Origin of the sequence: Pseudonocardia sp. T1-2H, assembly GCF_038039215.1 — a bacterium.
Classification (GTDB): Bacteria; Actinomycetota; Actinomycetes; order Mycobacteriales; family Pseudonocardiaceae; genus Pseudonocardia.
Genome location: NZ_JBBPCL010000001.1, coordinates 2,957,227 through 3,013,972 on the forward strand (window position 1 = coordinate 2,957,227; position 56,746 = coordinate 3,013,972).

The 56,746-nt window shown below is 74.7% G+C and carries 51 protein-coding genes and 3 pseudogenes (2 of these 54 running past the window's edge); 30 read left to right on the plus strand and 24 right to left on the minus strand.

Features of this window, described 5'->3' with window-relative positions; all coding sequences use genetic code 11:
* Nucleotides 1-522, plus strand: the final stretch of a protein-coding gene (gene rocD / locus WBK50_RS14745) for an ornithine--oxo-acid transaminase (RefSeq protein WP_341336165.1). 696 nt of this gene lie to the left of the window's left edge; only the last 522 of its 1,218 coding nucleotides appear in the window; its start codon lies off the left edge, out of view; the stop codon is at nt 520-522.
* On the opposite strand, the gene WBK50_RS14750 is transcribed toward rocD, so the two are convergent.
* A complete protein-coding gene (locus tag WBK50_RS14750; protein WP_341336166.1) occupies nt 519-1,688 on the minus strand; it encodes a DNRLRE domain-containing protein in 1,170 nt (389 codons plus the stop codon). The genes rocD and WBK50_RS14750 overlap by 4 nt on opposite strands.
* A 144-nt stretch (nt 1,689-1,832) precedes the next feature.
* Entirely contained in the window at nt 1,833-2,525 is a 693-nt protein-coding gene (locus WBK50_RS14755; RefSeq protein WP_341336167.1) for a TetR/AcrR family transcriptional regulator, read from the minus strand.
* A gap of 346 nt (nt 2,526-2,871) precedes the next feature.
* Here WBK50_RS14755 and shbA point away from each other — a divergent pair, with 346 nt between their 5' ends.
* The 5 genes from shbA (at nt 2,872) to ruvX (ending at nt 7,688) form a co-directional block, all read left to right on the plus strand.
* Complete coding sequence (gene shbA, locus WBK50_RS14760; RefSeq protein WP_341336168.1) at nt 2,872-3,618, plus strand: RNA polymerase sigma factor ShbA; 747 nt, start codon at nt 2,872-2,874, stop codon at nt 3,616-3,618.
* A 103-nt stretch (nt 3,619-3,721) separates the two neighbouring features.
* Nucleotides 3,722-4,132: a DUF948 domain-containing protein gene (locus tag WBK50_RS14765; RefSeq protein WP_341336169.1), complete on the plus strand. Its 411-nt coding sequence runs from the start codon at nt 3,722-3,724 to the stop codon at nt 4,130-4,132.
* On the plus strand, nt 4,129-4,455 hold the full coding sequence (locus WBK50_RS14770; protein ID WP_341336170.1) for a hypothetical protein: 327 nt from the start codon (nt 4,129-4,131) through the stop codon (nt 4,453-4,455). The genes WBK50_RS14765 and WBK50_RS14770 overlap by 4 nt, the downstream gene beginning before the upstream one ends.
* Nucleotides 4,456-4,525: 70 nt before the next feature.
* Entirely contained in the window at nt 4,526-7,189 is a 2,664-nt protein-coding gene (gene alaS / locus WBK50_RS14775) for an alanine--tRNA ligase (RefSeq protein ID WP_341336171.1), read from the plus strand.
* Between the two features lie 64 nt (nt 7,190-7,253).
* Entirely contained in the window at nt 7,254-7,688 is a 435-nt protein-coding gene (gene ruvX / locus WBK50_RS14780; RefSeq protein ID WP_341336172.1) for a Holliday junction resolvase RuvX, read from the plus strand.
* A 265-nt stretch (nt 7,689-7,953) separates the two neighbouring features.
* On the opposite strand, the gene WBK50_RS14785 is transcribed toward ruvX, so the two are convergent.
* Entirely contained in the window at nt 7,954-8,103 is a 150-nt protein-coding gene (locus WBK50_RS14785) for a hypothetical protein (RefSeq protein WP_341336173.1), read from the minus strand.
* Between WBK50_RS14785 and WBK50_RS14790 the strand changes: the two are divergent.
* Nucleotides 8,060-8,482 (plus strand): annotated as a pseudogene (locus WBK50_RS14790) (endolytic transglycosylase MltG); the annotation flags it as partial. The gene WBK50_RS14785 and the pseudogene WBK50_RS14790 overlap by 44 nt on opposite strands.
* 134 nt (nt 8,483-8,616) lie before the next feature.
* A complete protein-coding gene (locus WBK50_RS14795) occupies nt 8,617-8,997 on the plus strand; it encodes an endolytic transglycosylase MltG (RefSeq protein WP_341336174.1) in 381 nt (126 codons plus the stop codon).
* A 21-nt stretch (nt 8,998-9,018) separates the two neighbouring features.
* On the opposite strand, the gene WBK50_RS14800 is transcribed toward WBK50_RS14795, so the two are convergent.
* The gene (locus tag WBK50_RS14800) at nt 9,019-9,879 is read right to left on the minus strand and encodes a spermidine synthase (RefSeq protein ID WP_341336175.1); all 861 of its coding nucleotides are present in this window, start codon (nt 9,877-9,879) and stop codon (nt 9,019-9,021) included.
* Nucleotides 9,880-10,034: 155 nt separating this feature from the next.
* On the opposite strand from WBK50_RS14800, the gene WBK50_RS14805 reads away from it, so the two are divergent.
* The 5 genes and pseudogenes from WBK50_RS14805 (at nt 10,035) to aroQ (ending at nt 14,085) form a co-directional block, all read left to right on the plus strand.
* Nucleotides 10,035-10,673: a prepilin peptidase gene (locus tag WBK50_RS14805; protein ID WP_341336176.1), complete on the plus strand. Its 639-nt coding sequence runs from the start codon at nt 10,035-10,037 to the stop codon at nt 10,671-10,673.
* Nucleotides 10,674-10,686: 13 nt separating this feature from the next.
* Nucleotides 10,687-11,895 (plus strand): chorismate synthase, encoded by a 1,209-nt coding sequence (aroC, locus tag WBK50_RS14810; RefSeq protein ID WP_341336177.1) that lies wholly within the window; start codon nt 10,687-10,689, stop codon nt 11,893-11,895.
* Nucleotides 11,888-12,517 (plus strand): shikimate kinase, encoded by a 630-nt coding sequence (locus WBK50_RS14815; RefSeq protein WP_341336178.1) that lies wholly within the window; start codon nt 11,888-11,890, stop codon nt 12,515-12,517. The genes aroC and WBK50_RS14815 overlap by 8 nt, the downstream gene beginning before the upstream one ends.
* 44 nt (nt 12,518-12,561) lie before the next feature.
* Nucleotides 12,562-13,657, plus strand: a pseudogene (aroB, locus tag WBK50_RS14820) (3-dehydroquinate synthase).
* Nucleotides 13,654-14,085, plus strand: a complete 432-nt coding sequence (gene aroQ, locus WBK50_RS14825; protein WP_341336179.1) for a type II 3-dehydroquinate dehydratase — start codon at nt 13,654-13,656, stop codon at nt 14,083-14,085. Before aroB ends, aroQ begins: the two are co-directional and overlap by 4 nt.
* 55 nt (nt 14,086-14,140) lie before the next feature.
* On the opposite strand, the gene WBK50_RS14830 is transcribed toward aroQ, so the two are convergent.
* A complete protein-coding gene (locus WBK50_RS14830; RefSeq protein ID WP_341336180.1) occupies nt 14,141-14,881 on the minus strand; it encodes an MBL fold metallo-hydrolase in 741 nt (246 codons plus the stop codon).
* Between the two features lie 23 nt (nt 14,882-14,904).
* Between WBK50_RS14830 and WBK50_RS14835 the strand changes: the two genes are divergently transcribed.
* From WBK50_RS14835 to WBK50_RS14850, 4 genes are all read left to right on the plus strand, one after another.
* Complete coding sequence (locus tag WBK50_RS14835) at nt 14,905-15,990, plus strand: M24 family metallopeptidase (protein WP_341336181.1); 1,086 nt, start codon at nt 14,905-14,907, stop codon at nt 15,988-15,990.
* A 211-nt stretch (nt 15,991-16,201) separates the two neighbouring features.
* Nucleotides 16,202-16,765, plus strand: a complete 564-nt coding sequence (efp, locus tag WBK50_RS14840) for an elongation factor P (protein WP_341336182.1) — start codon at nt 16,202-16,204, stop codon at nt 16,763-16,765.
* A complete protein-coding gene (gene nusB, locus WBK50_RS14845) occupies nt 16,765-17,184 on the plus strand; it encodes a transcription antitermination factor NusB (protein WP_341336183.1) in 420 nt (139 codons plus the stop codon). The genes efp and nusB overlap by 1 nt, the downstream gene beginning before the upstream one ends.
* Before the next feature lie 185 nt (nt 17,185-17,369).
* Nucleotides 17,370-18,071 (plus strand): BON domain-containing protein, encoded by a 702-nt coding sequence (locus WBK50_RS14850; RefSeq protein ID WP_341336184.1) that lies wholly within the window; start codon nt 17,370-17,372, stop codon nt 18,069-18,071.
* A 5-nt stretch (nt 18,072-18,076) separates the two neighbouring features.
* On the opposite strand, the gene WBK50_RS14855 is transcribed toward WBK50_RS14850, so the two are convergent.
* The 3 genes from WBK50_RS14855 to WBK50_RS14865 are packed head-to-tail and all read right to left on the minus strand — an operon-like array spanning nt 18,077 to nt 22,290.
* Nucleotides 18,077-18,811, minus strand: coding sequence for an SDR family NAD(P)-dependent oxidoreductase (locus WBK50_RS14855; RefSeq protein WP_341336185.1), 735 nt, complete (start codon nt 18,809-18,811; stop codon nt 18,077-18,079).
* 43 nt (nt 18,812-18,854) lie between these two features.
* Nucleotides 18,855-19,790 carry a DMT family transporter gene (locus WBK50_RS14860; RefSeq protein WP_341336186.1) on the minus strand — a complete coding sequence of 312 codons (936 nt, stop codon included), beginning with the start codon at nt 19,788-19,790 and terminating at the stop codon, nt 18,855-18,857.
* Nucleotides 19,791-19,830: 40 nt separating this feature from the next.
* Nucleotides 19,831-22,290 carry a wax ester/triacylglycerol synthase domain-containing protein gene (locus tag WBK50_RS14865; protein ID WP_341336187.1) on the minus strand — a complete coding sequence of 820 codons (2,460 nt, stop codon included), beginning with the start codon at nt 22,288-22,290 and terminating at the stop codon, nt 19,831-19,833.
* Nucleotides 22,291-22,337: 47 nt separating this feature from the next.
* Between WBK50_RS14865 and WBK50_RS14870 the strand changes: the two genes are divergently transcribed.
* Nucleotides 22,338-23,465, plus strand: coding sequence for an MGDG synthase family glycosyltransferase (locus WBK50_RS14870; RefSeq protein ID WP_341336188.1), 1,128 nt, complete (start codon nt 22,338-22,340; stop codon nt 23,463-23,465).
* Here WBK50_RS14870 and WBK50_RS14875 read toward each other — a convergent pair.
* The 8 genes and pseudogenes from WBK50_RS14875 to WBK50_RS14910 form a co-directional block, all read right to left on the minus strand.
* Nucleotides 23,462-24,160 (minus strand): VC0807 family protein, encoded by a 699-nt coding sequence (locus tag WBK50_RS14875; protein ID WP_341336189.1) that lies wholly within the window; start codon nt 24,158-24,160, stop codon nt 23,462-23,464. The genes WBK50_RS14870 and WBK50_RS14875 overlap by 4 nt on opposite strands.
* 203 nt (nt 24,161-24,363) lie before the next feature.
* On the minus strand, nt 24,364-25,368 hold the full coding sequence (gene hpnH, locus WBK50_RS14880) for an adenosyl-hopene transferase HpnH (protein WP_341336190.1): 1,005 nt from the start codon (nt 25,366-25,368) through the stop codon (nt 24,364-24,366).
* A 5-nt stretch (nt 25,369-25,373) separates the two neighbouring features.
* Nucleotides 25,374-26,882 (minus strand): 4-hydroxy-3-methylbut-2-enyl diphosphate reductase, encoded by a 1,509-nt coding sequence (gene ispH / locus WBK50_RS14885; RefSeq protein ID WP_341336191.1) that lies wholly within the window; start codon nt 26,880-26,882, stop codon nt 25,374-25,376.
* Nucleotides 26,879-28,797: pseudogene (gene shc / locus WBK50_RS14890) on the minus strand (squalene--hopene cyclase). Before shc ends, ispH begins: the two are co-directional and overlap by 4 nt.
* On the minus strand, nt 28,798-29,853 hold the full coding sequence (locus tag WBK50_RS14895; RefSeq protein ID WP_341336192.1) for a polyprenyl synthetase family protein: 1,056 nt from the start codon (nt 29,851-29,853) through the stop codon (nt 28,798-28,800).
* Between the two features lie 34 nt (nt 29,854-29,887).
* Nucleotides 29,888-31,327: a hydroxysqualene dehydroxylase HpnE gene (gene hpnE, locus WBK50_RS14900; RefSeq protein ID WP_341336193.1), complete on the minus strand. Its 1,440-nt coding sequence runs from the start codon at nt 31,325-31,327 to the stop codon at nt 29,888-29,890.
* Nucleotides 31,324-32,271: a squalene/phytoene synthase family protein gene (locus WBK50_RS14905; protein ID WP_341336194.1), complete on the minus strand. Its 948-nt coding sequence runs from the start codon at nt 32,269-32,271 to the stop codon at nt 31,324-31,326. The genes hpnE and WBK50_RS14905 overlap by 4 nt, the downstream gene beginning before the upstream one ends.
* Nucleotides 32,268-33,188 carry a squalene/phytoene synthase family protein gene (locus WBK50_RS14910; protein ID WP_341336195.1) on the minus strand — a complete coding sequence of 307 codons (921 nt, stop codon included), beginning with the start codon at nt 33,186-33,188 and terminating at the stop codon, nt 32,268-32,270. The genes WBK50_RS14905 and WBK50_RS14910 overlap by 4 nt, the downstream gene beginning before the upstream one ends.
* A 218-nt stretch (nt 33,189-33,406) precedes the next feature.
* On the opposite strand from WBK50_RS14910, the gene WBK50_RS14915 reads away from it, so the two are divergent.
* From WBK50_RS14915 to WBK50_RS14945, 7 genes are all read left to right on the plus strand, one after another.
* Entirely contained in the window at nt 33,407-34,594 is a 1,188-nt protein-coding gene (locus tag WBK50_RS14915) for a PucR family transcriptional regulator (RefSeq protein ID WP_341336196.1), read from the plus strand.
* Nucleotides 34,595-34,739: 145 nt separating this feature from the next.
* Nucleotides 34,740-35,726, plus strand: a complete 987-nt coding sequence (gene iolC, locus WBK50_RS14920; RefSeq protein ID WP_341336197.1) for a 5-dehydro-2-deoxygluconokinase — start codon at nt 34,740-34,742, stop codon at nt 35,724-35,726.
* Between the two features lie 158 nt (nt 35,727-35,884).
* Complete coding sequence (locus WBK50_RS14925) at nt 35,885-36,766, plus strand: class I fructose-bisphosphate aldolase (protein ID WP_445942359.1); 882 nt, start codon at nt 35,885-35,887, stop codon at nt 36,764-36,766.
* The gene (gene iolB / locus WBK50_RS14930; protein WP_341336198.1) at nt 36,763-37,632 is read left to right on the plus strand and encodes a 5-deoxy-glucuronate isomerase; all 870 of its coding nucleotides are present in this window, start codon (nt 36,763-36,765) and stop codon (nt 37,630-37,632) included. The genes WBK50_RS14925 and iolB overlap by 4 nt, the downstream gene beginning before the upstream one ends.
* Nucleotides 37,632-39,563: a 3D-(3,5/4)-trihydroxycyclohexane-1,2-dione acylhydrolase (decyclizing) gene (gene iolD, locus WBK50_RS14935; RefSeq protein ID WP_341336199.1), complete on the plus strand. Its 1,932-nt coding sequence runs from the start codon at nt 37,632-37,634 to the stop codon at nt 39,561-39,563. The genes iolB and iolD overlap by 1 nt, the downstream gene beginning before the upstream one ends.
* Entirely contained in the window at nt 39,560-41,056 is a 1,497-nt protein-coding gene (locus WBK50_RS14940; RefSeq protein ID WP_341336200.1) for a CoA-acylating methylmalonate-semialdehyde dehydrogenase, read from the plus strand. Before iolD ends, WBK50_RS14940 begins: the two co-directional genes overlap by 4 nt.
* A 274-nt stretch (nt 41,057-41,330) precedes the next feature.
* Nucleotides 41,331-41,915 carry an Rv1733c family protein gene (locus WBK50_RS14945; protein WP_341336201.1) on the plus strand — a complete coding sequence of 195 codons (585 nt, stop codon included), beginning with the start codon at nt 41,331-41,333 and terminating at the stop codon, nt 41,913-41,915.
* A gap of 61 nt (nt 41,916-41,976) precedes the next feature.
* On the opposite strand, the gene WBK50_RS14950 is transcribed toward WBK50_RS14945, so the two are convergent.
* From WBK50_RS14950 to galT, 3 genes are read right to left on the minus strand one after another with little or no spacing between them, the layout of a single operon-like run.
* Nucleotides 41,977-42,324, minus strand: a complete 348-nt coding sequence (locus WBK50_RS14950) for a YchJ family protein (RefSeq protein ID WP_341336202.1) — start codon at nt 42,322-42,324, stop codon at nt 41,977-41,979.
* 57 nt (nt 42,325-42,381) lie between these two features.
* Complete coding sequence (galK, locus tag WBK50_RS14955) at nt 42,382-43,521, minus strand: galactokinase (RefSeq protein ID WP_341336203.1); 1,140 nt, start codon at nt 43,519-43,521, stop codon at nt 42,382-42,384.
* Complete coding sequence (gene galT, locus WBK50_RS14960) at nt 43,518-44,543, minus strand: galactose-1-phosphate uridylyltransferase (RefSeq protein ID WP_341336204.1); 1,026 nt, start codon at nt 44,541-44,543, stop codon at nt 43,518-43,520. Before galT ends, galK begins: the two co-directional genes overlap by 4 nt.
* Before the next feature lie 66 nt (nt 44,544-44,609).
* Here galT and WBK50_RS14965 point away from each other — a divergent pair, with 66 nt between their 5' ends.
* Nucleotides 44,610-45,329 (plus strand): GNAT family N-acetyltransferase, encoded by a 720-nt coding sequence (locus tag WBK50_RS14965; RefSeq protein ID WP_341336205.1) that lies wholly within the window; start codon nt 44,610-44,612, stop codon nt 45,327-45,329.
* Here the strand turns inward: WBK50_RS14965 and WBK50_RS14970 are convergent.
* Complete coding sequence (locus WBK50_RS14970) at nt 45,305-46,534, minus strand: ROK family transcriptional regulator (RefSeq protein ID WP_341336206.1); 1,230 nt, start codon at nt 46,532-46,534, stop codon at nt 45,305-45,307. The two genes, WBK50_RS14965 and WBK50_RS14970, sit on opposite strands and share 25 nt — an antisense overlap.
* A gap of 253 nt (nt 46,535-46,787) precedes the next feature.
* Between WBK50_RS14970 and nhaA the strand changes: the two genes are divergently transcribed.
* A complete protein-coding gene (nhaA, locus tag WBK50_RS14975; RefSeq protein ID WP_341336207.1) occupies nt 46,788-47,993 on the plus strand; it encodes a Na+/H+ antiporter NhaA in 1,206 nt (401 codons plus the stop codon).
* On the opposite strand, the gene WBK50_RS14980 is transcribed toward nhaA, so the two are convergent.
* On the minus strand, nt 47,981-48,568 hold the full coding sequence (locus WBK50_RS14980; protein WP_341336208.1) for a helix-turn-helix domain-containing protein: 588 nt from the start codon (nt 48,566-48,568) through the stop codon (nt 47,981-47,983). The two genes, nhaA and WBK50_RS14980, sit on opposite strands and share 13 nt — an antisense overlap.
* Before the next feature lie 133 nt (nt 48,569-48,701).
* Here WBK50_RS14980 and WBK50_RS14985 point away from each other — a divergent pair, with 133 nt between their 5' ends.
* Complete coding sequence (locus WBK50_RS14985) at nt 48,702-49,955, plus strand: MFS transporter (protein ID WP_341336209.1); 1,254 nt, start codon at nt 48,702-48,704, stop codon at nt 49,953-49,955.
* Here WBK50_RS14985 and WBK50_RS14990 read toward each other — a convergent pair.
* Entirely contained in the window at nt 49,952-51,214 is a 1,263-nt protein-coding gene (locus WBK50_RS14990; RefSeq protein WP_341336210.1) for a GNAT family N-acetyltransferase, read from the minus strand. The two genes, WBK50_RS14985 and WBK50_RS14990, sit on opposite strands and share 4 nt — an antisense overlap.
* A gap of 250 nt (nt 51,215-51,464) precedes the next feature.
* Between WBK50_RS14990 and WBK50_RS14995 the strand changes: the two genes are divergently transcribed.
* Nucleotides 51,465-54,467 carry an ATP-binding protein gene (locus WBK50_RS14995; RefSeq protein ID WP_341336211.1) on the plus strand — a complete coding sequence of 1,001 codons (3,003 nt, stop codon included), beginning with the start codon at nt 51,465-51,467 and terminating at the stop codon, nt 54,465-54,467.
* Nucleotides 54,468-54,554: 87 nt separating this feature from the next.
* Here WBK50_RS14995 and WBK50_RS15000 read toward each other — a convergent pair whose 3' ends face one another.
* Together WBK50_RS15000 and WBK50_RS15005 are read right to left on the minus strand one after the other, a co-directional pair.
* Nucleotides 54,555-55,157: an RNA polymerase sigma factor gene (locus WBK50_RS15000; protein WP_341336212.1), complete on the minus strand. Its 603-nt coding sequence runs from the start codon at nt 55,155-55,157 to the stop codon at nt 54,555-54,557.
* Between the two features lie 160 nt (nt 55,158-55,317).
* Nucleotides 55,318-55,677, minus strand: coding sequence for a hypothetical protein (locus WBK50_RS15005; protein WP_341336213.1), 360 nt, complete (start codon nt 55,675-55,677; stop codon nt 55,318-55,320).
* A gap of 312 nt (nt 55,678-55,989) precedes the next feature.
* Between WBK50_RS15005 and WBK50_RS15010 the strand changes: the two genes are divergently transcribed.
* A protein-coding gene (locus WBK50_RS15010; RefSeq protein WP_341336214.1) for a metallophosphoesterase family protein crosses the window boundary here: on the plus strand, nt 55,990-56,746 show its 5' portion. 512 nt of this gene lie beyond the right edge of the window; 757 of the gene's 1,269 nt are visible here — the first part of the coding sequence; the start codon lies at nt 55,990-55,992; its stop codon lies beyond the right edge, outside the window.

A 56,746-nucleotide genomic window follows, 5' to 3' on the forward strand; every position in this document is an offset into this window, starting at 1 on the left:
GTGCAGGCCGGCCTGGGCCGGACCGGGCACGTCCTGGCGACGCGCGCGGCCGGCGTCGACGCGGACGTCTACCTGCTCGGCAAGGCCCTCGGGGCCGGGATCGTGCCGGTCTCCGCCGTGGTGGCCGACTCCGACGTGCTCGGCGTGCTCAAACCCGGCCAGCACGGTTCGACGTTCGGGGGGAACCCGCTGGCCTGCGCGGTCGGCCGGGCCGTCGTCGCGCTGCTGGCCGAGGGGAGCCTGCTCGAACACACCCGCGCGATGGGCGAGGTCCTGCACGAGGGTTTGCGGGAGCTGCTCGGGCACGGGACGACGGCCGTCCGCGGGGTGGGCCTGTGGGCCGGCGTGGACGTCGACCCGGAGCTGGGGACGGGCCGCGAGGTCTGCGAACGGCTGGCCGCCCTCGGTGTCCTGGCGAAGGACACCCACGGCCCCACCGTCCGCCTCTCCCCGCCGCTGGTGATCACCGAGCCGGAGCTGCACACCGCCCTGACCGCCCTCCGCCACGCCCTGCGGTCCTAGGGCATCGTGACGGTGAGGCGGGGGACGTTCGGGCTCTCGGCCGAGCCGAAGCGCTTCCAGGAGAGCGGGTCCTTCTCGTCGGTCGCGCGGAGCTGCACGGTGCCGGCCGTCGTCCCGGCGGCGGCCCACTCCTTCACCAGGGGCGTCACGTCCACGCTGGTCCAGCCGGGGGCGCACGCGGCGTTGTTGCCCCGGGTGTCGGTGCTGGTGGCGCGCACCACGTCGGCGGGGGGCTGGTTCGCCCAGCGCAGTGCCGGCCCGATCGGCCCGGCGCCCGGGTTCAGCGAGCGGACCTCCCAGGCCCGCGCCTTGCACGAGGCGGACCAGCCCTGGAACACCTCCAGCGTCGCGCTGCCGATCGGCTTCCCGGCGAGCTGCGCGACGTCCCAGGTGAGGTAGCTGCGGGCGACCGCGACCCCGTCGTAGCTGCCGATCCGGAGCTCCGGCTCGCCGGAGGTGTCGGTGTTGCGGATGGTCGTCTGGACGGTCGTGTCGAAGGGAACGGGCGCGGCCCCGGCCGGCTTCTCGGCGGCGACCACCCGGCTGACGGCGGACTCGGCCTCGGTCATCCCGGTGCGGCCGTCGAGCGCCGGGTCCGGGACCGCCTCGGCGGCACCGCGCAGGGCGAGCGCGGGCGCCGGACCCGTCGGCGTGCCGTCCTTCCGGATCGACGCGACGAACCCGGCGCGCGTCGCCTCGACGTCGAGGCTCCAGCCCGGCGCGACCTGCGGGTAGACGGCGCGGTTGGCGGCGAGGCGCGGAGCGGGCAGCGCGGTGGGCCAGACGACGGCCGCGGACCCGCCGCCGGCGTAGCGCACGGACGGGCCGGTGGGGGTGAGCGTGAGGTCGTGCGGTCCCGCGACGGGGCGGACGACACCGTCGGGATCCGTGCGCAGCGTCAGGTCGATCGGCATCCACTCGGCCCCGCCGGACGCGGCCGGACGCTGCATGCGGACCGGGCCGGAGTAGAGCGTGAGGGTGCGGGCACCGTCGGCGCGGACGGCGGTGTCGCTGGACGCGGTGGTGGCGTCCTCGGTGAGCGGGGTCCCGGCCGGAGGTGTCGCGGTCGGCGGGGGAGTCGCGGCGGAGGCGACACCAGGTGAGAGGAGTCCGAGGAGCGATGTTGCGAGTAGTGCGGTCGCGGCGGTCGCCGCGCGTCGTGACATGCCCGAAGAACTACGGCCAGGGGACCACGCAGGGCAAGATCGCTGGGCCGGGAGGCCCCGTGTCGGGGGAACGATCTCACCCGATGGCGCAGCCGGTCGTCGTGCGAACCTGACCGCGCGTAGTCAAAATTGGGTGATCGACAGTCACTCGTCGCCGGAAAACGGCCGTCCGTCGACTCCTCGGCCGGCGAGCAACTCGGGCTTGACGGCACCGAACATCACTGTGAGCAACATCTCGGCCGTCTGCTCCGCCGTCTCGTCCGGTCGGTTGAGGCTGCGGACCAGTAGCAGGTTGATCACTATGCCGCTCAGTTCGACCGCGGGCGGGAAGGGGCGGAGCTCCCCGGAGCGCTGTCCGTCCTCGATCAGGCCCTCGATCGCGGTCGTCATCGGGGCGAGGTTGCGCGGGTCCCCCTGGTCCTGCGGATCCGGCGGCGCGGTGGTGCGCGCGGTGTAGTCCAGCATCGCCAGGCCCAGGGCCGCGGTGAGCGTCCGGTGCCGGGCGCTGGTCCGGCTCAGGGCTCTGACCTGGTCACTCAACGCGTCGACGACCGGTCGGCCCGTCCGGCGGTCCTGCTCGGCGGACAGCGCGAGCGGCCGGATCAGCGGCGCGTACACCGTGCCGATGAGCGCGTGCTTGGTCGGGAAGTGGTTGTAGGCCGTCGCGGGGCTGACCCCGGCGGCGGCGGCGACGTCCTCGACGCGGGTCTGGTTCCAGCCGCGGGTGCCGAAGAGGGCGTCCGCGGATTCGAGCAGGGCGCGGCGCGTGCGCTCACGTTTCGTCCGTGCCGCACGGACCCGCGGCTCCTCCGGGGGAGCTGTCTCGTCTGGGGGCATCGCACTCACAGTCACCGATTCTCCGCCCAACCATACTTGACTCCAGTTCGACGGGTACCCCACACTGGTGACGCGCTACTTGAATATCGAACGACGGTTCCCGATCGCCGCAGGGCACGGCGGCGGTCGGGACCGGTGCCGGGGGCAGCAGGGCCGCAGGGGTGCGGCTCGGACGCCCTCCGACACCGGGCGGAGCACCGCACCGCAGCGGCACTCCTCGACGGGCACATCGAGGCGTGCAGCTGAGTCCGCGCACGGCATCGGGGCCCGGTAGGTCCCGGTGCAGGGAGAGGGGAACTCCGTCGATGTACACCTCTGTTCGCACGCTCATGTCCGGATCCGGCCGATGAGCGCCGCAGCCGAGCAGTTCGCCCACCGCGCCGGTCAACCGGAGCAGTGGCTGATCTCGATCGTGCCCGCCCTGGAGACCGAGCTTCCCGTCGAGCTCGAGGAGGTCCCGGAGACACCGGGGCGCTCGCTCCCGGAGCCCGCGGCCCTCGAGCAGTTCGTCGCGGCCGCCGTCGCGGGCGACACGCGCGCCCGGGACGAGCTGCTCACCGAGATCCGTCCACTGGTGCTGCGGTACTGCCGTGGCCGGCTCGGCCGTCAGGAGACCGTCATCGGCTCGGCCGAGGACGTCGCCCAGGACGTCTGCCTGGCCGTCGTCAACGCGCTGCCGACGTACGCGGTGAAGGGCCTGTCGTTCCGCGCGTTCGTCTACGGCATCGCGGCGCACAAGGTCACCGACGCCTTCCGGGCGATCGGGCGCAACCGGTCCGAGCCCGTCGCGGAGGTGCCGGACATGGCAGTCAGCCACGACGGCCCGGAGCACCGGGTCCTCGCGGTCGAGCTCAACCGCCGCCTCGGGGGCCTGCTGAACACCCTCACCGACCGTCAGCGCGAGGTCCTCGTGCTGCGGCTCGCGGTCGGGCTGAGCGCCGAGGAGACGGCGAAAACCGTCGGCTCGACGCCCGGTGCGGTCCGGGTGACCCAGCACCGCGCGCTGGGCCGGCTCCGCCAGCTCGTCGCCGAGACGGGCGTGGCCGTGTCCGGGCTCGCCCCGGCCGACGACGAGGACCGGGACGGCCGGTAGGCGGGCGACCCGTCCTCGGTCGGGGACGGCCGAGGGTAGTAGCCTGTCCGCGATCACCACGCGAGGTGGCGATCACCTCACTTGATGATCGCGGGAGGGCTTTGTGTCGGCTGGTCAGATCGCTGCGCTGATCGCCGCGGGGGCTTTCGTCGTGCTCGTGGTGCTGCTGGCGATCCCGCTGCTCAAGCTGGGTCGCACGCTCGACGAGGCGACCGTGGCCATCCGCAAGGCCCACGAGGGCAGCGCTCCGCTGCTCACCGACGCGCACGCCACCCTCAACTCGGTGAACACCCAGCTCGAGCGGGTCGACGGGATCACCTCGAACGCGCGCCAGGTCACCAGCAACGTGTCCGTCCTGACGTCGCTGTTCACGGCTACCCTGGGAGGTCCGCTGGTGCGGGCCGCCGCGTTCTCCTACGGGTTGAACAAGGCGGTCAAGGCACGCAGGGCGGGTAAGGATGCGGGCGCGCACGCGCTGCGTGGCCGCAAGGGCAAGTTCAAGGGGAAGAAGTGAAGCGCCTGTTCTGGCTCGGCGTCGGTGCGGCCGCGGGTGTCTACGTCTCCCGCCGGGTCACCGAGACCAAGCAGCGGCTCACCCCGCAGGGCATCGGTGCGGACCTCGCGGACGGTCTGCGTGAGCTCGGTGCCGGCCTCGGGGCCTTCGGCGCCGAGGTGCGCGCCGGGATGTCGGCCCGCGAGCGGGAGCTGACGGACCTGGTGGAGCGCCGGACCGGCGCCGTGCTGCCCACGTACTCCGACGCCTTGTCCGAGGACGCTCCGCGTGGCGCCCGACCGACCGCGAACCCCGGCGCGCGAGCGCGCCGGGCAGGGGCCTGAGCGGCGTCTCCGCCGCGCTCCTGCCGTTCGTCGCGTCCGTTCCTCCTCCTGATCCGGAGAGATCACTCCCGTGCAGACCCATGAGATCATCCGCCGCTTCACCGACCACTTCGTCGCGGCCGGCCACACCCGCGTCCCCAGCGCGTCGCTGATCCTCGACGACCCGAACCTGCTGTTCGTCAACGCCGGCATGGTGCAGTTCAAGCCGTACTTCCTGGGCGACGTCCCGGCGCCGTACCCGCGCGCCACGTCGATCCAGAAGTGCGTGCGCACCGGCGACATCGACGAGGTCGGCCGTACCACCCGGCACAACACGTTCTTCCAGATGGCCGGCAACTTCTCCTTCGGGGACTACTTCAAGGCCGGCGCGATCGAGCACGCCTGGAACCTCGTCACCGGGGACCAGGCGTCGGGCGGGTTCGGCTTCGACCCGGACCGCATCTGGGTCACCGTCTACGAGACCGACGACGAGGCGATCGCGCTCTGGAAGCGCATCGCCGGACTGCCCGACGAGCGCATCCAGCGCCGCGACGGCAAGGACAACTACTGGGACATGGGCGTGCCCGGTCCCGGTGGCCCCTGCTCGGAGATCTACTACGACCGCGGGCCGGAGCACGGCAAGGACGGCGGCCCGGTCGTCGACGAGGACCGCTACCTCGAGATCTGGAACCTCGTCTTCATGCAGGACGAGCGCGGCGAGCTGAGCCCCAAGCTCGGCCACCCGCCGGTCGGCACCCTGCCCAGCAAGAACATCGACACCGGTATGGGCGTCGAGCGCGTCGCCTACCTGCTGCAGGGCGTCGCGAACGTCTACGAGACGGACCTGGTCCGCCCGGTCATCGCCCGCGCCGAGGCCTTCTCCGGCCGCAGGTACGGGGCGAACCCGGAGGACGACACCCGCTTCCGGGTGATCGCGGACCACGCCCGTTCCGGCGTGATGATCATCGGCGACGGCGTGACGCCGTCGAACGAGGGCCGCGGGTACGTCCTGCGCCGGCTGCTGCGCCGCATCGTCCGCTCGGCCCGCCTGCTCGGCGTCACCGAGCCTGTGCTGCGCGCGTTCGCCGAGGTCGTGCGGGACGAGATGGCCCCGACCTACCCCGAGCTGCAGACGGAGTTCGAGCGGATCTCCGCCGTCGTCGAGGCCGAGGAGGAGGCGTTCCTCTCCACCCTCACCGCCGGCTCGCGGATCTTCGACACGGCCGTGGCCGAGACGAAGTCCTCCGGTGCGCTGATCCTGCCCGGGGACCGGGCCTTCCAGCTGCACGACACCTACGGCTTCCCGATCGACCTGACCCTGGAGATGGCCGCCGAGCAGGGCCTCGAGGTCGACCAGGACCGGTTCACCGCGCTCATGCAGGAGCAGCGGACCCGGGCCAAGGCCGACGCCGCGTCCCGCAAGGTCGGCCACGGCGACGCGTCGATCTACCGGGCCGTCCTGGACACCCACGGCACGACGAGCTTCCTCGGCTACACCGAGCTCGCCACCGAGGGCTCGATCGTCGGACTGATGAAGGACGGGCAGCCCGTCCCCGCCGCGGCCGAGGGCTCGAGCGTGGAGGTCGTGCTGGACCGCACGCCGTTCTACGCCGAGGCCGGTGGCCAGCAGGCGGACACCGGTGAGCTGCGGTCGGACTCGTTCACCGTGCGCGTCGACGACGTCCAGTCACCCGTCGCGGGCCTGCGCGTGCACCGCGGGGTCGTCACGAACGGCACCGCCACCGTCGACTCGTCCGTCGTGGCCGAGGTCGACGTGGCGCGCCGCGCCGCGATCTCCCGCGCCCACACCGGCACGCACCTCGTGCACGCCGGGGTCCGCGGGGCGCTCGGCACCTCCGCCGCGCAGGCCGGGTCGCTCAACGCCCCCGGACGGCTCCGGTTCGACTTCACCTCGCCGGGCGGCGCGGTCTCGCCCACGGCGCTGGCGGAGATCGAGTCCGAGGTGAACACGGTTTTGCAGCAGAACCGCGAGATCGAGACCTACGAGACCTCGATGGACGAGGCCCGCCGGCGCGGCGCGATGATGCTCTTCGGCGAGAAGTACGGGGACCGCGTCCGCGTCGTGGACATGGGCGACTACTCGCGTGAACTGTGCGGCGGCACGCACGTCGGCCGCACGGGCGAGCTCGGCCTGGTCAAGGTGCTGTCCGAGGGCTCGATCGGCTCGGGCGTGCGCCGTGTCGAGGCCCTCGTCGGCCTCGACGCCTTCGACCACATGTCCAAGGAGCACCTGCTGGTCAGCCAGCTCGCCGAGCAGCTCAAGGCCCGCCCGGAGGAGCTGCCGGAGCGGGTGAACGGGCTGGTCGAGAAGCTGCGCGACGCCGAGCGGGAGATCGAGAAGCACCGGGCGGACGCCGTCCTGGCCTCGGCCGGGACGCTCGCGGACCGGGCCGAGGACCTCGACGGCACCGCGCTCGTCGCCGTCGAGGCCCCGCCCGGGCTGGGCGGCAACGACCTGCGCTCGCTCGCCTCGGACGTCCGCGGCCGGCTGGGCAGCAAGCCCGGGGTGGTCGCGCTGTTCTCCTCCGACGACGCGGGCAAGGTCGCGTTCGTCGTGGCCACCACCGCCGGGGCCCGGGACAAGGGCCTCGCCGCGGGCAAGCTCATCCCGACGTTCGCGCAGGCCGTCGGCGGGCGGGGCGGCGGCAAGCCGGACCTCGCCCAGGGCGGCGGCACGGAGCCGGCCGGGGTTCCCGCGGCGATCCAGGCGCTCCGCGAGGCCGTACGGGCGTGAAGGCGGCGGCACTCATGGCGCTCCCGTTCCCCGTGGCGACACGTTCGCGCCACGAGTGCCGGCGATGACGTTCACCCGGGGGCGCCGGCTCGGCGTCGACGTGGGGGCGGTGCGGGTCGGCGTCGCGCTGTGCGATCCGGACGGGCTCATCGCCACCCCGCTCGTCACCCTCGCCCGGGATGTGGCGGGCGGGGCCGACCTGCGGGCGCTGGCCGAGCTCGTCGCGGAACACGAGGCCGTCGAGGTCGTCGTCGGGCTGCCGCGGACCCTCGCCGGGCGCGAGGGGCCCGCGGCGCAGCTCGCGCTGGAGTTCGCGGAGGCGATCCGGGGCGTCGTCGAGGTGCCGGTGGTGCTGCACGACGAGCGGCTGACCACGGTCGTCGCCACCCAGCAGCTCCGCGCGCGCGGGGTGAAAGGGCGCAAGCAACGGGCCGTCATCGACCAGGCGGCGGCCGTCGGCATCCTGCAGGGCTACCTCGACGGGGCCCGTGCCCGGTGAAACCGCGGGTTCCGTACGGGGGCCTCGGCACCCGCCGGACACCTGCTGGTTACGCTCGGGCCCGTGAACGGTCGCGACGTGCCCCCGCCGCCCCGGCCGTGGACGCCCCGGTGACGGACGGCACCGGGCTGAACACCACCCGGCGGGAGGAGCTCTCCGCCCGGCGGGCCGAGCTGCGCGAGCGGGCCCGCCGCCGTCGCCGCCGGGGGCTGTTCATCCTGCTGGCGATCCTGGTCCTGCTGGGCGCGGTGTTCGGCGGTGGCGCCTACTTCCTCGGCTCGTACTTCTTCACCGACGACTTCGACGGCCCCGGCGAGGGCGACGCCGTCGTCCGCGTGCTCGACGGGGACTCCACCCGGCAGATCGCGACCATGCTGGCCCGCCGCGGCGTCGTCGCGAGCCCGGAGGCCTTCACCGAGGCGGCCGCGGAGAACGCCGCGATCCGCTCGGTGCAGCCGGGCTACTACCAGGTGAAGCTCAAGATGTCCGGCGAGGACGCCGTCGGCGCGATCCTGGATCCCGCGTCGCGCGTCGGCCGCATGGAGGTCCGCGGCGGCGTCCAGCTCGACGACACGCGCTCGCCGGACGGCACCGTCACGCCGGGCGTGCTCAGCCTGATCTCCTCCGCCACCTGTGCGCAGCTCAACGGGGCGCGCACCTGCGTGAGCGTCGACGACCTGCGGAACACGATGGCGACGGCGGACCCGGCGTCGCTCGGGGTGCCGCCGTGGGCCGTCGAGGACGTGACCCGCGCCGAGCCCGGCCGGCGCTTCGAGGGGCTCGTCGTCCCCGGGCTCTACGACGTCGCGCCGGGCACCCCGGCCGCGGAGGTGTGGAAGTCCGTGCTGGGGGTGTCGGTCGCCCGGCTCGCGACGAACGGCCTGGGCGGGGACGAGAACCGCAACGGCCTGAGCTCTACCAGCTGCTGGTGCTCTCCTCGCTGGCCGAGAAGGAGGGCATCACGCCGGACATGCCGAAGGTGGCCCGCGCGATCGTCAACCGGCTGGCGGGGGAGCGGCGCCTCGAGCTGGACTCCACGGTCAACTACCCGCTGGACCTGCAGGCGCTGCGCACCACGGCGGAGGCCCGTGGCACGGCCGGGCCGTACAACAGCTACCAGAACACGGGCCTCCCGCCCACGCCGATCGCCGCCCCCGGCAAGGCCGCGATCGCCGCCGCGCTCGATCCGGAGCCCGGGCCGTGGGAGTACTTCGTGCGCTGCCAGACGGACGGCACGTCCTGCTTCGCGACGACGTTGCCGGAGCATCAGGAGAACGTCCGGAAGGCGATCGCCAACGGCGCGTTCTAGAGGGCCTGTCCTGAAGCGAGCTCAGCGCCCGAAGAAGCCCGCCGGGGGATCGGTCGACGGCGTCGCGGTCCGGTCCGTGCGCGGCTCCGCCCTCCCGGCGAAGGCGCGGGCCTCGTCGTCGTCGAGGACGGTGGCGCGGAACGGGTCGGACGCGGTCCGGCGGGTCAGCTCGGGAACCGGCAGCGGCGCATCGGACGCGATCAGCACCAGGTTGCCGAAGCGGCGCCCGGTGAGCAGGTCGGGCACGGCGATCAGCGCGAGCTCGGCGAACACGGCCGCGGCCGTCGCGACCTGGCTGCGGGCGAAGGCCAGCGGGCCGCCGTCGGCCACGTTCGCGACGTACACGCCCCCGGGTGCCAGGATGCGGTGGGCGTCGCGGACGAACTCGACCGACGTCAGGTGCGCCGGCGTGCGGGCGCCCGCGAACACGTCGAGCACGGCGAGATCGGTGCCGCCCGCGGGGATGCCGGCCAGCCGGGCCCGCGCGTCGCCGCTCTGCACCTCGATCCCCGGGTCGTCCACGGGCAACCGGGTGCGGACCAGCTCGATCAGCGCCGCGTCCAGGTCGACGACCCGCTGGACGGATCCGGGCCGGGTCGCGGCGACGTAGCGGGGGAGCGTCCACGCGCCACCGCCCAGGTGCACCGCGCGGACGGGCCGGTGCGGCGGCGCCACCGTGTCCACGACGTGCGCGATCCGCCGGACGTACTCGAACTCGAGGTGCTCCGGGTCGTCGAGGTCGACGTGGGACTGGGCGGTGCCGTCGAGCAGCAGCGTCCACGCCTGGGGCCGGTCCGGGTCCCCGACCAGCTCCGCGAGGCCGTGGTCGACCTCGGCGCGGATCACCGCGGAGGCGGTCCGCTCGGGACGTCGGGAGAGCACCCACGCCATCCTGCCCGGTGCGCGTTACCACGGGGGACCGACTCCGTCACGGTGGCCGCGGTGGCGACGCCCGAGTTGTCCCCATCTCCTCCCGCCTGTCCACAACGAGCGCATTCGTCCGCGCGGCGACCCGGTGCGGCCGCAGCATCGTGGGCATGAACTCCGGGACGGTGCTCCTGATCGTGGCCCTCGCGACGGTCGACGGCGCGGTGGCGGGCCACGGCGCCCGGCTGCTGCTGGCCCGGTTGCGACGCGGTGCCCGGGTGCCACCCCCGTGGTGCGAGGTGGCGGTGGCGCTCGTCTGGGGGCTCGGCACGGCCGTGGTGCTGCGGGGCGGGGCGGACGTCCGGTGGCTGCCGCTCGTCCTCGGGCTCGGCTGGCTACTGGTCGCCTGCGGGGCGGTGGACGTCGCGCACCGGCGGCTGCCGGACGCCCTCACCCTGCCGGCGGTGCCCGCGGTGCTGCTCCTGCTGGTGCCGCTCGGGTTCGGGGCCGTGCTGCGGGCGGCGGGCGGGGCCGCGCTGCTGCTGGGCGCCCACGCCCTGGTCCACCTGGTGTCGCCCCGCGCGCTCGGGGCCGGTGACGTGAAGCTGGCGGCCCCCGTGGGTGCCGTGCTGGCGGCCGTCTCCTGGCCGGCGGTGCTCCTCGGCATGGTGCTCGCGGCGCTGATCAGTGCCACCCTGGCGCTGGTCCTCCTGCGGCGCGGCCGCCGCGAGGTGCCGCACGGGCCGTCGATGCTGATCGCGTCCTGGGCGGTGGTCGCCCTGGCGGCCGGGTCGTTCGGTACGGGGTGAGAGGATTGCAGGCGTGTTGCGTTGGATCACTGCCGGGGAGTCCCACGGCCCCGCGCTGGTCGCCGTGCTCGAGGGCATGGTCGCCGGCGTCGAGGTCACCACCAAGGAGCTGCAGGCCGAGCTGGCCCGCCGCAAGCTCGGCCACGGCCGCAGCCCCCGGATGGCGTTCGAGGCCGACGAGCTCGAGGTGATCGGCGGCATCCGGCACGGCCTCACCCAGGGCGGCCCGGTGGCCGTGCGGATCGGCAACACCGAGTGGCCCAAGTGGGAGACGGTGATGGCCGCGGACCCGGTGGATCCCGAGCTGATCGCCAACCGCGCGCGCAACGCCCCGCTCACCCGGCCCCGCCCCGGGCACGCGGACCTCGCCGGCATGACCAAGTACGGCTTCGACGACGCGCGCCCGGTGCTCGAGCGGGCCAGCGCGCGGGAGACGGCGTCCCGGGTGGTGCTCGGGACCGTGGCCAAGGCGTTCCTCAAGCAGGCGCTCGGGGCGGACGTCGTGTCCCACGTCGTCGCGATCGGGGCGGTCGACGCCCCGGAGGACCAGCCCGTGCCCGGCCCCGGCGACCTGGACCGGGTCGACGCGAGCCCGGTCCGCGCGTTCTCCGAGGAGACCACGGCACGGATGATCGCCGAGATCGACGCGGCGCACGAGGACGGGGACACCCTCGGCGGCGTCATCGAGGTGATCGCCTACGGGCTGCCCGTCGGCATCGGCTCCTACGTGCAGGCGGACCGCCGCCTCGACGCGCGCCTGGCCGGGGCCCTGATGGGCGTCCAGGCGATGAAGGGCGTCGAGATCGGCGACGGGTTCCGCACCGCGCACCGCCGGGGCAGCGCCGCGCACGATGAGATGATCCCCGGGGACCCGATCAAGCGGTTGTCCAACCGCGCCGGCGGCATCGAGGGCGGCATGACCAACGGCGAGCCCGTGCGGGTCCGGGTCGCGATGAAGCCCATCTCCACCGTGCCGCGCGCGCTGCGCACGGTGGACGTGGCGACGGGGGAGGAGGCCACCGGCATCCACCAGCGGTCGGACGCGTGCGCGGTGCCGCGGGCCGGCGTCGTCGTGGAGTCGATGGTGGCGCTGGTGCTGGCGGACGCGGCGCTGGAGAAGTTCGGCGGGGACTCGATCGCCGAGACCCGGCGCAACGTCGCCTCCTACCTGGAGTCCGCCGGACCGCTCCGCGCGGCCGACCGGGAGCGGCCGGATGAGTGAGCAGGGCCGGCCCACGTTGGTGCTCGTCGGGCCCCCGGGTTCGGGCAAGAGCACGGTCGGCAGGGTCCTGGGCAGGCGTCTCGGCGTCGGCTTCACCGATGTCGACGCCGAGATCGAGGCGCGGATCGGCAAGACCATCGCGGACATGTTCCTGCAGGACGGCGAGGTCGCCTTCCGCGCGCTCGAACGCGAGGTCGTCGCGGAGCTGCTGTCCCGGGACTGCGGCGTGCTGGCGCTCGGCGGCGGGTCCGTGCTGGCCGAGGCCACGCGGGTGAAGCTGCGCGGGCACCGGGTGGTGTCGCTGACCGTCGGGCTGGCGGACGGGCTGCGCCGCACCGGCATGTCCACCGCGCGCCCGCTGCTCGCCGGGGTCAACCCGCGCGCGACGTTCCGGGCCCTGCTCGACGCCCGCGCCCCGCTCTACCGCGAGGTCGCGACGGTCGAGGTGGACACCGTGCGCCGGAGCGCGAACCAGGTGGCCGCGGCGGTGCTGGCGGCGCTCGGCGAGGGCCCCGACGAGCTGCCGCCGGCGGCCGCGGACGCCGTGGACCCGGACGACCGTCCCACCCCCCACGAGGACTCGCCGCTGCCTGATCCGGTGCTGGGCCGCCCCCAGGGCTGAGACGCCCGGGATCTGGGGGAACCGCGGCCGGTTAGGGTTCCCCCATGACCGAACCCGTGCGGATCACGGTGGCCGCGGAGCGGCCCTACGACGTCGTCGTGGGTCGGGGGGTGCGCGCCGGGCTGGCCGGGGTCGTCGCCGACCTCGGGGCCCGCACCGTCCTGTTGATCCACCAGCCCGGCCTCACCGACGCCGCGGAGTCCGTCCGCGCCGACCTGGAGGCCGCGGGCCTCGACGCCCACCGCGTCGAGATCCCGGACGCCGAGGAGGGCAAGTCCCTCGCCGTCGCGGGCTTCTGCTGGGAGGTCTGCGGGCAGATCGGCCTCACCCGCGCGGACGTGGTCGTCGGCTTCGGCGGGGGAGCGGCCACGGACCTCGCCGGGTTCGTCGCCGCCACGTGGATGCGCGGGGTCGCGGTGGTGCACGTGCCGACGACGCTGCTCGGCATGGTCGACGCGTCCGTCGGCGGCAAGACCGGCATCAACACCGGCGCCGGGAAGAATCTGGTCGGGGCGTTCTACGAGCCGTCCGCCGTGCTCGTCGACCTCGCGACGCTGGAGACCCTTCCGCCGGCCGAGCTGGCCGCCGGCATGGCCGAGGTGGTCAAGGCCGGGTTCATCGCGGACCCGGTGATCCTGGACCTGGTCGAGCAGGACCCGAAGGTGGCCCTGGACCCGGCCGGGGACGTGCTGCCGGAGCTGGTGCGCCGCGCGATCACGGTCAAGGCGGACGTCGTCGGCACGGACCTGCGCGAGTCCTTCCGGCGGGAGATCCTGAACTACGGCCACACCCTGGCCCACGCCATCGAGCGCCGCGAGTCCTACACCTGGCGGCACGGCGCGGCGGTCAGCGTCGGCACCGTGTTCGCCGCGGAGCTGGCCCGGGCCGCGGGCCGCCTCGACGACGCCACGGCGGACCGGCACCGCGCGATCCTGCAGTCCCTCGGCCTGCCGGTCACCTACGACGCGGACGCGCTCCCGGAAGCTCGCCGAGTCCATGAAGGGCGACAAGAAGTCCCGTGCCGGGAAGCTCCGGTTCGTGGTGCTGGACAGCCTCGCGAACCCGGGCCGCCTCGAGGACCCCGCCCCGGAGCTGCTGGCCCGGGCGTACGCGCGCGTCGCCGAGGCAGGGGCCGAATGACCCGGCGGGTACTGGTCCTCAACGGCCCGAACCTCAACCGGCTCGGCACCCGCGAGCCCGGCATCTACGGCGCGACGACGTACGCGGACCTCGTCGAGCTGTGCGTCAAGAAGGGCGCGGAGCTGGGCCTGGAGGTCGAGGTCCGGCAGACGAACCACGAGGGAGAGCTGCTGGGCTGGCTGCACGACGCCGCGGACGCGGGCACGCCGGTCGTCCTCAACCCGGCGGCGTGGACGCACACCTCCGTCGCGGTCCGGGACGCGTGCGCGATGCTCACCGCGCCGCTGGTCGAGGTGCACATCAGCAACGTGCACACCCGCGAGGAGTTTCGCCACCACAGCTACGTCAGCGCGGTCGCGACGGGCACGATCGTCGGCCTCGGCGTCCAGGGCTACCCCCTCGCCCTGAGCTGGATCGCCCAGCAGTAACCCGCACCTGTAGCTCGGGAAGCCGCGTCGTGGAGCCACGACGCGGGCAGATGGCTCAGCCGAAGGCCATCACGAACTCCTCCTGCGAGCGGGGGCGGAAGACCACGTTGCTCCTCCGGACGTCCAGCAGCGGCGAGCTGGAGTCGTCGGAGTACCGGTGACCCGGGTAGACGACGGGGTTCCCGGCGAGCGTGGCGAGCCGCTGCAGGCTGGTGTACATCGCCTCGACGTCCCCGCCCGGGAAGTCCGTGCGGCCGCAGCCCTGCAGGAACAGCGTGTCCCCGGCGACGAGCCGCCCGCCGTGGCCCTGCCCGACCAGGAAGCACTGGCTGCCCGGCGTGTGCCCGGGGGTGTGCAGCAGCCGGATCGGCACGCTCCCGACCTGCAGCAGGTCGTCGTTGTCGTGCGGGGTGAGGTCGCTCGCGGCGATCCCGGTGACCTTGGTGACCCAGTCCGCCTCCGCCCGCTGGACGTGCACGGGGACCGGTGCGCGGCCGAGCAGCTCGGCGAGCCCGGTCAGGTCGAAGTCCATCATCCGGCCGCCGACGTGGTCCGGATGGTGGTGCGTCACCAGTACCCCGGTGAGCCGCATCCCGTCGGCCTCGAGGACGTCGAGCAGGTCCCCGGGCGCGTACGCGGGATCGACGACGACCGCCTCGCGCGTCGCGAGGTCCCCGATCAGGTAGGAGAAGTTGACCATCTGCGTGGCGATCGGGTCGCCCACGGCGTAGTCCTGGCCGGAGAGCAGCTGCCGGAAGTAGAGACCCTCGGTACCGCCGCTGGTGCCTGCGTTCACGCGCCCAGCCTAGGCTGGGAACCATGTCTCACGCGTCCCGCCGGACGGCTCTGCGTGCGCTCGTCCGGCAGGCCGGGCTCGACGCCCTGCTGGTCACCGACCTGGTCAACATCCGGTACCTGACCGGGTTCACCGGTTCCAACGCCGCGCTGCTCCTGCACACCGACGGCGACGCCCGGACCCGGTTCGGCACCGACGGCCGCTACCTGACCCAGTCCGCCGCGCAGGTGCCGGACCTGGAGCCGGTCATCGAGCGCGCGACGGCCCGGGCGCTGATCGGGCGGGCCGCGGCGCTGGACGTCGCGGCGCTGGGCTTCGAGTCCGACGCCGTCACCGTCGAGGAGCACCGCGTGCTCGTCGACGCGGCCGAGGGCGTCACCCTGGAACGCGCGCCCGGGTTGGTCCAGCAGCTGCGGGTGGTGAAGGACGACACCGAGATCGACGCCCTGCGCCGGGCCTGCGCGATCGCCGACGCCGCGCTGGCAGGGCTGATCGCGGCCGGGGGGATCCGGGAGGGCCGCACGGAGCGCGACGTCGCGCTGGACCTGGAGGAGCGGATGCGCCGGCTCGGCGCGCAGGCCCCGGCGTTCGAGTCGATCGTCGCCGCCGGCGCGAACTCCGCCATCCCCCACCACAGCCCGACCGGCGCGCAGCTGCGCCGCGGCGACCTGGTGAAGCTGGACTTCGGCGCGCTCGTCGACGGCTACCACTCGGACATGACCCGCACGCTCGTCCTCGGGCCCCCGGCGGAGTGGCAGCGCGAGCTGTACGACCTGGTCGCCCGCTCCCAGGCCGCCGGCCGGGCCGCGGTGCTGCCGGGGACCGAGGTGTCCGACGTCGACAAGGCGTCCCGGAGCGTGATCGCGGACGCGGGCCGCGGCGGGCAGTTCCTGCACGGGCTGGGGCACGGGGTCGGGCTGCAGATCCACGAGGCGCCGGCGCTCTCGGCGTCGGGGCGGGGCGCGCTGGCCGAGGGCATGGCGGTGACCGTCGAGCCGGGCGTCTACCTGGAGGGGCGCGGCGGGGTGCGGATCGAGGACACGCTCGTCGTCCGGGCGGGCGCGGCGGAGCCGATCACGCTGACCACGCGCGAGCTCGTCGAGCTGTAGGACGGGAACGCTCGAACACACGGTGGAGGCCGGGCGCCTCCCCGCCCGTCGGAGCGCGGCGCTATCCTTGCGGACGGCTCGGTGGAGCCCACCGGGATCGGTGGTCCGCCGCAGAGAACTCCGCAGCGTGCGGTCGTACCGGTCTTCGCAGGTGCGGTTCCCGCATGCCCGCTCCTCCGACGAACCGCGACGAACCAGGAGATACCCGCACGTGGCCACCACGAACGACCTGAAGAACGGCTTGGTGCTCAACCTGGAGGGCCAGCTGTGGTCGGTACAGGCGTTCCAGCACGTCAAGCCCGGCAAGGGCGGCGCCTTCGTCCGCACGACGCTGAAGAACGTGATGACCGGCAAGGTCGTCGACAAGACGTTCAACGCCGGCACCAAGGTCGAGACCGCGACGGTGGACCGCCGGGACATGACCTACCTCTACCGCGACGGCGCGGACTTCATGTTCATGGACGGGGACACGTTCGACCAGATCCCGCTCCCCGCGGCGGTCGTCGGCGAGAACGCCAACTACCTGCTGGAGAACCAGGTGGCGCAGGTGTCCTTCCACGAGAACACCCCGCTGTTCATCGAGCTGCCGACCTCGGTCGAGCTGGTCATCCAGCACACCGACCCGGGTCTGCAGGGCGACCGCTCCACCGGTGGCACCAAGCCCGCCACCCTGGAGACGGGTGCCGAGATCCAGGTGCCGCTGTTCCTCGAGACCGGCACGAAGGTCAAGGTCGACACCCGAGACGGCCGGTACCTCGGCCGCGTCTCGTCCTGATGCGGGCTCGGACCAAGGCCCGCAAGCGCGCGCTGGACATCCTCTTCGAGTCCGAGGCGCGCGGCGAGGACCCGCGCGCGGTGCTGACCCAGCGCCGCGAGACGGACGACGCCCCGCCCGTCTCGGACTACTCCGCGCTGCTCGTGCGCGGGGTCGTGGAGAACCGCGAGCGGATCGACCAGCTCCTCGCCGAGCACGCCGAGGGCTGGACCGTCGCGCGGATGCCCGCCGTGGACCGCACGCTGCTGCGGCTCGGCGTGTTCGAGCTGCTCTGGGTGGAGGAGATCGACGACCCGGTGGCGATCACCGAGGCCGTCGAGCTGGCCCGCACCCTGTCCACGGACGACTCGCCGCGGTTCCTCAACGGCGTCCTGGGCCGGATCGCGGACATCGCCGAGCACCTCCGCGCCACGCTCTGACGGTGCTGACCCGCGGCGGCCACCAACGGTCGTGACCGCCCGCCGCCCCCCGCCCGCCGGAGCCCGAGGTCTCGGGCCCTGCGGCCGGCGGAGTCGTCCGACCAGCCGTTTGCCGGGCCGGAGCAGGGGTAGTCGGCCGGCATGAGCATCGACTCCGTCCGAGGGTCCACGTGCATCCCGCGCTGATGGGCGCCCCGCCCTCAGCGCGTCGCCGCCGGTTGTGCGACGAACACCTCGAGACCGCCGTCGCCGAGCTGTTGGCCCACGACCAGCGGGTCCGCGGGCTGCGGCTGGAGGCCCGCCTCGACGGCGGGGTGGTGCACCTGACCGGCGACGTGGACCGTCCCGCCGAGCTGGCGACGGCCCGGGCGCTGATCGGTCGGCTGGCGGGCGTGCTCGGCGTCTGGGATCGCGTGCGGGTGGCGGGCCGCACGCCGGTCGTCCTGGACCTGGGTTGCGGCGACACCCGGCAGTACCCCGGCAACCTCGGGGTGGACCGGCGGCGCACCCCGTCGATCTCGGTGCAGGCCGACCTGGCGGTCGGGCTCCCGTTCCGGGACGGCTGCGCCGACCGGATCTTCGTGGTCCACGTCCTCGAGCACCTCGTCGACTTCCTGCCGCTCGTCGACGAGTGTCACCGGCTGCTGCGGCCGGACGGGGTGCTGCACGTGCTGTCGCCCTGGTGGGGGCACGTGAACGCCGTCGCCGACCCTACCCACGTCCGGCTCCTGGACACCCAGACGATCAGGGGCATCTGCTCGCGGCCCGACCAGCCGCGCCGGTGGCGGCCGCTGCACGTCGGGTGCGACGGCGCCACCGTGTTCGCCGATCTGACGCCCTTCGACGGGGACGTCCCCGAGGTCGAGCTGGCGCGGTTCTTCAACTGACCGGTTCAGCCGAACGTACGGGAGAGCCGGGCGAAGAGCGCGGGGGCGGCCCCGTGGACCCGGGAGCCGAGGCTGAGCCAGCGGGGCACGACGACCTCCGTGCGGTTGTTCAGCACGCCGTGCACCACCGCATCCGCCACCCGCTCGGCGCTGACGGGCCGGGGGAAGCGGCGGTCGTAGGGGACCCCGCGGCGGCGGAAGAAGTCCGTGTCGACGGCGCCGGGCAGCACGGTCGTCACGCCGACGCCGGGCACCTCGATCCGCACCGCGTCCGCGAACCCGCGCAGGCCCGCCTTGGTCGCCGAGTAGACGGCCTCGTTCGCCACCCCGAGCGCCGCGATCGACGCCACGAACACGAGGTGCCCGCCGGTCTCCCGCAGGCCGGGCAGCAGGCGGCGGGTCAGGTCGATCGGCGCCGCCAGGTTGACCGCCAGCAGCTCGGCCGTCGTGCCGGCGTCCGTATCCTCGACGGGGCCGGCCGCGCCCAGCCCGGCGGCGTGGACGAGCAGGGACACCCCGGTGCCCGCGACGGCGCCGCACACCGCGTCGATCCCCGCGCCCGTGCCGAGATCCGCGACGACGGCCCTGCCGCCGGTGCGGGCGCCGACGGTCTTGAGCCGCTCGGGGTCCCGGCCGACCAGCACGAGCCGGGCGCCCTCCGCGGCCAGCCGGACCGCGACGGCGGCCCCGATGCCGGACGAGGCTCCTGTGACGACCGCGATCCCGTCGGCGATTCTCATGGGCCCGATTGTCGTCCCCGCCGATCTCCGGGACCGAGCGGGATCAGCCGGGAGCGGGGTCCGGATGACCGGCGGAGCTCAGGGAGTGCCCCTTGTCCTCGTCGATCTCGTGGAGCAGGTGCGCGCCGCGCGCGGTGATGAACACGATCCCGGCGATGACGACGACGGCGGCGAGGCACTCGCCCGCGAGCAGCGCCGGGGTGGTCTCCACCCGCTCGCCCAGCCAGAACGTGCCGATCAGCACGGCGACGACCGGGTCCACGCTCGTGATGATCGCGACCGCGGAGGACACCACGCGGCCCTGCTGGAACGTGTTCTGGCTGAGCAGGAACCCGATGGGCCCCAGCACGATCACGCCGAAGAGCGCGAAGTGGTGCAGCGGCTCGGTGAGACCCAGCCGGAGCTGCCCGGTGACGGCCTTGACCAGGCCGGCCGTGACCCCGTAGAGGATGCCGGTGGCCAGGGCGAGGGCGAGCACCCGGGTCCAGTGCGGGGACGTGGCCGCGTAGATCAGGCACGCCGCCACCGCCGTGACCAGGGCGATCGCGAGCGGCAGCCCGGTGGTGAAGTCCATCGACGTGGGTTGCCCGTTGGGCACCGGGCGGGCGAGCAGCAGGAACGCGGAGAGCCCGGCGGCGCAGAGCAGCGCGCCGAGCAGGATGAGCGGGTCCGGGCGGCGGCGCGACATCAGGGCGGAGAACCCGGCCGCGAACACCACGCCCGTGACGAGCAGCGGCTGCACGATCGCGATCGGCCCGTACGAGAGCGCGAGGACCTGCAGCGTGAAGGCGAGGATCGTGGCCACCAGCCCGATCAGCCACATCGGCCTGCGCAGCAGGTCCGTGAGGAGCTTCGGGCTGAGCGTCGGCGCGACCTCGACCTCCTTGGTCGCCCGCTGCTGGGCGGCCGTGGCGAGGCCGAACCCGGCCGCCCCGAGGATCGCGGCGGGGACGGCGATGACCAACATAGTGCCGTTCATGTCCACCCCCCTGGTCACAAGCCCGACAACTACCGGGTTCTCACCTTTGTTGCATACCCCTCAACGACCCCTGGAGGCGAGGGGGTATTCCCTCGATCACGTCGAGGATCCCGTCGTCGGCGGTGATCCCCAGACACGTCCAGCGGCCCCAGTTGAGCGCGCCCACGGCCAGCCCCACACCCTCGGCCAGCGGCAACACCGGATAGACGGCGGTGATCAGCCCCCCGTGCAGATGGAGCGGACGGCGCGAACCGGGCATGACGGACGCGAGCAGGTGGAAGACCCGGCGGCCGTAGACGACCCGCACGAGCCGTCGCTGCAGCCACCTCGGCAGCGCCCCGAGCCCGGCGAGTACCGCCGCGGCCCCCTCGGGCTGCCCGGCCTGCGCCCCGTCGGCGACCGCGCGGCCGACGAGCGCGACGCGCTCCGCCGGGGTCATCGGCCCGGTGGGCAGTTCCACGGAGACGGCCGCGGTGCGGTTCCCGGCGGCGCGGCTGCCGACGCCGGCCCGGGTCCGCGTGGTCATCGGGACCATGGCCCGGACCCGCTGCGGGGCGTCCGGGCCCAGCAGGTGGTGCAGCGCGTCCGCCAGCACGGCCAGGACCAGCACCGTTGTCCCGACGCCGTGGGCCCGCGCGGCCCGGCGGATGTCGGCGCCGTTGAGCCGGACGCCGACCCGCCGGTGCCTCGGGCCCGACGACCGGCCGACCAGCGGGGAGCGGCCCGCCGGCCCCGCGGCGGCCAGGCTGGCGACCCCGCGCAGGACGGTCACCGCGTGCGCCAGCCGCGGGCCCGGGGTCGGCCGGGCCGGGGCCCCGCCACCGGTCCCGGCGCCCGGCGCGGCGCCCGCCCGCTCGTCCGTCAGCAGCCTGATCAGCGCGTCGGTGACGGCGAGCCCGTCCCCGAGGCTGTGGTGCACGCGCGCCAGCACGCCGATCCCGTCGCCGGCCGCGCCGACCTGCAGCTCCCAGCCCAGGGCGGGGTCGATCGGGGTGCCGAAGAAGTCGGTGACGGCGTCGTCCCAGGTCGCGTGCGTGCCGCCGGGCCCGACGGCCCAGACGTCCGGGCGGACGTGCCGCCCCGGGTCGGGCGCGTCGACGATCGTCCAGCGCAGGGGCGCGCCGAACGCCGCCGGCTCCAGCCGCCGGCACAGCAGCTCGATGCCGGGCGCCCGGGTCCGGACGAGCTCCCTCGTATGAGCGACCCAGTCCGTCCCGGCCGGGTCGATCTCCACCATCACCCGGGCCCCGACCTGCTGCGGCACCCGGGGCGTCTCGGCGTGCAGGAACAGCGAGTCCTGGGCACGGACGCGGTCCTCGGCGTGCTCGCGGGGATGCGCGAGCAGGGACCCCAGCGCCGCCACGTCCGCGGCGAGGTCCGCCCCGTCGAGCCGGGCCGCCAGGCCGCGCACGGCTCCGGCCCTAATCACGGGGTCGACGAGGGCGCGCACCGCGGCCCGCAGCGCGTCCGGCCCGTCGCAGATCGTCGCGAGCCCCGCGGCCGCGAGCGTCTCGGCGTTGGCGCGGCCGTGCCCCGGGACCGGGTCCGCGAGCAGCAACGGCCGGGCGCAGGCCAGTGCCTCCAGCGCGGTCGCCCCGCCGGCGTTGGTGACGACGGCGTCGCAACCGCGGGTGGCGGCTGCCGGGTCGTCGATCCAGTCGACGACGCGCAGCGCCCCGCCCCGCGGGTGCCGGCGGACGACCCGCTCGAGGCGGCGCCGCACGGCGGGGTTGCGGCCGGTACCGACGAGCGCGTCCGCCCCGGCGTCCAGCACCGCGGCGCAGGCGCCCGCCAGGTCGCCGAAGGCCATCGAGCCGAACGAGAGCAGGACCAGCGGCCGCGGCCGGGCCGGGCGATCGGGAGCCGGGGGTTCGAGGGGTGGGGTGAACCGCGAGGAGACCGGCAGCGCGGCCACCCGCACCCGGGCGCCCGGTGCGGCCCGCTCCAGCAGGGCCGCCCCGGCGTCCGTGCTGACCAGGTGCAGGTCCAGCGCGGCGTCCGCCCACAGGGGGTGCGGCGCCGGATCCGCGACGAGCGCGACGGCCGGGACCGCGAGCCGGCCGCGCCGGCGCAGGTGGGCGAGCCCCGTGATGCCCTCCGGGAAGGTCGCGACGACCAGGTCGGGCCGATGCGCGGCGATCTGCGCCGCGATCCCGCGCCCGCTCCACCGGCCGAGGACCGCGCGGGTCCCGGCCCGGAACGGCGGGACCCGCCAGAGCAGCCGGAAGTACAGCGCGTAGAGCCAGGGGAGGTGGCGGACGGCGCCCGCGTAGATCGCGCGGAAGACGGGCCCGGTGCCGCGGCCCATGCCCTCCAGGGTCTCGGTCCAGATCACCTCGACGCCCGGCCACAGCGCGCGGGCCCGCTCCTCGACGGCCCGCGCCGCTGCGTGGTGGCCCTCGCCGATGCTGCCGGTGACCAGCAGGATCCGGCCCGGGGCGGCCGGTGGACCCGGGGTCGCGGACGGGTCGCCCGGCACGGGAGTGATCTGTGTCGTCATCGGGTTCCTCGGCGTGCGGGGCGCGGGGAGCGCGCTAGTTTTCCGGGGTGGACGGGGATCCGGGGCGAGTGCTGGTGCTGTCCGCCCCGGTGGGCGAGGGCCACGTGGCGGCCGCCCGGGCGCTCGCGACCCGGATGCGGGCGCTCTGGCCGCAGGCCGAGGTGCGCGAGGTCGAGGGCACCGGCCGCGGCGGCCCCCGCCGGGACCGCTTCCTCCGCAGCAGCTACGCCGTCACCATGCGCCTCGCCCCGGGCCTCTACGGCCTCGGCTACGACCTCCTGGTCCGGCACCCGCGGTTCGCGGAGCTCTGCAAGGCCGTCGCCGCCGCCAGGCTCGGTCGCGCTCTCGCCCCGCTGGTCGAGGCGGAGCACCCGGACCTCGTCGTCTCCACCTACCCGATGATCTCCGGCGGGCTGGCCTGGCTGCGCCGCCGCGGCCGCATGGCCGCACGGACCGTCGCCGTCGTGACCGACGTGGCGGTGCACCCGTTCTGGGTCTGGCGCGACGTCGACGAGACCTGGACGCTGCTCCCGGCCTCCCGCACCCAGGCCTCGGGCATCGCACCGGGCGCGGACGTGCGGGTGGCGCCCCCGGCCGTCGACCCGCGCTTTCGCCCGGGGGACCGGGCGGGCACCCGGGAGGCCCTCGGCCTGCGCCGGGACGCGTTCGTGGTGCTGGTGACGGGCGGCTCCCTGGCGTTCGGCAGCCTCGGCTCCGTCGTCGACGCGGTCCTGGCCGGCGACGACGGCGCCGGTCAGGTGCAGGCGGTGGTCCTGTGCGGGCGCAACACGCGGCTGAAGGCCCGGCTCGACGCCCGCGGCCTGCCCGCGGAGCGGCTCACGACCGTGGGTTGGACGGGTCGGGTGCCGGACCTGCTGACGGCCGCGGACCTGGTCCTCACGACGGCCGGCGGGATGATCGCGACGGAGGCCCTGGCCGTCGGGACGCCGGTCCTGTTCGCCGCCCCGATCCCGGGCCACGGCAGGGCCGGCGCGCAGATGACGGCGGACGCCGGGCTGGCGCTGGTCTGCCCGCGGCCCGCGGACGTCACCGGCGCCGTGCGCCGACTGCGCGCCGACGAGGCGGAACGGGAGAGGCTCGCGCGGCACGCGGCCGAGTTCGGCCGGGCGGACCTGGACACCGAACTCGCCGCGCTCGCGGCGCGGATGGGCTAGCCGACGCGCAGCTTCGGCTGCGGGACGCCGATCCGCAGGCCGATCCCCTCGCCCGCGAGCGAGCGGTGGAACCACCACAGCGAGAGGGCGATGCCGACCGTGACCATCGAGTACGACCCGGCGGTGGAGACCACCAGGAAGTTCCCGACCGTCTGGGTGGCCAGCACCGCGAGGGTGGTGGCGCCGTTGACCAGGAACACCGCCGCCCAGAGCAGCGACACGCGCTTGAAGAAGCGCTTCATCTGCGGATGCCGGGTGAGGGTGTCCGGGAAGGCGCAGAAGTCGTCCGCCAGCTTGGCCAGCAGGGGACGCTCGAACCCGATCGTGACCAGCAGCAACCCGGCGAAGACGAAGTTCTGCACGGTGGGCTGCAGGAAGTAGAGGAACGCGCTGCCCGTCCAGAGGCCGACCACGGTGCGGGCCACCAGCAGCGTCGTGGAGAGCCAGAGGACGGCCGGGATCCGCTCCCGCTTGACGACCCGCCGGCCGATCGCGAAGGCGGACCAGCTGAGCGCCCCGACGACCCCCGCGGTGAACCCGGACTGGGTGAACAGGATCCAGAACAGGGCGAGCGGGATGAGTGTCGACTCCAGCAGTGGACGCCCGGCGTGGCGCAACAGCGAGCCCATCGACGGCAGGTGGATCAGCGTCGCGCGGTGCTGCGGCGCGCCGGCCATCGTACTGGGCTGCGGCATCCGGATCCCTTCGTCGTCCGCCGCCGCCGGGGGGCCGGCGGGACGCGATGGCGGGAGTGTAGCGGCCCGGGTCACGGGGAGATAACGGGCTCGATGCCCGGTGTGACCCCTCCGTGAGGGTCGGCGCGGCTGCGCTCCCGGACGCCGTACGGCCGCCGGTCACGAGGGCGAATCCCCTCCTCACCCGGACGCCGGGACGGCGCTCAGGCGCCGGAGGCCGCGCGGAGGGACTCGCGCAGCGAGCCCATCGTCGCGAGGACCGCCGACGGCTCGTACCCGCAGTGCGCCATGCAGTTGGCGCAGCGCTCGTCCTTCCCGCGGCCGAACGCGTCCCAGTCGGTGTCCTCGATGAGCTCCTTGTAGGTCTTCACGTAGCCGTCGTCGAGCAGGTAGCAGGGCTTCTGCCAGCCCAGCAGCGAGTAGGACGGGATGGCCCATGCGGTGCAGGACAGGTCGACCTTCCCCTCCAGGAAGTCCAGGAACACCGGCGAGTGGTTGAGCCGCCACTTCCGGCGGCGGCCGCCGTCGAAGGCCTTCCGGAACAGCTCGCGGGTCTGCTCGACGCCCAGCCAGTGCTCCTGGTCCGGCGCCTTCTCGTAGGCGAACCCGGGGGAGATCTGCATGTTGTCGATCCCGAGGTCGTCGTTGAGGTAGTCGAGCACGTCGATGACGTCCTGCGGGGTGTCGGTGTCGAAGAACGTGGTGTTCGTGTTGACCCGGAACCCGGCCGCCTGCGCCATCCTGATCGCGGCGACGGCCTGGTCGAACACGCCCTCCTTGCTCACGGACCGGTCGTGCCGCTCGCGCAGCCCGTCGATGTGCACCATCCACGCGAAGTTCTTGTGCGGGGTGAACCTGTGCAGGTGCTTGGGGAGCAGCACGGCGTTGGTGCAGAGGAAGACGATCTTGCCGAGGTCCAGCAGCCGCCGGACGATGACGTCGATCTCCTTGTGCATCAGCGGCTCGCCGCCGGCGATGGAGACCATCGGCGCACCGCTCTCGACGATCGCGCCCACGGCCTGCTCGACGGGCATGCGCTGCTTGAGCAGGTGGGCGGGCTGCTCGATCTTGCCGCAGCCCGCGCACTTCAGGTTGCAGGCGAAGAGCGGCTCCAGCTCGACCAGGAGCGGGAACTTCTCCACCCGCTTGATCTTCTGCTTCAGCAGGTACGTGCCGAGCCGGACGGACTGGCGGAGGGGCATGGCCATCGTGGTCAGCTCACTTCTCTCGGGAGGGTGAAGGTGATGTCCTCGGTCCCGGTGGTGGTCGTCGTCAGGACGGCGGGCCCCAGGCCGGACAGGCAGGTCACCAGCTCGTCGACGAGGTGCGGCGGCGCGGAGGCGCCGGCGCTGATCCCGATCCGCGCGGCCCGGGCGAGCAAGGCCAGGTCCAGCTCGTCGACGTCGTCCACGAGACGGGCGGGGGGTCCCTCGCGCTCGGCCACCTCGGCGAGGCGCCGGGAGTTCGACGAGTTCGGGGAACCGACGACGAGCACGAGGTCGACGTCGGCGGCCACGGCCCGGACCGCGCGCTGGCGGTTCGTCGTGGCGTAACAGATGTCGTCGCGCCGGGGCGCGGCGATCGCGGGGAAGCGGCCGCGCAGCACCGTGGCGATGCGCTCGGCCTCGTCCACCGCGAGGGTGGTCTGCATGGCGTAGGAGACGCGCGCGGGGTCCGGCGCGGTGACGGTGCGGGCCGCCGCCTCGTCCTCGACGACGACGATCGACGCCGGGGCCTCGCCGACGGTCCCCTCCACCTCCTCGTGGTCCGCGTGCCCGATCAGGAACACGGTCTCGCCGCGCGCGGTGTGCCGCCTGACCTCCGCGTGCACCTTCGCGACGAGCGGGCAGGTGGCGTCGATGACGGTGAGGCCACGGGCGTCGGCCTCGGCACGGACCGCGGGGGAGACCCCGTGGGCGGCGAGCACGACCGTCGCCCCCTCGGGGACCTCCGCGACCTCCTGCACGAACACCGCGCCGCGCTCGGTCAGCCGCCGGACCACGTGCGCGTTGTGCACGATCTGGCGGCGCACGTAGACCGGGGCGCCGAAGCGGTCGATCGCCCGGTCCACGATGTCGATGGCCCGCTCGACCCCGGCGCAGAACGACCGGGGCTCGGCGAGGACCAGCGTCCGCGGCCGGGCGGCGGCGAACCAGTCCCGCAGGACGGGAGCCGCCCGGCGCAGCGAGCGCAGCGCAGCGAACCCGCGGACCGGGGTACCCGGGCGGACCAGCGGCAGCGACGGCGTGTCGACCACGGCCCGGACCACGGCGAACGGCCCGCCGCCGGCCCCCGCGGCGAGCCACCCGGACTCCATGTCGACGGCCAGGGCGCCGGTCCGGGCGAGCTCGGCCCGGCGCGGCCCGTCGACGACCGCGGGGCTCGACACGACCGGCCCGACGTGCACGGCGAGGCCGAGCCGTCGCAACGCCCCGGCCAGCGCGCCCGCGGTGGGTACCTCGACCGGGCGGCGGCCGTCGACGAAGCGCACCTCGCCCGGGACGACCAGGTCGCCGGGCCGCACACAGGGCGCGAGCGCCCCCGCGACCCCCGCGACCAGCAGCGGTCGCGGCCCGGCCGCCGCGAGCCGGGCGGCCGCGGCGGAGGCCCGGGCGGGCCCCACACCCGACCGCACGACGGGGACCGCGCCGAGCCGTCCGTGCAGGGCGGCGCGTTCGACGCCGAGCGCGGCGACGAGGACAGGAGGTCCCAGCCCTCTCACGACAGGTCCCGCGTCATGTAGCGGCCGAGCGCGGAGACCGGGAAGACCACCCGGTAGAGGTGGTAGTTGATGTAGAAGGCACCGGGGAAACCCGTGCCGGTGTAGTGCTGCTCGTCCCAGGAGCCGTCGGCCTGCTGGGTGTCCACGAGGAACCGCACCCCGCGCTCGACCGCGGGCGAGCGCTCCCCGGCGGCCAGCAGGGCGAGCAGGGCCCACGCCGTCTGGGACGCGGTGGACTCGCCCCGGCCGATCCAGGACCGGTCGAAGTACGAGCGGACGTCCTCCCCCACCCGCCGTCCGTGTTCTGGTGGCGCTCCAGCCAGGTCACCGCGCGCCGGATCGCCGGGTGCGAGGTGGGCAGGCCGGCTGCGACCAGCGCCGGGACGACGCCACCGGTGCCGTAGAGGTGGTTGGTGCCCCAGCGGCCGAACCAGGAGCCGTCGGCCTCCTGATGGCCGAGCAGCCAGGCGACGCCGCGCCGCGCCACGTCCGATCCGGCGAGCCCCTCGTGGGCGAGCATCTCCACGACGTGGGCGGTGACGTCGGCGGACGGCGGGTCGATCACCGCGCCGAAGTCGCAGAAGGGGAGCTTGGTGACGAGCTCGCGGGTGTTGTCCGCGTCGAAGGCGCCCCAGCCGCCGTCCGTGGACTGCATGCCGATGTTCCACGCCACCCCGCGGTCGACGGCGGCGCGCAGCCGCGCGGGATCCGGGTGCGTGACCCGGCGCAGGGCCAGCACGACCTCGGCGGTGTCGTCGACGTCCGGGTAGCCGTCGTTGTCGAACTCGAAGGCCCAGCCGCCGGGGGCGAGGTCCGGGCGGCGGACCGCCCAGTCGCCCTTGACGTCGATCTCCTCGTCGAGCATCCATTCGGCGGCGCGGACGACGTCCGGGTCCTCGGGGGAGACGCCGGCGTCGAGCAGGGCCGTCACCGCGAGGCAGGTGTCCCAGACCGGGGACTGGCAGGCCTCGAGCATCCGCACGGTGCCCTCGGGGGTCTCCGTGCGGACCAGGAAGCGCTCGAGCCCCTCGATGCCGGCCTTCATCGCCGGGTGGTCCAGCGGATAGCGCAGCAGGTGCAGGGCGAGCAGCGAGTAGACCCACGGCGGCTGGATCCCGCCCCACGAGCCGTCCGCCTCCTGGCGGGCCAGGATCCACTCGGCGCCGCGGCGCATCGCGAGCCGGCGGACCGTGCGCAGCGGCCGCCGGGAGTAGGCGTGCAGGGCCCTGTCCAGGCGTTGGAACGCCCCGGCCCAGGTCCAGGGCCTGGCCAGCGGCGGCGGGTCGGTGTGCGACCGCAGCTCGTCGACGCCGAACGGCAGCGGGCGGCACGGCCGCAGCGTCGCGACGATGGTCAGCGGGACGACGGTCTGCCGGGCCCAGCAGGCCCAGTCGTAGACGTTGAAGGGGAACCACTTCGGCAGGAAGATCAGCTCGGGGGGCATGTCCGGCAGGTCGTCCCAGGACCAGAGGCCGAACAGCGCCAGCCAGATCCGGGTGAAGACCCGGCTGCGCTCCAGCCCGCCCGCGGCGACGGCGAACTCCGCGGCGCGGCGCATGTGGTCCGCGGCCGGGTCGTCGCCCGCGAGCCGCAACGCGACCCAGGCCTCGACCGTGGTCGACAGGTCCCCGGGCCCGCCCCTGAAGGTGGCCCAGCTACCGTCCCCGCGCTGCTGCGCCCGGATCCACCGGGCCGCCTGCGCGGTGTCCTCGGCGGTCCGGATGCCGAGGAACTCCCGCATCAGCAGGTCCTCGGCGTCCATGGTCACGTTCGTCTCGAGCTCGCCCTGCCACCAGCCCTTCGGGTGCTGGATGCCGCGCAGGTACCCGACGGCGGCGTCGAGTGCGGCCCGGGGGGAGCGGCGGTCGTCGTCGGCCGGTGGCTCCGGCGCCGTGAGGGGCGGAGTCAACGTCATTCAGAACTCCCTTTCGGTCAGGTAGCGCCCGAGCGCGACGAGCTCGGCGTGCGGTCCGCCCGCGAGCGCGGCCCCGCCGAGGGCCCGCTCCGCGAGGTCCATCCGGCGGCGGGCCTCGGCCGCGGCCCAGGCCCGGCCCCCGCCCCGGTCGACGAGCGCGGCGGCGTGGTGCAGCTCGGCCTCCGTCGGCTCGCCGTCCTGCGCCAGCCAGGCCCCGAGCTGCCGCCCGGCGTCCCCGCCGCGGCGCACCGCGTAGGTGACGGGCTGCGACTTCTTGCGCGAGCGCAGGTCCGAGAGCACCGGCTTTCCGGTGACGGCCGGGTCGCCCCAGATCCCCAGCAGGTCGTCGACCAGCTGGAACGCCATCCCCGCCTCGAGACCGTAGGTCTGCAGCCCGGCCACGGTGTGCGCGGGCGCCCCGGCCAGGACGGCCCCGATCGCCGCGCTGGTGGCGAGTAGCGAGCCCGTCTTCCCGGCCGCCATCGACAGGGCCTCGTGGACCTCGACGTCGTCCCGCCGCTCGAACGCGAGGTCCTCGGCCTGGCCCCGGATCAGCTCGCGGGTGGTGGCCGCGAGCAGCCGGGCCGCGGCGGCCGCGTGCGGGGACGTCGACTCGAGGAGCACCTCCTGGGCCAGCGCGAGCATCGCGTCGCCGCAGAGGATCGCGGCGGAGGAGCCCCACTGCGCCCAGACCGTGGTGCGGTGGCGGCGTTCGGTGTCGCCGTCCATGAGGTCGTCGTGCAGCAGCGAGAAGTTGTGCACGAGCTCGACGGCGACGGCGCCGGGCAGCCCGGTCTCGGGGGTGGCGCCCGCGGCCCGGGCGGAGAGGATCGCGAGCGCGGGCCGGACGGCCTTGCCGCCGCCCCTGCCGGGCGAGCCGTCGAGCTCGACCCAGCCGAGGTGGTAGCGCGCCTGCTCCCGGCTGGCGGCGTCCAGCCGCTCGACGGCGTCCTGCAGCGCAGGGGTGGTCGCCTCCCGGTAGCCGGCCAGGAGTGCCTTCACGTCGACGGGCCCGGGCGCGTTCGCCGCATCGGTGCCGGTCAGCGTGGCGGTCATGATGCCGCCTCCGCGGGAGGGAGTGCGTCGGCGGTCATGACGCCGCCTCCGCGGGAGGGAGTGCGTCGGCGGGCCACGCCGGCACCCCCACCTGGACGGGGGCGTCCGCGAGCAGGGCGTCCGCGGCGGCCGCACCGCTGCGCACCGCGCCCTCCATGGTCGCGGGCCAGCCCGTGTCGGTCCACGCGCCCGCCAGGTACAGGCCCGGCACCGCGGTGACCGGGCCCGGCCGGAAGGCGGCCTGCCCGGGTGCGGCGCGGAAGGTGGCGTGCGGCTCACGGGTGACGAAGAAGTCCAGGACCCGGGCGTCGCGGGCCCGGGGCAGCAGCGCCGCCAGGGCCGGGAGGATCTCCTCCCGGATGCGGGCGAGGGGATGGCCGATCACGCCGTCGGCTGCGGAGAGCGAGACGGCGAGGTACTGCGACCCCGTGGGGTGCACCCGCGCACAGCCCGACTGCCCGGTCCGGTCGAACACCCACTGGACCGGGGTGTCCACCCCGGCGGCGAAGTCGGTGTCCAGTACCCGGCGGTCGTAGACGACGTGCACGTTCACGATCGGCGTGCTACCGAGCGCGTCCGCCCAGCCCTCGGGGAGGGCGGGCGCCCCGGCGGGCAGCAGCCCCGCCGCCCGGTCGGGCGGCACGGCGCACACGATCCGGTCGACCACGAGTTCCCCCTCTCGCTCGTCGTGCGTGGTCCGCACCCGCAGGCCGGGCCCGGCCTGCGGGAGCGCGTGGACGCGGGTGGACGTGCGCACGTCCACCCCCGCGGCGGTGAGCGCCGCCCACGCGGCGTCGCCGTGCAGCGCGCCGAGCGGCACGCGGGCCCAGCCGATGTCGCCCGCAGCGGCGTCGGTGAGCAGGCCGAGCTGGAAGACGGTGGCGGCCAGGGCGAGCGACGCGTCGCCCGCCCTGGCGTTGAGCGTCGCGACCCCGACCAGGTCCCACAGCACGTCGACGGCCCGGCCGGACTGCCCGTGCGCCGCGAGCCAGTCCCCGAAGCTCGTCGCGTCCGTGACCGGGTCCGCCCGGTCGACGGACCGCAGCGCGAGGGCGGCCCGGACCGTCCGGAGCCGGTCCGCGACGAGCAGCGGCCGGTAGCGCAGCAGGGACGAGCCGAGGTGCAGCGGCGCGGGCAGGAGCCCACCCCCGCGGGCCCCGGGCGCACTGCGGCGCAGCCGGGCGACCGGGCGGCCGGGGGCGTGGACCGGGATGTCCAGCCGCTCCTGCAGCGTGACCCGGTCCGCCACCCCGAGCCGGTCCAGCAGGCCCAGGTATGCGGTGCAGCAGCGCAGGAACACGTGCTGGCCGTTGTCGACGTCCAGCTCGCCCCGGCGGAAGGACGTCGCGAGGCCGCCGAGTCGAGGCCGGGCCTCCAGCAGCGTGACGTCGGCACCCGCGTCGGCACAGCGGAGCGCGGCGGTGATGCCGGCGAGTCCTCCGCCGACCACCGCGACCCGCGTCCGCGCCGTCACGAGGTGCGGGGCCCCTCGGACGCGGCGGCGGGCCGCCCGGTCAGCGCGCGGGCCGCGACCCCGGCCTTCTGCCAGGCGGAGAGCGAGCGCCGGCGCGCGTAGGTGGACGGCGGATCGGCGGCGATGTCGTCGAGGAGCTTGCGGTAGATCCCCGCCATGGCCCCGGCGCAGGCGAAGCTTCGCCGGTCCAGCAGCGGGATCAGCCGAAGCCCGTCGGCGTACCAGCCGCGGGCCCGGTCCGCGGCGAAGCGGATGTACTCCGCGAGGCGGCCGTCCGGGTCCGCCAGCACGCCGCGCTCGTCGAGCCGGACCTCGGCGCCGAACCGCTCGAGCTCCTCGGTGGGCAGGTAGATCCGGCCGTGGCCGAGGTCCTCGCGGATGTCGCGGAGGATGTTCGTCTGCTGCAGGGCGATCCCGAGCTGGTCCGCGTAGTGCGCCGCCTCCGGGTGCGGACGGGCACCGAAGATGCCCAGGCAGAGCCGCCCGACGGAGCCCGCGACCTGCCGGCAGTAGACCGTCATGTCGTCGAACGTGCGGTACGGGGCGGCCGCCTCGCCCGTGCTCGCGGACCGCGCGTCCATCCGCGCGTCGGCCTCCACGCCGTCGACCAGCTCGGCGAAGGCACCCAGCGGGATCGGGTAGCGGGTCGCCGCAGCCGTCACGGCGATCATCACCGGGTCCGCGGGGTGCGGCGCGGAACCGGCCCCGACCGCGTCGACGGCGTCCCGCACGGCGGCGAGGTCGGCCGTCTTCTCCGCGAAGGAACGGGTGCCGTCGTCGCCGATGTCGTCGATCCGCCGGGCCAGCGCGTAGACCGCGGACAGCGCGCTGCGCTTCGGCGGCGGCAGCAGCCGGATGCCGTAGGAGAAGTTCCGCGCCTCGCGGCGGGTGATCTCCTCGCAGGCCGCGTAGGCCTCGTCGAGGGCGGTGGGGGCCTGGGTCACGGGATGCTCCGAACGGTCGAGGCCTGGGAGAGGCGGGCAGGTGCCGAGCGCGCCGATGCCAGCGCGACGACGAGGTGGCGGAGAACGTCGCGGCGTCTCGTCGACGCCACCCCGCCCAGGACGTCCCCGCGCACCCGCAGGAGCGCATCGCCCGCCGCGCGGCCGCCGGCGACGTAGCCCGCGACGGCGATCCGGGCCCATCCGTGCAGGTCCGCGACCACCGCGGCGCCCGAGCCGAGCAGCTCCAGCGCCCGGTCGGTCTCGTACCGGACGAGCCGGGCGAGCGCCGGGGTGGCGCGGGGCGCGTCGAGATCGGCCTCGGCGACGCCGAAGACGCGCAGGTCGTCGGCGGGCAGGTAGACCCGGCCGCGGGCGCGGTCCTCGGCCACGTCCTGCCAGTGCTCCAGCAGCTGCAGCGCGGTGCAGACGGCGTCCGCGCGCTGTTCGACGGGCGAGCCGGCCGGGGCGTCGACACCGAAGAGCTGCAGGACCAGCCGGCCGATCGGGACCGCGGAGAGGGCGCAGTAGCCGAGCAGGTCCGCGAGCGTCTCGTAGCGCTCCACCCGTTGGTCCGCCAGGTTGGCGGCGATCAGCCGGTCGAACGGGTCCTGGGTGAGCCCGCGTTCCCGGACGACCGGGACGAGCGCGCGAAGCACCGCTGCGTCCGGCAGGCTCCCGGCCCAGACCAGGCCGAGATCCGTGGCGAAGGCCTCCAGCCTGGCGACGCGGCGTCCGGCGGTGTCCCCGGTGTTGGTCTCGGTACCGGAGCGGGCGACCGGCCCGGGCTCGTCGCCGAGGTCGTCGATCACCCGGACGACGTCGTAGACGGCCCGCAGCGCCACCCGCAGCTCCCGGGGGAGGACGCGCAGCGCCACCGGGAAGTTCTCCGCGCCCTCCGCGGCGCGTGATCGCCCCACACCTCGTGAACCGGACACTGTGGACTCGCCGGGATCACCCGCCGGGCCGTCCTGCCACCCCGCGGGTCCCTTTCCGGTCGACTCCGCCCCCACGTCGCGAATCCTGCTGCAGCGCGAACGGGAACTCTGCGCACTTGTGGTTAGTTCTGAAGGGGGAGAATTGTCACCACGGCACAAATAGCGTGGTCAGGGCACCCGATAGGGCGTAGAACACCGGAGTGGATCTGCGGGACATCACACCGGAAGACCTCATCCCACCACTCCGGAAACGGCTCCCGGATCTCCTCGACGAGGTCAGCGCCGCGCTCGTCGCGGAGTGGCCGGACTACTCCCGGTTCCTGCACGAGAACCGGGCCGAGGTGGCCGTGGCGGCGGACGCCGCGCTGCGCCACCTCGTCACGACCGCCACGGACGGGCCGGACGGCGAACAGCCGGGCATCGGCGAGCAGGACCTCTTCGAGGAGATCGGCCGCATGCAGTGGCGGGACGGGCGCGAGATCTCGTCGCTGCTGTCGGCCTTCCAGCTCGGTGCCCGGGTGTTCTGGCGGCACGTCTCCGAGATCGCCGTGGAGCTCAACGCGGCTCCCCGGCCGCTGACGGCGCTGGCGGAGGGCGTCTTCCTGTTCGTGGACCGGCTCTCCTCGGCGGCGGCCCGGGGCTACGTGCTCGAGCAGTCCGAGGCCGCGGTGGCGCGCGAGCGGCTGCGCGAGGAGCTGGTGGGCCTGCTGCTCTCGGACCGGGCGACGGCGGCCGCGGTGCAGGCCGCGGCCACCCGGGCCGGCTGGACCGTCCCCGAGCAGGCCGCGATCGTCCTGGTGCAGCCGGACAGCACGATCGGCCTCGGCGTCCTCGCCCGCTTCGACCCGGCCTGCCTGCTGCTCAACCGCCCGCAGCTGACGGGCGCGATCGTGCCGAACCCGATGCTGGCCGGGCGGCGCAGCCGGCTGGCGACGGCGCTGCGGGGGACGGACGCCGTCGTGAGCGTGGCGGTGAGCGTCGAGCGGCTGCCGGCGACGCTGCACGTCGCGCAGATCGCCTCCCGGCTGCAGCGCACCGGCGTGCTGACCGACGACCCGCTCTTCGCCGAGGAGCACCTCGACGCGATCATCGTGCACCGGGACTCGCGGATGCTCGACGTGTTCCGCAACCAGATGCTGCGGCCCCTCGAGGCGTCCGCCCCGGCCTCGCGGGCCCGGCTCTCCGAGACGCTGTGCTCCTGGCTGCGGCACATGGGGGACCGGCAGGCCGTGGCCGCCGAGCTGCACGTGCACCCGCAGACGGTCCGCTACCGCCTCGCGCGGCTGCACGAGCTCTTCGGGGCCGAGCTCGACGACCCGCAGACGCGGCTCAGGCTGACCCTGGCGCTGGCCTGGGGCGAGCCGCGATCGGGGGAGGCCGGCAGCTGAGGCACCCTCCCCGGGTCTCTTTGACAATATGTAAGGACAAACTCTTGACACCATAGTGGTGCGTTCCTACCGTCGTCAGGACAGCGCGAGACAGGAGCGCGGGGCGGGACCCGCCCCATCCGGACGACCAAGTCGAAGAGGACTCATGAGCAACAGGGACGTTTCCGGCGACGGATCGGGCGCCGAGGTGCTGACCTTCGGCCGCAGCGGTGTCGACGTCTACCCCCTGCAGATCGGCGTCGGCCTGGAGGACGTCGAGTCGTTCGGCAAGTTCCTCGGCGGCACCACCGCGAACGTGGCCGTCGCCGCCGCGCGGATGGGCAGGCGCGCCGCGATCATCACCGGGGTCGGGGACGACCCGTTCGGCCGGTACGTGCGCAAGGAGCTCGTCCGCCTCGGCGTCGACGACCGGCACGTCGTCGTCAACGGGGCGTACCCCACGCCCGTCACCTTCTGCGAGATCTTCCCGCCGGACGACTTCCCGCTGTACTTCTACCGCAAGCCGCACGCGCCGGACATGCAGGTCAGCGCCTCGGACCTCGATCTCGACGCCGTCCGCGCCGCCTCGCTGCTGTGGCTCTCGGTCAGCGGGCTGTCCGAGGACCCGAGCCGCACCGCGCACCACGAGGCCCTCGCCGCCCGCGGCCCCGGCTCTCTCACCGTGCTGGACCTGGACTACCGGCCGATGTTCTGGGTGGACGCCGCGGCCGCCACCGCGCAGGTGCAGAAGGTACTCGGCCAGGTCAGCGTGGCCGTCGGCAACCGCGAGGAGTGCGAGGTCGCCGTCGGCGAGACGGACCCGGAGCGGGCCGCGGACGCCCTGCTCGACGCGGGCGTGCAGCTCGCCGTCGTCAAGCAGGGGCCGAAGGGCGTGCTGGCCAAGTCCCGCACCGAGCGGGTCGTGTCCCCGCCCATCCCCGTCACCCCGCTCAACGGCCTGGGCGCCGGGGACAGCTTCGGCGGGTCGCTGGCCCACGGGCTGCTGGCGGGCTGGCCGCTCGAGACGGTCCTGCACCGGGCGAACGCCGCCGGCGCGATCGTCGCCTCCCGCCTGGAGTGCTCCACCGCCATGCCCACCCCCGCCGAGATCGACGTCCTCCTCGCCGGCGGCGACCCGAACGAGAACAGGTGACCCCCGTGGCCCACACTGCCGACGTATTCCCCTCCGCGGAGGCGGCATCAGGCGCCGCCGACGTATTCCCCTCCGCGGAGGCGACATCAGGCGCCGCCGACGTATTCCCCTCCCCGGAGGCGGCATCAGGCGCCGCCGCACCCGGCTTCGCCAGGGACCTGGCCGAGATCCGGGACATCCGGGCGCATGAGCCCGAGCGCATCGCCGCCCTGCTCGCGTCCCGCCGGCGCCGGCCGTTCGTCCCCGCGGACGGCCGTCTGATGATCGTCGCCGCGGACCACCCGGCCCGCGGCGCCCTGTCCGCCCGCGGCCGCGCGGACGCCATGGCCAGCCGGCCCGAGCTGCTGGAGCGCCTGGTCACCGCACTCGGCCGGCCCGGCGTCGACGGGGTGCTCGCCACCTCGGAGATCCTCGAGGACCTGCTGCTCCTGGGGGCGCTGGAGGACAAGGTCGTCGTCTCGTCGATGAACCGCGGCGGCCTCGCCGGCTCGGTCTTCGAGATGGACGACCGGATGACCGGCTACGACGTCCGGGGCACCGTGGAGTCCGGCTTCGACGCCGCGAAGATGCTCACCCGCATCGACCTGGACGACCCGACGACCGTCGCGACGCTGGAGACCTGCGCCCGCGCCGTCACCGACCTGAACCGGGCCAAGCTCGTCGCCATGGTGGAGCCGTTCATGTCCAGCCGGGTGAACGGGAAGGTCGTCAACGACCTCTCGCCGGAGGCCGTGATCAAGTCCGTGCACATCGCGCAGGGCCTCGGCGCCGCCAGCGCGTACACCTGGCTCAAGCTCCCGGTGATCGACGGGATGGCCCGCGTCATGGAGGCCACCACGCTGCCGACCCTGCTGCTCGGCGGGGACCCCACCGTCTCGCCCGAGGAGACCTACGCGTCCTGGAAGGCGGCCCTCGAGCTGCCGTCCGTGCGCGGGCTGATCGTCGGGCGCGCGCTGCTGTACCCGGCGGACGGGGACGTGGCCGCGGCCGTCGACACCGCCGTCTCGCTGGTACGGCCCACCGCGGTGGTCGCGGCATGACCGCCACGACGAGGACCGAGCTGTACCTGCCGGCCGGCACCGGCGCCGCCGACGGGTTCGACCTGGTGGTGACTCCCGAGAGCGCGGGCTGGGAGCATTCCAGCCTGCGCGTGCTGCCCCTGGCCCCGGGTGCGGAGCGCACCATCGAGACCGGCGGCGAGGAGATGTTCGTCGTCCCCCTGTCCGGCGGGGCGACCGTGACCCTCGGGGCGGAGTCGATCACCCTGGAGGGCCGGGAGTCCGTGTTCGCCGGACCCACGGACGTCGCCTACCTGCCGGTCCGGTCCACCGTCACCCTCGCGGGATCCGGCCGGATCGCCCTCTGCGGGGCGCGGACGGACACGGTCCTCCCGTTCCGGTACGGGCCGAGGGCCGAGGTGCCCGTCGAGCTGCGCGGGGCCGGCCAGTCGAGCCGCCAGGTGCGCAACTTCGGCACCGTCGGCTCCTTCGAGACCGGCTCGATCATCGCCTGCGAGGTGATCACGCCGGGCGGGAACTGGTCCAGCTACCCCGCGCACAAGCACGACGAGGCGGGACCGCACGAGTCCGAGCTCGAGGAGATCTACTACTTCGAGATCGCACCGGGCCCCGCCGGACAGCCCGGCCTCGGGTTCCACCGCACCAGCAGCTCGCCCGGCCACGAGATCGACATCATGGTCGAGGTCCACGACCGGGACACGGTGCTGATCCCCTGGGGCTGGCACGGTCCGTGCGCCGCCGCGCCCGGACACGACATGTACTACCTCAACGTGATGGCCGGCCCCGGCGACGAGCGCGCCTGGCTGATCACGGACCACCCCGACCAGGCCTGGGTCCGTGAGACGTGGGCGGACCAGCCGGTCGACGCACGCCTGGGAGGGCAGTGATGTCCGAGACCGTTCGCCTGACGGTCGCGCAGGCGGTCGTGAAGTTCCTGGCCGCGCAGTACAGCGAGCGCGACGGCGTCGAGCAGAAGCTGTTCGAGGGCTGCTTCGGCATCTTCGGCCACGGCAACGTCGCGGGCATCGGCCAGGCGCTGCTGGAGGCCGAGCTCGACGATCCGGAGGCGCTGCCGTACGTCCTGGGCCGAAACGAGCAGGCCATGGTGCACACCGCCGTCGCCTACGCCCGGATGAAGGACCGGCTGCAGACCTGGGCGATCTCGACGAGCGTCGGCCCGGGTGCCACCAACATGGTCACCGGCGCCGCCCTCGCGACGATCAACCGGCTGCCCGTCCTGCTGCTGCCCGCAGACACCTTCGCGGACCGCAGCGCGTCCCCGCTGCTGCAGGAGCTGGAGCTCCCGTCCGCCGGCGACGTGACCGTCAACGACTGCTTCCGGCCCGTCTCCCGCTACTTCGACCGGGTCTGGCGGCCGGAGCAGCTGCCGGCGGCCCTGCTCAGCGCGATGCGGGTGCTGACGGACCCGGTCGAGACCGGCGCCGTGACGGTCTGCTTCCCGCAGGACGTCCAGGCCCAGGCGCACGACTGGCCGCCGGAGCTCTTCGCGAAGCGCGTCTGGCACGTCGCCCGGCCGCTGCCGGAGAAGGCCGCGCTCGCCCGCGCCGTGGAGATCATCCGCAGCGCGGAGCGCCCGCTCGTCGTCGCCGGCGGGGGCGTCCACTACTCCGGGGCGACGGCCGCGCTCGCCGCCTTCTGCGAGGCCACCGGCATCCCGGTCGGACAGAGCCAGGCAGGCAAGGGCACGCTGCTGTACGACCACCCGCAGTGCCTGGGTGCCATCGGCTCCACCGGCTCGACGGCCGCCAACGCGATCGCGAAGGACGCGGACGTCGTCATCGGCATCGGCACCCGGTACTCGGACTTCACCACGGCCAGCCGGACCGCGTTCCAGAACCCGGACGTCCGGTTCGTCAACGTCAACGTGGCGGGGATCGACGCGGTGAAGCACTCCGGTACCTCCGTCGTCGCGGACGCGCGGGAGACCCTCGACGCGCTGACCGGGGCGCTGGACGGCTACCGGGTCCCGGAGTCCTACGTCGCCGAGTACGCGGGCCTGGACGCCGAATGGACCGAGACCGTGCGCAGCGTCTTCCACCCGGAGGTCCCGGCCGCGGGCGCGGGTGGTCTGCTGACCCAGGCCGAGGTCATCGGGATGGTCAACGAGCTGTCCGACCCGCGCGACGTCGTCGTGTGCGCCGCCGGCTCCATGCCCGGTGACCTGCACAAGCTGTGGCAGACGCGGGACGCGAAGGGGTACCACGTCGAGTACGGGTACTCCTGCATGGGCTACGAGGTGGCCGGCGGTCTCGGGGTCCGGCTGGCCTGCCCGGACCGGGACGTCTTCGTCATGGTCGGCGACGGGTCGTACCTGATGATGGCCACCGAGCTCGCCACCGCCGTGCAGGAGGGGCTCAAGGTGATCACCGTCCTGGTGCAGAACCACGGCTTCGCCTCCATCGGCGCCCTGTCGCAAGCGCTGGGGTCGCAGCGGTTCGGTACCGCGTACCGCTACCGATCCGCCGAGACCAGAAGGCTCGACGGGGACGTGCTCCCGCTCGATCTCGCGGCCAACGCCGAGAGCTTCGGCATCCGGGTCATCCGCACCAAGGGCCCGGAGGACTTCGCCGCCGCGATCGCGGACGCGAAGGCCGCGCCGGACAGCACGGTCATCTACGTCGAGACGGATCCGCTGATCGGGGCGCCGGACTCGAACTCCTGGTGGGACGTCCCGGTCAGCGCGGTCGCGGGCATCGAGTCCACGCGCGCCGCACGCAAGGTCTACGACGAGGCGAAGGCGACCCAGAAGTCGTTCCTCGCCCCGTCCCTCCCGAACACAGAAGGAAGCACGCGATGAGCACCCCCACCCTGGGCCACTGGTCGGCCGGCGCCGAGCTGCCCGGCACGAGCGACCGGTACTCCGACGTCACCAACCCGGCGACCGGTGAGGTGACCGCGAAGCTCTCCCTCGCCTCGTCCTCGGACGTGGAGACCGTCGTGGCCGCCGCGAGGGACGCGTTCCCCGGTTGGCGGGACACCTCGCTGGCCCGGCGCACGCAGATCATGTTCCGGTTCCGCGAGCTGCTCAACGAGCGCGCGCCGGAGCTGGCGGCGCTGATCACCGCGGAGCACGGGAAGGTGCTCTCCGACGCCGCGGGCGAGGTCGCGCGCGGCCAGGAGGTCGTCGAGTTCGCGTGCGGGATGCCGCACCTGCTCAAGGGCAGCCACACGGAGAACGCCTCGACCAAGGTCGACGTGTCCTCCATCCGCCAGCCGCTCGGCCCGGTCGCGATCATCAGCCCGTTCAACTTCCCGGCGATGGTCCCGATGTGGTTCTTCCCCATCGCCATCGCGACCGGCAACACGGTCGTCCTCAAGCCCAGCGAGAAGGTCCCGTCCTCGGCGCTGTGGATGGCGCGGCTGTGGAAGGAGGCCGGGCTGCCCGACGGTGTGTTCAACGTCCTCAACGGGGACAAGGTCGCCGTCGACGGGCTGCTTACCCACCCGGACATCAAGTCGGTGTCCTTCGTCGGCTCCACGCCGATCGCCCGCTACGTCTACGAGACCGGGACCGCGCACGGCAAGCGCGTGCAGGCCCTCGGCGGCGCGAAGAACCACATGGTCGTGCTGCCGGACGCGGACCTCGACCTGGCCGCGGACCAGGCCGTCAACGCCGGCTACGGCTCGGCGGGGGAGCGCTGCATGGCGATCTCCGCAGTGCTGGCCGTCGGCGAGATCGGCGACGACCTGGTGGACCGGATCGCCAAGCGCACGGTCAGCCTGCGCACCGGCGACGGCACCCGGGGCGCCGACATGGGCCCGCTCGTCACCGCCGCCGCGCGGGACCGGGTCTCCGGCTACGTCGACGCGGGCGAGGCCGCGGGGGCGACGCTCGTCGTCGACGGACGGCAGATCAGCCCCGACGCCTCCGGTGAGGGCTTCTTCGTCGGCCCGACGCTGTTCGACCACGTCGGCACGGACATGTCGATCTACACCGACGAGATCTTCGGGCCGGTGCTCTCGGTGATCCGGGTGGACACCTACGACGAGGCGATCGCGCTGATCAACGCCAACCCGTACGGCAACGGCACCGCGATCTTCACCAACGACGGCGGCGCCGCCCGCCGGTTCCAGAACGAGGTCGAGGTCGGCATGATCGGCGTGAACGTGCCGGTCCCGGTGCCCATGGCGTACTACTCCTTCGGCGGCTGGAAGAACTCCCTGTTCGGCGACACGCACGCGCACGGCACCGAAGGGGTCCACTTCTTCACCCGCGGAAAGGTCGTGACCACCCGTTGGCTCGACCCGTCCCACGGCGGGATCAACCTGGGGTTCCCGCAGAACGTCTGACACCTCTCCGGCCGGACGGGTCGGCTGATCCGAACGACTGACGTGGCCCCTTCCGGCTCTCCGGAAGGGGCCACGGTGCGTCATCGGCCGGGGTGTCGGAGTGATCGATCCCACCGGTCATCCGGGTCCCGTCGGGCTGCCGATCCCGTGCCCGCGGGGCACGGTGGAGCGGGGACGGCCTGTCGCGCGGGTACGACGATGCGCCCGGGGCCTCGCGTCCGTCCTCCAGCAACGGTCCCGCGCCGGCGGGACCGACGGGAGAGAGGTACCCACCGTGCGACCCGACCCGCGCCCCCGCAAGCACGCGGCGTCGATCGGTGCCCTGCCGCGCCGCGGCACCGACCTCGCCGAGGCGGCGTTGTGCTGGGTCGTGGGGATCGGTGGGCTGGTGGCCCTGGTCGTCGCGCTCGTGGTGGGGATGGAGCTGCGGTCGAGCGGATCGGTCCGCGCGCAGGCCGAGGCGGCGGACCGCACGCTCGTTCCGGCGGTGCTGCAGGCGCCGACGGCCGGTGTCGTCACCCTCGACGCCGTGTCGGTGCCCGTGCAGCAGGTCGAGGCGAGCTGGGCGGGCCCGGACGGCCGTGCCCACACCGGCCTGATCGACGTCACCGGCACCGTCGCGGCGGGCACCACCGTCAGGACCTGGGTGGACCGCACCGGCGCGCCCGTCGAGCCCCCGCTCGAGCCGATGCAGGTGACGATCACCGCGGTCGTGGTCGGCGCCCTGACCCTCGCCTGTGCGGGCCTGGTGCTCCTGCTGCTCTTCACCGGCGTGCGGAGCCTGATCGCCCGGCGCAACGACCGGAACTGGGCCGCGGAGTGGGCGCTCGTCGAGCCCGCGTGGTCGGGGCGCGCGTAGCGCCTGTGCGCGTTTCTCGTTGCCGGGGCGACGACAACCGCGCACGAGCCGCGGTGCCGCCTCAGTCGACGTAGGTCCAGGCCCCGTCCTCGCGGACGAAGCGGCTCCGCTCGTGCTGGCTGCCCCGGTCGTGGTGGGCGGTGAACTCGACCGTTCCCTCGGTGTCGAACAGCCCGCCGCCGCTGCGGTCGTGGATCTCCAGGCCGGTCCAGACCTGCGTGGGGTCGAGCCGCAGCCGGCGCGGTCGCGTCGTCGGATGCCAGGTGCGCAACAGGTACGCGGTGTCGCCGCGGGCGAAGGCGGTGTAGCGGGAGCGCATCAGCAACTCGGCCGTGGGCGCGGGCTTCCCGGCGTGGAAGCGGCCGCAGCAGGCGTCGTAGGGCTCACCGAGCCCGCAGGGACAGGACACGACCGCGATTGTCCCCGCTGCGCCTGTATCGGCTCGGCCCGCGTGCGTGAGCGCCGGTCAGGCGAGGCGGTGCGCGCCGGCCGAGGGGACGGCGGGGAACGCGGCGGGGGAGTCCCAGCCGCGGGCCGCGTAGGCCTCGGTGACCGCCTCGGCGACGGCCCCCGAGCGGTCCGCGTCGCACAGGGCGATCACGCAGCCGCCGAACCCGCCGCCGGTCATCCGGGCGCCGTGGGCCCCCGCCGCCGCCGCCACGTCCGCGGCCACGTCCAGGTGCGGCACCGTCACCTCGAAGTCGTCCCGCAGCGACGCGTGCGAGGCCGTGAGCAGCGGCCCGATCTCCCGGGGGTCCTCGCCCGCCTTCAGCATCCCGACGACGTCGAGCACCCGGGCGTTCTCGGTGACGACGTGCCGGGCGCGGCGGCGCAGCCGCTCGTCGGCCAGGGAGTCGACCCCGTCGAGGGTGGCGTCGCGCAGCGCGGGCACGCCGAGCAGCTCCGCCGCCCGCGCGCAGTCCGCCCGGCGCGCGCCGTACTGGCCGTCGACCAGCGCGTGCGGGGCCCTGGTGTCGATCACCAGCAGCTCCAGGCCCTGCGCGGCGAGGTCGAACGGGATGTGCTCGATCTCCTCCGTCCGCGTGTCCAGGAAGACCAGCCCGCCGGCCTCGCCGTACAGGGACACCATCTGGTCCATGCCGCCGGTGGGGGCGCCGACGAAGTCGTTCTCGGCCCGCCGGGCGAGACGCGCGAGCTCGGTCCGGTCCGGCGTCAGCGCCGCGAGCTCGGCCAACGCCACGGCCACCGCGCACTCCAGGGCCGCCGAGGACGACAGCCCCGCGCCGACCGGCACGTTCCCGTCGACCAGCAGCTCCAGGTCGACGACCGGGAGCCCGGCCTCGCGGAACGCCCACACCACCCCGGCGACGTAGCCGGCCCAGCCCGGGACGTCCGCCGGGACGACGGTCGCGGCGTCGAACCGGACCGTCTCGCCGTCCTCCTGCACGGACGCGACGGTCGACGGGCCGCCGGACACCCGCGCCGCGACCAGCGTGCGCAGCGGCAGCGCGAGCGGGAGCACGAACCCGTCGTTGTAGTCGGTGTGCTCGCCGATCAGGTTGACCCGCCCGGGCGCCGCCCAGACGCCTGCGGGCTCGTGCCCGAAGGCCGCGACGAACTCGGCCAGGACGGACCCGGGGGTCACGCGCCCAGCTCACGGAGCCGGGCGGCGACGGCCTCGGGCCGGGTGTCGTTGACGAACACGCCCATCCCGGACTCCGAGCCCGCCAGGTACTTCAGCTTCCCCGGCGCCCGCAGGATCGAGAAGATCTCCAGGTGCAGCCGGGCCAGCTCGCGGTCCACCCGGACCGGCGCCTGGTGCCACGCCGCGATGTAGGGCAGCGCGCGGCCGTGGAAGAGCTCGAGCCGGCCCAGGACGTCGAGCCAGATCGTGGCGAGGTCGTCCCGCTCGGCGTCGTCGAGCTCGGGCAGGTCCCGCACCCCGCGGTGCGGGTAGAGGTGCACCTCGACGGGCCAGCGGGCCGCCTCCGGCACGAACGCCGTCCAGTGCGTGTTCTCGGCGACCACGCGTTCGCCCGAGTCCCGTTCCTTCCCGAGGAGATCCGCGTACAGGTCCCGGCGGGTCCGGTCGCGGTAGCGGCGGGCGGACTCCAGCTGCTGCCGGGTCCGCGGCGTGACGAAGGGGTAGCCGTAGATCTGCCCGTGCGGGTGCGACAGCGTCACCCCGATCTCCTCGCCGCGGTTCTCGAACGGGAACACCTGCTCGACGCCCGGGTGCGCGGACAGCGCCTCGGTGCGGTCCGCCAGCGTGTCGACGACGAGCCGCACCCGTTGCGGGCTGAGCCCGCCGAACCGGCCGGCGTGCTCGCTGGTGAAGCACACGACCTCGCAGCGCCCGGTGTCCCCGGAGAAGGACGGGAAGCGGTTCTCGAAGACCACGACCTCGTAGTCCGGCGCCGGGATCTCGGTGAGCCGCCCGGGCGCGGACGGGTCCAGCGGGCACTCGTCCGCCGGGGGCAGGAACGTGCGGGTCTGGCGGTGCGCGGCGATCGCCACCCACTCGTCGAGCAGCGCGTCGTAGCGGATCTCGGAGTGGCTCTCGACGAGAGGCAGCCCGCGCTCGTCCGCGGTCACCTCGCGGCCGGGCGCCAGGTCGTAGTAGAGGATCTCCCGGCCGTCCGAGAGCTTGCCCGAGGTGCGGAACACGGCGGAGACGCTATCGAACCCACCCCACGCCCCGGACGACCTCCTCACGCGGGGCAGAGTGGAGCCGTGTCCGAGACCGACCAGGTGTCCGCCGAGGCCCCGACCGACCCGCTCGCCGACGTCGTCCGCGCGGCCCTGGCCGGCCCGCAACGCTCCTTCGGCGAGGTCCGCGGGCGCGCCGCGCGCTATCTGCCCGACGTCACGCCGTTCGCCTCGCTGCCCGGGGAGCCGGACGCGCAGGACTGGCGGGACCTCGCGAGCCTGGTGGGGCCCGGCGGCGTCGCGGTCGTGGTCGGCCTCCCGCACCGGACGGCGCCCGCGGGCTGGACCCCGATGATGGCGCTGGACGGCGTGCAGATGGTCGGCAACGGGATGGAGACCCGGCCGGACCCGGAGGCCGTGCGGCTCGGGCCGGACGACGTCGAGGAGATGACCGCGCTCGTCGAGCGGACCCGTCCCGGCCCGTTCCTGCCGCGGACCGTCCAGCTCGGCACCTACCTGGGCATCCGCCGCGGCGGCGCGCTGATCTCGATGGCCGGGGAGCGGATGCGGCCCGCCGGGTTCGGCGAGATCAGCGCGGTCTGCACGGACGAGCGGTTCCGCGGCGAGGGGCTGGGCGGGCGGCTCGTCCGGGCGGTCGGCGCCGTGGTCCGGGCCCGCGGCGACGTGCCGTTCCTGCACGCCGCCGCGTCGAACACCGGCGCGATCGGCCTCTACGAGCACCTCGGCTTCACGCGGAGCCGCACCACCTTCTTCGCGAGCTACCGGGCCCCGCTGGACACCTGAGCCGCCGCGCCGACCTCCCGGGTCGCCAGCGCCGCGTCGACGGCGGCGGGCGAGAGCACCTCGTCGAGCACCAGGATCGCGCAGCCGGTGACGCCGCTGCGCCCGGCCAGCGCGCCGGGCTCGATCCGCAGCGTCTGGGTCGACGCCGTCATCGAGCGCTGGTAGATCACCTCGCGCACCCCGGCGACCAGCGGCTCGTAGGCGCCGACCAGGTCACCGCCGACCGCGATCACCGCCGGGTTCAGCAGATTGACCGCGCCCGCGAGCACCTCGCCGAGCCGGCGCCCGGCCACCCGGACCAGCCGGACGGCCTCGGCGTCGCCCTTCTTGACCAGCTCCGCCACGCCGGCGACGCTGTCGACCGTCCGCCCGGCCTCGCTCAGGTCCCGGATCAGGGCGGACCCGCTGGCGATGGCCTCGAGGCAGTCGACGTTGCCGCACCGGCACACGACGCCCGGGCCGCCGTCGACGCGCGTGTGCCCGATCTCGCCCGCCGCCCCGCCCGCGCCGCGCTGCAGCACCCCGCCGCTGACGATCGCCGCGCCGATGCCGGTGGAGACCTTCACGACGAGGAGGTCGTCGACCTCGGGCCGGGCGTGGTGCTCGGCGATCGCCATCACGTTCACGTCGTTGTCCACCCGCACCGGGACGCCGAAGCGCTCGGTGAGCAGCGGGGGCAGCTTCACGTCCTCCCAGCCCGGCAGCGCGGGCACGCCGACGCTGCACCCGGCGGCGCTGTCCACGGTGCCGGGGATGGAGAGGCCGATGCCGCGCACGGCGGCGGGATCGGAGCCGGACTCGTCGAGCAGCCGGGCGAGCACCTCGCCGACGGCGTGCATGAGCCGCTCCGGGCCCACCGCCGCCTCGAGGGCGAGGGACTCGGTCGTGAGCACGGACCCGGCGAGGTCGCAGACGGCCAGCGAGCTGCGGCTGACGCCCACGGACGCGGCGAGGACCGTCCCGCCGGCGGCGTGGAAGGCGAGGCGGGCGGCGGGCCGGCCACCGGTGACGGCGCCGCCCTGCAGTTCGGTGACCAGGCCGTCGGCGAGCAGCCGGTCCACCCGGGCGGCGACGGCGGTGCGGGAGAGGCCGGTCGCGCGGCCGATGTCCGTCCGCGTCGCGACGAGGCCCTCGCGGACGAGCTTGAGCACCTCGCCGGTCGTGGCCGGGGAGGTGGTCGGGCGACGGCCTTGACGTCCCTGCATGGCGGCAGTCTAGCTGCGCGGATACCGATCCGGGCTTTCTAAGGTCTTCCCGGGGCGGAAGTGTGGGCCCACCAGCGCGTAACACGGGTGTGACCCCTCCCAGCACGGACCGTAAGGTGGGACCCGGTGTGCCGGGAAGTCTGGTCGGCGGTCGTTTCGTCGTGCCGTCCCAACCGCAGGAGCTCCCGATGACCAGCCCGTCCCCCGGCTCTTCGGCCGTGGGTCCTGGCCCGAGGCCCGCCGCATCGCCGAGGTGCTCCGCGCCGAGACCGTCGGCGGGGCACTGCTCGTCGGGGCCGCGCTCGTCGCGCTGGTCTGGGCCAACTCCCCGTGGCGCGAGGCGTACGCCGCGCTCGGGTCCCTGCGCGTCGGGCCGGCCGCGCTGCACCTGGACCTCACCCTCGCCGCCTGGGCCGCGGACGGGCTGCTCGCGATCTTCTTCTTCGTGGCGGGCCTGGAGCTCAAACGCGAGTTCGTGGCCGGGGACCTGCGGGATCCGCGGCGGGCCGCGCTCCCGGTCGCCGCCGCCGTCGGCGGGATGATCGTGCCTGCGGCGCTCTACTGCCTGGTCAACCTCGGGTCGCCGGAGAACCTGGTGGGCTGGGCCGTCCCGACCGCCACGGACATCGCGTTCGCCCTGGCCGTGCTCGCGGTCGTCGGCCGGAACCTGCCGTCCGCCCTGCGGACCTTCCTGCTGACCCTCGCCGTCGTCGACGACCTGCTGGCCATCACGATCATCGCCGTCTTCTACACCGACGAGCTGCACCCCGGGCCGCTGCTGCTCGCGGTGCTCCCGATCGCCGCGTTCGCGGTGCTGGTGCAGCGGCGGGTCCGCTCGTGGTGGCTGCTGCTGCCGCTCGCCGCCATGGCCTGGGCGCTGGTGCACGCGTCCGGGGTGCACGCGACGGTCGCCGGCGTGCTGCTCGGGTTCACCGTCCCGGTGATCCGCCGGGCGGAGGGCCCGGGGCCGGGGCTCGCCGAGCACTTCGAGCACCGGTTCCGCCCGCTCTCCGCCGGGGTCGCCGTGCCCGTGTTCGCGTTCTTCGCCGCGGGGGTGTCCGTCGTGGACGCCGGCGGGCCGGTCCTCGACGGGGTGACCGTCGGGATCGTGGCCGGTCTCGTCGTGGGCAAGGCGATCGGCATCCTGGGGTCGACCTGGCTCGTGCAGCGCTTCACCCGGGCGCGGCTCGCCGAGGGCCTGAGCTGGTGGGACGTGTTCGGCCTCGCGATCCTCGCCGGGATCGGGTTCACCGTCTCGTTGCTGGTGGGGGAGCTGGCCTTCGGGACCGGCAGCCCGGCGGACGGCCACGTGAAGATCGGGGTGCTGGCCGGCTCGCTGATCGCGGCGCTGCTCGCGACGATCGTGCTGCGGATCCGCAGCCGGGTCTACGCGCGGCTCAGCGCCGAGGAGAAGGTCGATGCGGACGCCGACGGCATGCCGGACGTCTACGGCTCCTGACCGGCGTCCCGGGCGCGGGGCCGGGCGCGGGTGTGCATCCGTTCGCCCTGCGGCCCGAACAGGCTCAGGATCTCGACGGGCCGGTCGTCCGCGGGGCCGAACCAGTGCGGGACCCGGGTGTCGAACTCGGCCGCCTCACCGGGCTCGAGCACGATGTCGTGGCGCTCCAGCCGCAGCCGCAGCCGTCCGTTCAGCACATAGAGCCACTCGTAGCCCTCGTGCGTGCGCTGTTCGCGGTCGGGGTTCCCGGGACGGATGACCAGCTTGTACGCCTGCAGCCCGCCGGGGCGCCGGGTCAGCGGCAGCATGGTCCGGTCCCCCCGGGTGACCGGCTCGGTGCGGACCCGGGGATCACCGACGGGCGGCGCGCCGACCAGCTCGTCGAGCGGAACCTGGTGGGCGCGCGCGATCGGCAGGAGCAGCTCCAGGCTCGGCCTGCGCCCGCCGGACTCGAGCCGGGACAGGGTGCTCACCGAGATGCCGGTGGCCTCGGCCAGGGCGCCGAGCGTGGCACCCCGGGCCTTGCGGAGGCGCTTCAACCGCGACCCGACCTCGGCCAGCACGTCCTCGTCCACGCCCGTCATTGCAGTACCGGCAAGTCACGTTGTCAATCCGGGAGAGGGCCACCGGCAGCCCGGCAGCTGTGACGCGGTCGGGGCGGTTGTGCGGGTCACCTCCGCGGGACGAGCGACGGTTGCGCGGTGGAACATGGCAGCAGTGACGAGCGCGCCCACCACCACCGACCGTGCCGAGACCCCGCCACGACACCGCTGGTCGGGCGGGTCCGTCCTGCTCGTCGTCGCCATCCTGCTGCTGGCGCTGAACCTGCGCGCCCCGATCGTCGCGGTGTCCGCCGTGCTGGACACCGTCCGCGCGGACCTGGGGATCGGCGCCGGGACGGCCGGCCTGCTGACCAGCCTCCCGGTGCTGTGCTTCGGCCTCGCCACCCCGCTCGCGTCCGCGCTGCTGGCCAGGGTCGGGCTGGCCCGCGGGGTGCTGGTCTCGCTCGCGCTGCTGCTCGTCGGCACCGTCGTCCGCTCGCTGGACGGGTTGCCGCTCGCGATCGCCGGCACGTTGCTGATCGGGGCGGCCATCACCGTCGGGAACGTCGCCGTGCCGGTCGTCATCGGGCGGGACCTGCGCCGGCACACGGGCGCGGTGCTCGGCATGTACACGGCCGCGCTGAACGTCGGCTCGATGATCACGCTCTCCTTCACCGTGCCGATCACCGGCGCGATCGGCTGGCGGGCCGCGCTGGCGGCCTGGGGCGCGATGATCGTGATCGCGGCGCTCGTGTGGTGGCGTGCGACCCGCTCCGGCGGATCCGGGCCGGCCCCGGACTCCCCGGACTCCCCGGACGCGGCGTCCGCCGAGGACGTCCGGGAGGGCCCCGTGTGGTGGCGGCGCCCGGTGACCTGGGCGCTCACCGCGGCCTTCGCCGGGCAGGCCTTCGCCTACTACGGGGTCACCGCGTGGCTCCCCCTGCTGCTGCGCGACGAGCTCGGGATGGACGCCTCCCAGGCGGGCGTCAGCTCGTCGGTCTTCCAGATCGCGGCCCTCGCGGGCGCGTTCGGCGTCCCGCTGCTGCTCCGTGCGTTCCGCGGGCCGCGGGTGACCGTGCTGATCGTCTGCGCCGCCTGGCTCGCGCTGCCGCTGGGCCTGCTGCTGTTCCCCGCCGGCTGGGCGGCCTGGTGCGCCGTCGGCGGGGCCGCGCAGGGCGGCGGGATCACCGTGATCTTCTCGCTGATCGTCCGCAAGGCGCGAGACCTCGCGGAGAACCGGCAGATGTCCGCGCTCGTGCAGGGCGGCGGCTACACGATCGCCGCCCTCGGCCCGACGGTCGTCGGCGCCGTGCACGAGGCCGCCGGCGGCTGGGTGGCACCGATGCTCGTCGTGACGGCGTCCGTGCTGGTCCTGACCGTGTGCGGGACGGCCGCGGCCGGCCGCGCCCCGGCCCGCTAGAAGTCCGTCCCGTACTCCGGCTCCCGCTCCGCGGTGAACGCGGTGTCGATGCGGCGCAGGACCTTCGGGTCCGCCGCCCCGACGAGGGCGGCCCGCGCCAACGACGACGCCCGGAACCCGCCGAACAGGAGCGACCCCAGCGCCGCGACGCCGAGCCGGACGTGCGGCGGTGCCGAGGCCGGCTCGCAGACCGCTCCGTCGGGGCCCCCGCGCAGCCGGAACCGGCCGCCCCGGCCGAGGAACGGGTCGTCGACCTCGAGCACGACGTCCAGCTCGGTGCCGTAGGTCCGCGCGGACAGCGCCGCCGGGACGTCGAGGACGCGGGCCCACACGCCGTCGTAGCGGCCCTCGGTGCGGACCCGCCGGGGGTCGGTGAGCAGGTGCGGCAGCGCGTCGTCCGGCGCGACCTCGGCGGTGACGGCGCTCAGCAGGTCCAGCCCGAGCAGCACCCGCCAGAGCGCGATGTACGCGTCCCGGCTCACCGCGACCAGGTCCACCACCCGGCAGACGCGGCCGCCGTCCGCCTCGGCGATGCGGTAGGAGACGTAGCCGTCCGCGTGGACGAGGTGGTAGAGCGCGGAGTCCCCGCCGCGCTTGTCCGGCTTGTCCGCGAGCAGGGTCGCCCACCAGCCCGCCGACCGGTCGAGCGCGCCCGGGGTGGTGGCGTGCCAGCGCGCGTGGAGCGGGGGCGCGAGGGCGCGCATCTCGTCCGTCTCGGCGTAGCGCACGCCGCTCGGATCCGGGACGTCCGCGCGGAACGTCGTGCCCGGGCGGGTCACCCGGACGGCGTGCCGCACCGTCGCCGGGCCGTAGCCGAAGCGGCCGTATATGCCCGCCTCGCTCGCGGTGAGCAGCGAGAGGGCGAGCCCGTCGGCGATCATCCGCCGGTGCTGCTCGCGCATCAGCGACCGCAGGATCCCGCGCCGGCGGTGGGTCGCGGCGACCGACACCCAGGTGACGCCCTTCGCCGGCAGGGCCGCGCCGCCGGGCATCCGGACGGCGAAGTCGTACCCGCCGGTCGCGCCGACGAGCTCGGTGCCCTCCTGGGCGAGCACGTAGTTCCCGGGGTCGAACAGCTCGCGCCCGTAGTGCTCGACGTCCTCGGCCGAGAGCATCCAGTGGAAGGCGCGGCCGCCGAGCCGGGCGATGGCCGGGAGGTCGTCGCGGGTGGACGTGCGCAGCTGCACGCCCGGCCCGGCGGTCGAGGGCGCGGGGGTCGGGGGCGGGGCGGTCGGGGGCGGGGCGTCTACGGCGGTCACGGGACCCGAGTCTGGGGCCTCACCGCGACGCCGTCGACCGGATTTCCCGCTCGCGGACGGCCGGCGGTATCACCGGACTCCGGCGAGGTCTCTGCAGGTGGTGGCGGCAGGGCGGACGGGGGGCGGCCCGTGGCGACGGGCGGAGACGGCACTGCGTACGGCGCACTGCCGGCACAGCGGGGTCGAGGCGCCCCGGGCGGGTCCGCCGAGTCGCTGGACCCGCGGACGGCGACTGCCTACGGTACGGAGGGTGACCTCCGGTGCACCCGTTCCCCTGGTCGGGCGGTCGGTGGAGATGGCGCACCTGCTGGACCTGCTGGGCCGCGCCGAGGGCGGCAGCCCGGCGGTCGCCCTGCTCGGGGGCGAGGCCGGCGTCGGCAAGTCCCGGCTCATGGCCGAGTTCGCCTCCGCAGCGGCCGCCCGGGGGGCGCTCGTCCTCTGCGGGGGCGCGGTCGACGTGGCCGATCCGCCGCCGTTCCTCCCGCTGGCCATCGGGCTCCGCGCGCTGCTGCGGGACCCGCCGCCGGGTGTCGCGGAGGTCGTCCGGCCGTGGCTCGCCGACCTCGCGCGCCTGCGGATCGTCGCGGGCCCGCCCGGGGAGGCGGGGGAGGCGTGGCCCGTCCACCCGCTGGACCTCGTGTTCCGGGTGCTGGCGGAGCTGGCCGGGACCGCACCGCTCCTCGTCGTCCTGGACGACCTGCACTGGTCGGACACCTCCACCCGGGACCTGCTCGCCTACCTCCTCGGCGGCTTCGTCGACGAACGGATCCTCGTCGTCGGCGCGTACCGGACGGGTTCGGGGGGCCGGGACACCGGGTGGACCGGCACGCTCGCCGGCCTGCGGCGGCACAGCCGGGTCCGGGTCCGGCGGCTGGACACGCTGAACCGCGACGCCGTCGGCGAGATCGTCGCCGTGCACGGCGCCACGAGCGCGACCGTGGCCGGCGAGCCGGTCGACGTCGCGGACCTGGTCTGGGAGCGCTCGAACGGGAACGCGTTCATCGCCGAGGAGACCCTGCGCGCGGTGCGCGACGGAGACCCGATGGCGCTCTCCGGAACCCTGCGCGAGATGGTGCTGGCGCGCGTCGCCGCGCTGCCCGACGCCGCGCAGGACGTCGTCCGGGTGCTCGCGATCGGCGACGCCGCGGTGCCCCATGACCTGCTCGAACGCGTCGCCTCGACGTCGGGTGCCGAGCTCAACGCGGCCGTGCGCGCCGCCGTGGAGGACGGCACCGCGGTCGTCGACGAGGCGGTGCAGGGCTACCGGCTGCGCCACGGCCTGACCACGGCGGTCGTCGTGGGCGCCCTGCTGCCCGGCGAGCGCCGCGAGCTGCACCGACGGTTCGCCTCCGGGCTCGCGGACCTGCGCCCGGACGACGACAGCACCTCCGCGCTGCTCGCCCACCACTGGGAACGGGCGGGGGACCGGGAACGCGCGCTGGTCGCGTCGGCCGTCGCGGCCGGAGCGGCCGAGCGGGTGCGCGGCTACGCGGAGGCGTTCCGGCACTGGCGGCGCGTCGCGGACCTGCTCGACGACGGCGACGCGGCGCGGCTCGTCCCGGCGGGCCGGGTCCCCGCGCTGGACCGGGGCGTCACCCTGGACCGCGCCGCCGAGGCCGCCCACCTGGCCGGGGAGCACGAGGGCGCGATCACCGCCATGCGGGAGCGGCTCGGGCTGGTCGCGGCGCTGGAGGCGGAGCCCGACGGGCTGGACGGCGCCGTGCTCGTCTCCCGGCTGGGCCGCTACCTGCTCGCCGCCGGGCGCGGCACCGAGGCCGAGCTCGCCTACCGGCGCGGCGCGGACATGCTGCCCGAACGCGGCGGCGAGTCCGCGCGGGCGTCGGTGCTCGCCGGCCACGCGGAGTCCCTCCTGCAGGCCGGGAACTTCACCGCGGCCAGGTCCGAGGCCGAACGGGCGCTGCGGCTGGCCCGGGCCGCCGGGGCGCTCGACGAACAGGCGCGGGTCCTGGTGACCCTCGGGTTCAGCCTCGCCTACCTCGAGGACCCGGCGGCCGGCGCGGAGGCACTGGCCGAGGGGCTGCGGGTGGCCGAACGCAGCGGGAACCCGGCCGTGCTCGGACGGGCCTTCGAGCAGCGCGCGGACCTGCTGTCCGGCCCGCTCAACCAGATGTCCGCCGGGGTGGAGGTGGCCCTCGCCGGGGCGAAGCGGCTCGACGAGCTCGGGCTGGGCCGCACCTACGGCGTGCGGCTGCTCGCGGTCGCGGCCAACGGGCTCTTCCGGCTCGGCCGCTGGGACGAGGCGATGGCCGCCATCGAGGAGGGCTGGTCCGCCTGGCCCAGCGGCAGCGAGGCGCTGGACATCCGGCTCGCCCGCTGCAAGCTCCGGATCGGCCGCGGCGACCTCTCCGGGGCCGAGGAGGACCTCGACGCCGTCGAGGTCCTCGCCCGCGCCACCGCCGGCCCGCGCTGGCGGATCCCACTGCTGACGCTGCAGGCCGGGCTGGACATGTTCCGGGGCCGCCCGGACCACGCGCTCGACGACGTGGCCGCGGGCCTCGACATCGTCGACCAGGGCTCGGACGACGTGTGGCTGGTGGCCCCGCTCGTCTGGCACGGGTTGCGGGCCTACGCGGAGACCGTCCGGCTGGACCGTCCGCGGCCCGGGGCCGCGGCCGTCGAGCGGCTGCGCCGCCACGTCGAGGACCTGGACCGGCGGGCGCGCGACGCCGCCCCGCTGGTCGGCGAGGGCGTCGGGGCGTTCGTGCTGATGTGCCGGGCGGAGGACGCGCGCGCGTCCGGCGCGTCGGATCCCGGGCTGTGGCAGGGCGTCGCGGAACACTGGGAGCGCGGCGACCAGCCCTATCCGGCTGCCTACGGGCGGCTGCGGCAGGCGGAGGCGCTGCTGGAGCGGCGGACCCGCTCGTCGGCGGCCGCGGAGGCGCTGCGGCGGGCGCACCGCACCGCTGTCGCGCTCAGCGCGGGACCGTTCCGGGCCGAGGTCGAGGACCTGGCGCACCGGGCCCGGATCAGGCTCCCGGACCCGAACGCCGTCGTGGACTCCGCGCCGGAACGGGAGGCCCGGCCGTCGGCCGGGATCGACGCCCTGACCGTCCGCGAACGCGAGGTGCTGGAGGAGATCGCCGAGGGCCGCACGAACCGGGAGATCGGCGAGCGGCTCTTCATCAGCGAGAAGACGGTCGGGATCCACGTGACCCACATCCTCGCGAAGCTCGGTGTGCGGACGCGGGTGCAGGCGGGGGCGATCCACGTGCGCGCCGCCGGCGTGGCCTGAAGGACGCACCAGGGGCTCGCCGGCGGGACCCCTCCACCCGCCGCCGAGCCCCTGCCCCCGCTTTCCTGCCGGGAGATCGGGTGGCGCTCAGACCGCCATGAGCGCCCGGAGCTGGCCCAGCGCGCGGGCGCGGGTGGGCCCGATGCTGCCGGTCGGGATCCCGGTCGCGGCGCTGATCCGCTCGTAGGACCACGGCTCGTCGGCGAAGAGCGCGCCGAGCAGGAGCTGCCGCCGCCGCGGGAGTGCCGCGACGAGCGAGCGCAGCAGGCGGGCGGCCTCCTGGTCGATCGCGCACTGCTCGGGGCCGGGCCGCGGGTCCGGCAGGCACACGCCCGCGTCGTCCGCGGGGACGCCGGCGTGCGCGGACCGGTCGAGGATCCGCAGGCACTCCCGCCCGGCGACGGTGGAGAGCCAGCCGGGCAGCCGCCGCGGATCCTGGATGTGCTGGGCGTTCTGGGCCAGCCGCAGCCAGGTGGACTGGACGGCGTCGTCCGCGTCGGCCTCCTGCAGCCGGAAGGCGCGGACCCGGGAGCGGACCAGCCGGTCGTAGCGGGTGGTCACCTCTCGCCAGGCCGTCGGCTCGCCGGCGGAGAGCCGGTCGAGCAGGTCCTGGTCCGGCTGGCCGTCGACCGGTTCCCGCGGTGGCGGTACGGCCTGGCTCGGAACGTGGCTGAGTGCGGGCGCGCGCATGGTCCCCTCCAGGCGGAGTCCTCTTCGCGGAGAGTCCGGGGGCCGGGGCACCGGCACGGCTCTGACCCCGCGAAGCATTCCGCCCTAGGCGGTGGACCGCGTCGGGAGACACCCCTAGGAGGGTGCGCGGGACCCCCCTATTTCCGACCCGCCCGGCGGGTCAGCGCGGGGTGTGCTGTGTCGGTCGCCCTGTGCTGTTCCAGTCAGGGCTGTTCCGGTCAGGGCTGTTCCGATCGGCGCTGTTCCGGTCGGGGCTGTGCCCGTCGCGCGGGGAGCGGTGCGCGACCCAGGCCGCGGCGGCCGGGGAGAAGCCGCGGCGGGAGGCGTCCCACTCACCGGCGTCCGGGCGCTCGCCGGGGGAGCGGCGCCGGGCGTCCTGCCCGCAGGGAGCCGTGTGGACCGCGGAGTGCACCCACAGCACGGTGCCGTCCGGCAGCGCCCGGTCGAGGTGGGCGTAGGTGACGTGCTCCTCGAACTGCGCGTCGATCGGGGCGTAGCAGCGCTCACAGATCAGGATCATCGCGTCTCCAGGTGACGGGTCCCGGCACGGCGAGGGAGGTGCACGGGCCGGGACGTGCTTCGGGGGCTCGGATCGGCGTGGAGATCGGCACTGATCGAAAGAACCGGAAGCCCTGGTGCGTGGTGCCCCCTCGGAAGGGGGGTCCGAACGCCAGTGTCGCATTCGGCAGCCGCGCGGGCCGAGGGGTGGGCGGCGTGGCGTCAGGCACGCGACGGAGGCTGTCGGTAGGGCGGTATAGGCTCCGAACGCGGCGAATTGCACAGGTGTCATTCGCCCGTCCGGACCCGTGCCGCACGAGGAGAGGACCCCCGCTTGCGTCTCGTCCACGCCGCCGATCTCCACCTGGACAGCCCCCTGCTCGGCCTGTCCCGGCTGGGGGACTCCGAGCTCGCGGACACCCTGCGCCGGGCCACCCGCCGGGCGTGCGAGAACCTCGTGGACCTCGTGGTGGACGACGAGGCGGACGCGCTGCTGCTGGCGGGGGACGTCTACGACGGGAACTGGAAGGACTACGCCACCGGGCAGTTCTTCGTCCGGCAGATGAGCCGCCTGCACGACGAGGGCGTCCCGGTCTTCCTGATCAACGGCAACCACGACGCGGAGAGCGAGATCACCCGCTCGCTGCGGCTGCCGCCGAACGTGCACCGGCTCTCCACCGAGCGCCCCGAGACGATCACGCTCGACGACCTGGGGCTCGCCGTGCACGGCCAGGGCTTCGCCCACCGCGCGGTCCTGGAGAACCTGGTCCCCGCCTACCCGGACGCGATCCCGGGCATGGTCAACGTCGGGCTGCTGCACACCTCGGTGCAGGGCGCCGAGGGGCACGACTCCTACGCCCCGTGCGCCCCGGAGGACCTCGCGGCCTGCGGGTACGAGTACTTCGCCCTCGGCCACGTGCACGATCGCCGCACCGTGTGCGACGGGCGGCACGTCGCCGCGTTCAGCGGGAACCTCCAGGGCCGGCACCCGCGGGAGACGGGGGCGAAGGGTGCCCTGGTCGTCGACGTCGAGGCCGGGGGACGTGCGGAGCTGCGGCACGCGGTGTGCGACGTCGCGCGCTGGGAGCACC

What these genes read in the sequence shown, in the direction of transcription:
- iolD (WP_341336199.1), top strand. Translation starts at nt 37,632, where the DNA reads ATGTCCGAGACCGTTCGCCTGACGGTCGCGCAGGCGGTCGTGAAGTTC.
- WBK50_RS14895 (WP_341336192.1), bottom strand. Translation starts at nt 29,853, where the DNA reads ATGACCGCCACGCTGACCGGCACCGATGCGGCGAACGCGCCCGGGCCC.
- iolB (WP_341336198.1), top strand. Translation starts at nt 36,763, where the DNA reads ATGACCGCCACGACGAGGACCGAGCTGTACCTGCCGGCCGGCACCGGC.
- WBK50_RS14805 (WP_341336176.1), top strand. Translation starts at nt 10,035, where the DNA reads ATGAACTCCGGGACGGTGCTCCTGATCGTGGCCCTCGCGACGGTCGAC.
- WBK50_RS14860 (WP_341336186.1), bottom strand. Translation starts at nt 19,790, where the DNA reads ATGAACGGCACTATGTTGGTCATCGCCGTCCCCGCCGCGATCCTCGGG.
- WBK50_RS14855 (WP_341336185.1), bottom strand. Translation starts at nt 18,811, where the DNA reads ATGAGAATCGCCGACGGGATCGCGGTCGTCACAGGAGCCTCGTCCGGC.
- nusB (WP_341336183.1), top strand. Translation starts at nt 16,765, where the DNA reads ATGCGGGCTCGGACCAAGGCCCGCAAGCGCGCGCTGGACATCCTCTTC.
- WBK50_RS14850 (WP_341336184.1), top strand. Translation starts at nt 17,370, where the DNA reads ATGGGCGCCCCGCCCTCAGCGCGTCGCCGCCGGTTGTGCGACGAACAC.
- WBK50_RS14985 (WP_341336209.1), top strand. Translation starts at nt 48,702, where the DNA reads ATGGCAGCAGTGACGAGCGCGCCCACCACCACCGACCGTGCCGAGACC.
- WBK50_RS14835 (WP_341336181.1), top strand. Translation starts at nt 14,905, where the DNA reads ATGTCTCACGCGTCCCGCCGGACGGCTCTGCGTGCGCTCGTCCGGCAG.
- iolC (WP_341336197.1), top strand. Translation starts at nt 34,740, where the DNA reads ATGAGCAACAGGGACGTTTCCGGCGACGGATCGGGCGCCGAGGTGCTG.
- WBK50_RS14875 (WP_341336189.1), bottom strand. Translation starts at nt 24,160, where the DNA reads ATGCCGCAGCCCAGTACGATGGCCGGCGCGCCGCAGCACCGCGCGACG.
- hpnH (WP_341336190.1), bottom strand. Translation starts at nt 25,368, where the DNA reads ATGGCCATGCCCCTCCGCCAGTCCGTCCGGCTCGGCACGTACCTGCTG.
- WBK50_RS14865 (WP_341336187.1), bottom strand. Translation starts at nt 22,290, where the DNA reads ATGACGACACAGATCACTCCCGTGCCGGGCGACCCGTCCGCGACCCCG.
- WBK50_RS15005 (WP_341336213.1), bottom strand. Translation starts at nt 55,677, where the DNA reads ATGATCCTGATCTGTGAGCGCTGCTACGCCCCGATCGACGCGCAGTTC.
- WBK50_RS14815 (WP_341336178.1), top strand. Translation starts at nt 11,888, where the DNA reads ATGAGTGAGCAGGGCCGGCCCACGTTGGTGCTCGTCGGGCCCCCGGGT.
- WBK50_RS14970 (WP_341336206.1), bottom strand. Translation starts at nt 46,534, where the DNA reads ATGCAGGGACGTCAAGGCCGTCGCCCGACCACCTCCCCGGCCACGACC.
- shbA (WP_341336168.1), top strand. Translation starts at nt 2,872, where the DNA reads ATGAGCGCCGCAGCCGAGCAGTTCGCCCACCGCGCCGGTCAACCGGAG.
- WBK50_RS14750 (WP_341336166.1), bottom strand. Translation starts at nt 1,688, where the DNA reads ATGTCACGACGCGCGGCGACCGCCGCGACCGCACTACTCGCAACATCG.
- WBK50_RS15000 (WP_341336212.1), bottom strand. Translation starts at nt 55,157, where the DNA reads ATGCGCGCGCCCGCACTCAGCCACGTTCCGAGCCAGGCCGTACCGCCA.
- ruvX (WP_341336172.1), top strand. Translation starts at nt 7,254, where the DNA reads ATGACGTTCACCCGGGGGCGCCGGCTCGGCGTCGACGTGGGGGCGGTG.
- aroQ (WP_341336179.1), top strand. Translation starts at nt 13,654, where the DNA reads ATGACCCGGCGGGTACTGGTCCTCAACGGCCCGAACCTCAACCGGCTC.
- WBK50_RS14940 (WP_341336200.1), top strand. Translation starts at nt 39,560, where the DNA reads ATGAGCACCCCCACCCTGGGCCACTGGTCGGCCGGCGCCGAGCTGCCC.
- WBK50_RS14755 (WP_341336167.1), bottom strand. Translation starts at nt 2,525, where the DNA reads ATGCCCCCAGACGAGACAGCTCCCCCGGAGGAGCCGCGGGTCCGTGCG.